The following is a 55840-nucleotide window of genomic DNA, read 5'->3' on the forward strand; positions in this document are numbered from 1 at the left end:
CCCCGCCTGCGCATCTTCGCGAAAGGTCAGCGCCGTGAGCGGACCCGTGCGGAGGATCTGTTCTGGCAGGAGGTGCGTGCCGGGCGCTTTCACGGACTCAAGTTCAGACGGCAAGTTCCGATCCCGCCCTATATCGCCGACTTCCTCTGTGCATCCGCACGATTGATCGTCGAGCTGGACGGTGAACCGCACGAGACCGACGCGCGTCGTCGCCGTGACGCGAAGCGCGATGCATGGCTGAAAAGCCAGGGCTTCGAGGTGCTGCGCTTCCCGAACGATCTTGTGCTGAGCAATCTCGGTCTGGTCCTCGACAGGGTGGGCGAGGCCGCCGAGGCGCGCGCCCTCTCCCTCCCCCCTCTGCGGGGGAGGGTGGGCCCCGAAGGGGGTCGGGAGAGGGGAGCAACGGTGCAGGATCCGGCTGAGGCCTTCATGAAGGCTGCGACCCATCCTGAAGCCGCGTCCCCTCTCCCGACCCCTGCTGACGCAGGGGCCACCCTCCCCCGCAGAGGGGGGAGGGAGAGGCGCGGAGCCGGTTGCGCTTCTTCCGATGAGCGCACGGCGGCTCTCCGCCAAGACTACGGGAGGCCTCTCCCGTGAACATCTCCGAGCCGTTCATCCGTCGGCCGGTCGCGACCACGCTGCTCACGATCGGCGTGCTGCTCGCCGGCCTGTTCGCGTTCCTGAAGCTGCCGGTGGCGCCGCTGCCGCAGATCGACTTTCCGGTCATCCTGGTCCAGGCGCAGATGCCGGGCGGGAGCCCTGAGACCATGGCGACCACCGTGGCGGCGCCCCTCGAGCGGCGGCTCGGCGCCATCGCGGACGTCAACGAGATGACGTCCACGAACGCGCTCGGCTCCACCCGGATCGTGCTGCTGTTCGGCCTGAACCGCGACATCGACGGGGCGGCCCGCGACGTGCAGGCGGCGATCAACGCGGCGCGCGCCGACCTGCCGGCCTCGCTCCGGCAGAATCCGACCTACCGCAAGTTCAACCCCGCCGACACGCCGATCATCATCCTGGGCCTGACCTCGGAGACGCTGACCCGCGGCCAGGTCTACGATTCGGCCGCCACGGTGGTGCAGCAGAAGCTCTCGCAGCTGCCGGGCGTCGGCAATGTCGATATCGGCGGCTCGTCCCTGCCGGCGGTGCGGGTGGAGCTCGATCCCACCGCCCTGTTCAATTACGGCATCGGCCTGGAAGGCATCCGGGCCGCGCTCGCCTCGGCCAACGCCAACTCGCCCAAGGGCGAGATCGATGCCGGCGGACGGCGCTACCAGCTCTACGCCAACGACCAGGGCCGCAAGGCCGCAGATTACCGCGACATCATCGTGGCCTACCGCAACGGCGCCGCGGTGAAGCTCACGGATGTGGGCCAGGTGCTCGACGGCGTCGAGGACAAGCGCAACCTCGGCATCGTCAACGGCAAGGACGGGGTGCTGCTGTTCGTCTACAAGCAGCCCGGCGCCAACGTGGTCGAGACCATCGACGCCGTGAAGAAGGCGCTGCCGCAGCTCACCGCGGCGCTGCCGGGCGGCATCGACATCAAGCTCACCGGCGACCGCAGCGCCACGATCCGGGCGTCGCTGGCGGCGACCGAGGAGACGCTGCTCGTGGCGGTCGGCCTCGTGATCCTGGTGGTGTTCGGCTTCCTGCGCTCCGGCCGGGCGACCCTGATCCCCGCGGTGGCGGTGCCGATCTCGATCATCGGCACCTTCTCGGCGATGTACCTGCTCGGCTACTCGCTCAACATCCTGTCGCTCACCGCCCTGATCATCGGCACCGGCTTCGTGGTCGACGACGCCATCGTGGTGCTGGAGAACGTCCAGCGCCACATCGAGGAGGGCAAGCCCCGGCTGCAGGCGGCCCTGATCGGCGCCCGGGAGGTCGGCTTCACGGTGATCTCGATGAGCCTGTCGCTCATCGCGGTGTTCCTGCCGATCCTGCTGATGGGCGGCCTGATCGGCCGGATCTTCCAGGAATTCTCCGTCACCCTGTCGCTGTCGATCCTGATCTCTCTGGTGCTGTCGCTCACGACGACACCGATGATGTGTGCCCGGCTGCTGCGGCCCGAGGGGCACGGGCGTCCGGCAGGACGCCGCCCGAATATCCTGATCCGCGGCCTGGAGGGCGGCTTCTCCTGGCTGCTCGACGCCTATGCCCGGACGCTCGCGGTGGCGCTGGCGCATCCGCGCCTCGTGCTGCTGAGCCTGCTCGCCACGGTGGGGCTCAACGTCTACCTCTACGTCATCGTGCCGAAGGGCTTCTTCCCCGAGCAGGATACCGGCCAGATGATGGGCGGCGTCCAGGCCGACCAGCGCATCTCGTTCCAGTCCATGGAGACCAAGCTCCGGCAGGCCACCACCATCGTGGGCGCGGATCCGGCGGTGGAAAGCGTCGTCGGCTTCACCGGCGGGCGCGGCACCAACTCGGCCAACGTGTTCATCGGCCTGAAGCCCATCGGCGAGCGGGCGCCGATCTCCGCCGTGATGGCGCGGCTCCGGCCGAAGCTCGCCCAGGTGGCGGGCGCGCGGCTCTACGTCTTCCCGCGTCAGGACCTGCAGATGGGCGGCCGCCAGAGCTTCGCCCAGTACCAGTACACCCTCCAGGGCGACACCGCCGAGGAGCTGTTCGCCGCCGCCCCGAAGCTGCTGGCCGCCCTGCAGAAGGACCCGACCTTCGCGGACGTCACCTCCGACCAGCAGGAGGGCGGGCTGGAGACCCGGGTCGTGATCGACCGCGCCACCGCGTTCCGGTACGGCATCACCCCGAACAAGATCGACAACACGCTGTACGACGCCTTCGGCCAGCGCCAGGTCTCGACGATCTACAACCCGCTGAACCAGTACCACGTCGTGATGGAGATCGCCCCGCGCTACCTGGAATCCCCCGAGACCCTGAAGCAGATCTTCGTCTCGACCTCCGGGGGCAACGCGCCGGGCTCGGCCGCCACCAACGCGGTGGCCGGCACCGTGGCGGCGGCGGGCGGCGTCAACACCAATGCAGCCACCGGCACCAGCAGTCCGGGGAGCGGCGCCACTGCGACGGGGGCCACGACCGGCACGGGCGCGGTCGGCGGCGGGTCCACCGGCGTCGCCGCCGCGGCGACCGCGGCCGCCAGCACGGCCGACGCATCGTCGAACGCCGCCGCGATCGCCTCCGATTCCGCCCGCAACGCCTCCTCGAACGCCATCGCGGCGAGCAAGGGCGGGGCCTCGTCGAGCGCGCCGGTCTCGGCCGCCAAGGAGACCATGGTCCCGCTGTCGGCCTTCGCGCGGATCGAGCCCGGCAACGCCCCCGTGCAGGTGAGCCACCAGGGCCTGTTCGTGGCGACCACGATCTCGTTCAACCTGGCGCCGGGCAAGAGCCTGTCGGATGCCACGGTGGCGATCGACCGGGCGATGTCGTCGCTGCGGCTGCCGGCCACGATCCACGGCGAATATGCCGGCGCGGCCAAGAACTACGTCGCCTCGGCCTCGCGCCAGCCGCTCCTGATCCTGGCCGCGATCCTGGCGGTCTACGCGGTGCTCGGCATCCTGTACGAGAGCTTCGTCCACCCGCTGACGATCCTCTCGACCCTGCCGTCGGCGGGCGTCGGGGCCGTGCTGGCCCTGCTGGTGACCGGCACCGAATTCACCATCATCGCGCTGATCGCGGTGTTCCTGCTGATCGGCATCGTGAAGAAGAACGCGATCATGATGATCGACGTGGCCCTCGACGCCGAGCGGACCCGGGGCGCGAATCCCGTGGACGCGATCCGCGAGGCCTGTCTCGTGCGCTTCCGGCCGATCATGATGACCACGCTCGCCGCGATGCTCGGGGCCGTGCCGCTGATCCTGGCCACCGGCGAGGGGGCCGAGCTGCGCCGGCCCCTGGGCATCGCCATCGTGGGCGGATTGATCGTGAGCCAGATCCTGACCCTGTACACCACCCCCGTCGTCTACCTGACCCTCGACCGCCTCCGGCACCGGGTGCTCGCCCGCCGCAGGCGCGCCGGGCGCGGCGGCGCAGCGGCATTGCCGGCCGGAGAGTGATGCGTCCGTTTTCACGTGAAACACCGGCGGCACCCGCGCGCGCGCCTCGCTCTATCGGCGCCGAGCACGCATCATCGATCGATGGACGCGACGCAGCCGGCGCATTCCCTCCCGCCTCTGCGGGGGGAGGGAGACGCGCCCGCGGCCTCGGGCTGCGCCATATTCTCTGTCTCCCCCTCATCCCCGCCCTGGCGGGCTGCGTGGTCGGCCCCGACTACGCCCGGCCCTCCGTCGAGACGCCGCTCGCCTACAAGGAAGGCGGCAAGCGGGAGGACAGCCCGGCCGTCGTGGCGGCGCGCAAGAAGGGTTGGCGCGAGGCCCGGCCCAACGACGCGGCCGAGCGGGGCGACTGGTGGCGGGTGTTCAAGGACCCGATCCTCGACCGCCTGATCCGCCTGGTCGACGTCGACAACCAATCCTTGCGGCAGGCGGTGGCAAATTACCGGCAGGCCCGGGCCCTGGTCGCCTCGGCCCAGGCCGCCCTGTACCCGACCGTCATCGGCGCCCCGAGCATCACCCGGACCGGCAGCGGCAACACCGTGCGCACCAGCGCGTCGCTGCTCGGCCAGGCCAGCTGGGAGCTCGACCTGTTCGGCGGCACCCGCCGGAACATCGAGAGCGAGGCGGCGCTCGCCCAGTCCGACGCCGCCACGATCGCGTTGACCCGCCTGACCATCCAGGCCGAGATCGCCGCCGACTACCTGACCGTGCGCTACGCCGACGCCCTCCAGAAGGTGCTCGACGAGAACGTCGCGAACTTCAAGAAGACGCTGGCCATCACCGAGAACCAGTACGCCGCCGGCGTCGCGGCCCGCTCCGACGTGATCACCGCGCAGACCCAGGTCCAGACCATCGAGGCCCAGGCCATCGCGGTCCGGCTGACCCGGGTGCAGTACGTCAACGCCATCGCCACCCTGATCGGGCGGCCGCCCTCGGAGGTCTCGATCCCGGTGGCCGGCATCGGCCGCAACCCGCCCGCCGTGCCGGTCGGGATCCCGTCCGACCTGCTCGAGCGCCGCCCCGACGTGGCCCAGGCCGAACGTCTGGTGCAGGGGCAGAGCGAGCGGATCGGCGTCGCGGTGGCGGCCTTCTTCCCGACCGTGACGATCTCGGCCCAGGGCGGGGTTTCCGGGCTGACCCGCAACGGCCTGTTCTCGGCCGCCAACCAGGTCTGGTCGACGACCGCGGCCGGGACCGAGGTCCTGTTCGACGGTGGCGCCCGGACGGCGGCCGTGCGCTCGGCCGAGGCCGGCTACGACGCGGCGGTGGCCAATTACCGGCAGGTGGTGCTCGCCGCCCTGGCGGAGGTCGAGAACCAGATGGCGGCCCTGCGCATCCTCGGCCTGCAGCAGGGGGCCCAGGATGCGGCCGTCGAATCCTCGCGCAAGGCCGTGGAGATCACCCTCAACGAGTACCGGGCCGGCACGCAGAACTTCACCACCGTGGTGACCGCGCAGGGCCTGCTCGTGAACAACGAGATCAACGCCCTCCAGGTCCGGCTCAGCCGCTTCACCGCGGCGGTCACGCTGATCCGGGCGCTCGGCGGCGGCTGGGACGTGCGCTCCCTGCCCAGCGACGCCGAATTGAAGGGCCCGACCCTGCCGATCGACCGGGGCGGCCAGGCCGTCCGGGTGGACGAGTAGCTTATCGGGGCTCCGCCCCCGAACCCCGCCAAAGGGCCGAGCCCTTTGGGATCCCGGATCAGGTATGCCCCGGGCAGGGCTGCACCTCGATCGTGACGTGGCTCAGGTCGCGCAGCCCGGCGAGCCGGGCCTTGTAATGGGCCGGCGGCTGCGGGTTGTCGCTGACCAGGGCGATCACGGCGGCGCGGTGGCCCGGCCCGACCTGCCAGAGATGCAGGTCGCTCACCCGGTCGCCGTCCGTCTCCAGGCGGGCACGGATCTCCGCCGTGGCGGCCGGCGACGGCCGCGCGTCAAGGAGCACGAGGCCGGCCGTGCGCAGGAGGCTCCAGGACCAGGCCAGGATCACCACCGTGCCGACCAGACCCATGGCCGGATCGAGCCAGGCGAGGCCGAGATAGCGCCCGCCGAGCAGGGCGGCGATCGCCAGCACCGAGGTCAGCGCGTCGGCCAGCACGTGGATGTAGGCGGCGCGGAAATTGGTATCGTGACCACCATGACCGTGCCCCCCGTGCCCACCATGGCTGTGGCCGCCATGGTCATGGCCGTGATGCCCATGGTCGTCATGGTCGTCGTGCAGGAGCCAGACGCTGGCGAGGTTCACGGCCAGCCCGAGGATGGCGATCGGGATCGCCTGCCCGAAGCCGATCGGCGCCGGATGGAGCAGCCGGTCGACGCTCTCGGCGCCGATCAGGAGCGCGACCAGGCCCAGGATGATCGCGCTGGCGAACGCCGCCAGATCCCCGAACTTGCCGGTGCCGAAGGTGAAGCGCGGATCCTCCGCGTGCCGCCGGGCGAAGCGATAGGCCAGGGCCGCGATGCCGAGCGCTGCCGCATGGGTCGACATGTGCCAGCCATCGGCCACCAGCGCCATCGAGCCGAACCAGGTGCCGCCGGCGATCTCGACCACCATCGTGACCGCCGTCAGCGCCACCACCGCCCAGGTCCGCCGCGCGTGCCGGTCGTGTCGATCCCCCAGGAAGACGTGGCCGTGGCTCCAGGGTTCGAGGGAATGGGTATGCATGCGCATCTCCGTTGCAATCGTCTCGGTGCAGCATAGCGGCGGACAGCCGGAACGGGCATTGCTACAGGCCAGTTGTCACGCCGATTTGCTGCACCGCAGCCCGATGGGAGCCAGGAATGGCCGAGCAGATGACACCCCTCAAAGATGATGCGGCCAGCGGCACCAAGCCGGCGCCGCCCTGCACGCTGGTGATCTTCGGAGCCGGGGGCGACCTGACCAAGCGCCTGCTGATGCCCTCGCTCTACAACCTCGCCGGGGCCGGGCTCCTGCCGGAGGGCTTCTCCATCCTGGGCGTCGACCATTCCGACGGCACCGACGAATCCCTGCGCGACAGCCTCACCAAGACCATGGAGGCGTTCAGCAAGGACCCGACCTCGGAGTTCCACGCCGACCATATCGATCCCAAGAGCTGGGGCTTCATCCGCGACCGGCTCCATTACCTGAAGGGCGATTTCGAGAAGCCCGAGACCTTCGCCGCGGTCAAAGACAAGGTGCGCGGCAGCGCGGTGTTCTACTGCGCGGTGGCGGCCCGCTTCTTCGGCACGATCGTCGACGGCCTCGGCCAGGCCGGGCTGCTCCGTCAAGAGAACGGCGATTTCCGCCGGGTGGTGATCGAGAAGCCGTTCGGCTCCGACCTCGCCTCCGCCCGGGAGCTCAACGCCCGGATCCTGAAACAGGGCGACGAGAGCCAGTTCTACCGGATCGACCACTTCCTCGGGAAGGAGACGGTCCAGTCGATCATGGCGTTCCGCTTCGCCAACGGCCTGCTGGAACCGGTCTGGCGGCGGGAATACATCGACAGCGTCCAGATCACCGCGGCCGAGACCGTGGGCGTCGAGGAGCGCGGCGGCTTCTACGAGCCGACCGGGGCGCTGCGGGACATGGTGCCCAACCACATGTTCCAGCTGCTCTGCATGGTCGCCATGGAGCCGCCGAACTCCTTCGACGCCGAGGCGGTGCGCTCGGAGAAGGCCAAGCTCGCCCAGGCCGTGAAGCCGATCCCCCCGGAGGACGCGGTGCGCGGCCAGTACACCGCCGGCACGTCCGAGGGGCACGACGTGCCGGGCTACCGCGACGAGCCGCATGTCGCCAAGGACTCGGTCACCGAGACCTACATCGCCCTCAAGCTCAACATCGAGAACTGGCGCTGGGCCGACGTGCCGTTCTACGTCCGCACCGGCAAGCGCATGACCGGGCGGCGCACCGAGATCGCGGTGCTGTTCAAGCCGGCCCCGTTCAAGATGTTCGAGGACACGCCCAACGCCGATCTCGGCCCGACCGTGATGCGGATCATGATCGACCCAGACCACGGGGTCAGCACCGAGTTCAACGTGAAGGTCCCGGGCCCGGAGATGCGGATCGGCCGGGTCGGCGCCGCGTTCCGCTACAAGGACTTCTTTCCGGACCAGCCGAATGTCGGCTACGAGACCCTGCTGTACGATTGCATGATCGGCGACGCGACCCTGTTCCAGCGGGCCGACAACATCGAGGCCGGCTGGGCGGCGGTCGATCCGCTGCTCAAAGGCTGGCCGCAGGCGGATGTAAAGCCCTATCCCGCCGGCAGCACCGGGCCGAAGGAGGCCGACGCGCTCCTGGCCCGCGACGGCCGCCATTGGCTCGGCCTCGACGGCAAGACGGATTGAAGGTCAGCGCCCTGGGGCTCGACATCGATCCTCCGGAATCCTGGATTCAAAAGGTCCGAGACCTTTTGCGGGTCCAGGGCAGCGCCTTGGTCCATCGGGGCTCCGCCCCGATACCCCGCCAAAGGGCTGAGCCCTTTGGGAACCCCGATCTCAGCGCCGCTTGAACGGCAGCATCGCGGCCACGGCGAGCGCGTCGACCCGGTTGTTCAGCGGGTCGCTGGCATGGCCCTTGACCCAGTGCCAGGCCACGTCGTGGCGCTCGCGGGCGGCGTCGATCCGGCGCCAGAGGTCCTCGTTCTTCACCGGCTTCTTGTCGGCGGTGCGCCAGCCCCGGGCCTTCCAATTGTGGATCCAGCTGGTGATTCCCTGGCGCAGGTACTGGGAGTCCGTGAACAGGTCGACCCGGCAGGGGCGCTTGAGCGCCTCCAGGGACTCGATCGCGGCCAGGATCTCCATGCGGTTGTTGGTGGTGAAGGCCTCGCCGCCCGAGAGCTCCTTCTGGGTGTCGCCGAAGATCAGGATCGCGCCCCAGCCGCCCGGGCCGGGATTCCCCGAGCAGGCGCCATCCGTGTAGATCTTCACCCGCGTCGGCTCGGACGCGGTCTCGGTCACGTCGTCGCTCATCCGTCCCTCAGGACTGCCGCCCGTAATCCTGCGCGTCCCGCGCCTGGCGGTGGAAGGTCAGCCGGTGATCGAATTCCCGCGGGTCCTTGGGCTTCACCAGGGCACCGGGCGGCACATTCAGCCAATCGACCAGGCGGGTCAGCATGAAGCGCAGCGCCGCACCCCGGCACAGGATCGGCAGCGCCGCGACCTCCGCGGGCTCCAGGGTCCGCACCGCCTCGTAGCCGGCAATCAACGCGGCCGCCATGTCCCGGTGGAAGGTGCCGTCGGCCTCGAAGCACCAGGCGTTGAGGCAGACCGCGAGGTCGTACGCGAAAGCGTCCGTGCAGGCGAAGTAGAAGTCGATCAGCCCCGAGAGGGCGTCGCCGATGAAGAACACGTTGTCGGTGAACAGGTCCGCGTGGATCACCCCGCCCGGCAGGTTTTCGGGCCAGGACGCTTCGAGGAGCGCGAGGTCGGCGCGGGTGCGCTCCGCCAGCCCCGGCGCGACCGAATCGGCCTGGGCCTCGGCCTGCGCGAAGAGCGGGCGCCAGGATTCCACCGAGAGGCTGTTCGCGCGCACCATACCAAAATCGGCGCCGGCGGCGTGCAGCTCGGCCAGCGCCCGGCCGAGTTCCCGGCAATGCTCGACGCCCGGTGTCTTGACCGAGACGCCTTCCAGGAAGCTGACGATGGCGGCGGGCCGCCCGCAGAGCTGGCCCAGAGCCGTGCCGGCCCGGTCCCGCACCGGCTGCGGGCAGGCGAGCCCCCGGGCGGAGAGATGCTCCATCAGCCCGATGAAGAACGGCAGATCCCCCTCTTGCACCCGCTTCTCGTAGAGGGTCAGGATGTAGCGGCCCTGGGTGGTCTGCAGGAAGAAGTTGGAATTCTCGACGCCCTCGGCGATGCCCTTGAAGGAGAGCAGGCTGCCGATGTCGTAGGCGGACAGGAACTCGGAGAGCGCCGCGTCGGATACCTCGGTGTAGACGGCCACGTGTTCGCGCTCGGGTTCGGGATTCGTTTGGGAGTCGGGATCGCCGATGAGCGTCGGCGAAACCGACGTCGATCCCGGGCTTCCCACCCATGCCCCTCATCCTGAGGTGCTGCGCGATCATCGATCGCGCAGCCTCGAAGGAGGCTTCCAGGGATCGGGGCGGAATCTGGAGTCCTCCTTCGAGGCCCGGCGATCTCCGATCGCCGGGCATCTCAGGATGAGGGTGTGGGTTGGAAGAACCTACTCGGCCGCTTCGCTGCGCAGCTCGCGCGGCAGCGGGAAGACCATGTCCTCGACCACCGTCGAGACCGTGTCGACGATCACGTCGTAGCGGGCGGCAAAGGCCTCGATGATCTCCTCGACCAGCACCTCGGGGGCCGAGGCGCCGGCCGTGAGGCCGAGCTTGCGGATGCCCTCGAAGGCCGGCCAGTCGATCTCCTCGGCGCGCAGCACGAGGCGGGTGATCGGGCAGCCGACGCGCTCGGCGACCTCGCGCAGGCGCTGCGAGTTCGAGGAGTTCGAGGAGCCGACCACGATCAGGGCGTCCACCAGTGGCGCCACCTGCTTTACCGCCTCCTGGCGGTTGGTGGTGGCGTAGCAGATGTCGTCCTTGTGCGGCCCGGTGATGTTCGGGAACTTCTTCTTCAGCGCCTCGACGATGTGGCGGGTGTCGTCGACCGACAGGGTCGTCTGGGTGACCCAGGCGAGGTTGTCGGGATTCTCGGGCGTCAGGGCCTGGATCTGGTCCAGATCCTCCACCAGGGTGATCGAACCCTTGGGCAGCTGGCCCATGGTGCCGACCACCTCGGGATGGCCGGAATGGCCGACCAGCAGCACGTGGCGGCCGCGCTTGTGGTGGATCTCGGCCTCGCGGTGCACCTTGGTCACCAGCGGGCAGGTGGCGTCGATCGTGGTCAGCCCGCGGGAATCGGCGTTGGCCGGCACGGTCTTGGCGACGCCGTGGGCGGAGAAGATCACCGGGGCGCCGCTATCGGGCACCTCGTCGAGCTCGCGCACGAACACGGCGCCCTTCCGCTTCAGGCTCTCGACCACGTACTTGTTGTGGACGATCTCGTGCCGGACGTAGACGGGCGGCCCGTAGAGGGCGAGAGCCCGCTCGACCACGTCGATGGCCCGCACCACGCCGGCGCAGAAGCCGCGGGGGGCACAGAGCAGGATCTCCAACGGCGGCTTGCCGGTGGTGCCTTCACCAGAGGGGCTCTGGGCGGGCGCGAGGGACGCGATGTCTGCGGTCATGGGGGCGATGTGGCGAGGGCGGGGCTGTCCTGTCAACGGTCCTGGACTGCGAACCGGGCAGGAAGACGACCGCGGAGCGCCTCTGTAGCACGTTTGCCGCGCCAATTGGACCCGGGGCGCCCGGATACGCCCCCTAGAGCCGCCGGATCCCCGTCACCGCCCCAAAACTGTTCTCGCGGATCCGGGCGACTGCGCCGGCCAGGGGCTCGACCGCCACGGCCATGTGGTGGCCGTTGGCGTGGATCAGCGTCTCAGGGTCGAGCATCAGCCCGACATGGCCGCGCCAGAACACGAAGTCGCCCCGGCGCAATCCTTCCAACGCCAGCGGCAGCGCCCGGCCGAGGTCGCGCTCCTGCATGTCCGCGTCGCGCGGGCAGGGGAGGCCGGCGGCGTCGAGGCAGAGCTGCACGAGGCCGGAGCAATCGAGCCCCAGGGTGGTGCGGCCGCCCCAGAGATAGGGAATGCCGACAAGCCGCTCGGCCGTGGCGGCGTAATCGGGCTGGTGCTGCGCCAGCGGGGCGCAGTGGCGCGCGAAGACGTAGCCGCCGGGGGACTCCAGGTAGGCCCCCGCCTCACCGGTGACCACGAGGCGCGCGCCGAGGCTGAGATGCGCGCGCACCGGCCGCTTCAGGTCGGGCTCGGGATACAGGAAGGTGCGCAACGCCGTGACCCGATGGGTCGGCTCGGGATCGGCGTCGCCCAGGGATTCGGCCGGCAGGTAGCCGACATAGCCGTCCCGGACGAGCTGCACGAAGGCGAACCCGTCCTGCTCGGCGTAGAGGGTGATGGCATCGCCGAGCAGCGCCTCGGTGTCGAGCCCAGCTTCCGGGGCGGGTTCGCGCCGCAGGGGGGCCGAGGGTGCCGTGACACGGCGGGGGCTGCCGGCCACGAAGCGCGCGGCATTGACCCGGCCGCGCAGGCGTTCATCGGCGATGTCGGCGCGCGCGGGGGTCAGCCGCGGATCAAGGGTCTCGGTCATGAGGCGACGCTATCACAGCCGCCTTCACGATGGGGTGCCGGTTCGCGGCCGGCATACGAAACCGTTGTGCTCGCGCGGTTGCGCTTCTATGTCGCAGCCACCTGCCGACAGGAAACGATTCGGAGCCGATGTGTTCGCGTCCTTGGCGGCGCTGCTGCTGGCCCCTGTGCTGCGGTAGAAACAGCCCGCCAGGCATGCACCCGCGACGGCGGTCGAACGTTTTTGATGCACTGCACAACCGGACCGGAAGGCGCTATGTCTGGCCTATGAAGACTGCGAGTCGCCCCGTGAAGAAGACGCAGAAGAGCTTCGCCGACCTGCCGCCGATCCGGGTGCGTCGCGAGCCGCCGACGATCACCGAGGCGGTCGCGGCCGCCCAGGACTTGGCCGACGATGTGGAGCAGCAGGCCGAGATCGCGGCCGGCCTGATAGGCCTGCCCGTCGACGAGGTCCGCCCCCACGTGCTCGCCGCTAAGAAGGCGAAGCCCGAACGCGTGCCCGAGCGGATCCTGACCCAGGCGAGCCCGAGCCGGGCGCCACGCACCGTCGTGGTCGAGCGCCGCACCCGCCCGACCGTGGTGATCGAGCGCCGCACCCGACCCCTCGCACCCTCGCGCTGACGGGATCCGGCGCTACCAGGGCAGCGTCTCGCCCCGATAATCGAGGTAGTGGGCGCCCGGCCACCCGAGTTGTGCGGTGATCACGTCGGCGAGGCCCGTAACGCCGGTCGCCACGTCGATATCGGCCTCCGCGCCGCCTATATCGGTGCGGACCCAGCCCGGGTGCAGGATCAGCACCGAGACATTGTCGGCCCGGTGCCGGATCTCAAAGCTGCGCGCCAGGGTGTTCAACGCCGCCTTGCTGGCCCGGTAGTTTTCTCAGCCGCCCGACGCGTTCAGGCTGACGCTGCCGAGGATCGAGCTCATCAGGGCGAGGCTGCCGCCGGGCGCGAGGCGATTGAGAAAAGCCTCCGCGAAGCGCATCGGGCTGATCGCGTTGGTGAGATAGGCCTGCGCGGCGACCTCCCGCGGCACCGCGTGCAGCGGATCATGCGCCTGCGTGGCGACGCCGGCCACCACAAAGATCAGGTCGAAGCGCTGGTCGGCCAAGCGATCGTGCAGGGCCGCGACGCCGGCATCGTCGTCGATGTCGGCGGTCCCGACGCGCAGGGATTTCGCGTCCAGGCCGGCGAGGTCGGGGGACGGGCTGCGCTGGGTCGCGGTGACCTGCCGGCCCCGTTCCAGAAACGTTTCGACGAGGCCGAGCCCCAGGCCCCGGGAGGCCCCGACGATCAGCGCGTTCCTTTGAGACTGGGTCATGGTTGGGCTCCCGATTCCGGTCGGATAATGGGGATCGGGTCCGGAGGTTTCGCGACTGGGGCCAGTTTGCGAGGAGGTGGCGCTTAAGGTTCGCCCGTGAGCAGCATGATCGGATCACGGTTTGTTCTACCATGCACGCGCAGGCAGCAGACACGGCCGTTCCATCCCTTCACGACCCTTTTTGGGCTGGAGGGAGTGTTTGCTTTCCGGCGGTCCGAACGGCCTGGCTTAACGGAATCAATTGAGGGCGGCTTGTTCGACTCGTTGCATGGGTTGGCACGGAGCAGACGGAATCACGTTGCAGAGCATTTCGCCCGCGCCTGAAAGACCGCCGCGTCAACCCGACAGAATCTGAACCGTTCTGGCAGTCCGATATCGGCGTAGACGCGTTATCGTGAAACCGATCAATGACCTGTCCCGCACGGCCCCAAACCCGACGCAGCCTCATTCGATCATTCTATGGGCGTTGTTTTAACTTATGCGCGAGCGCGAGGGTCCGCTCGGCGACAGCATCTGTGTTCAAGTACTCAAATTCCGCAAATCGTCCGACCGACATTATATCAACGCTTTCAAGGTAGGATAGTATTTTATCGACGTTTTTTCGATGATCCAGATCATAAATTACATAAGCATAGTTCTCATGTCTAATTGCCACATCGATGATATCAGATCGATCAATAAATCCAGCTTTCACCATCCCCGCGATGACCTGCTCAACGATAGTGTTTTTTGACACAGTGGAAAGATAGCTACCCGGCCTAAACGTCACCTCGGCCATGAGCGTACTGCCACCGTCCGGCATACAATATTGTTCACCCAGATGATTGAGTTTTGACAATCGGTGGAATATTACATCTTCGTCCGGGATATATAAACCGAAATGGTCCCCGATCTTATCCTTTCGGACTTGGACAACGACAATATATATTGAATTATAGAGCAACCGGTCCAACGTTCGGATTATATCACCTGGTGGCTGAAGCATTTTCAGCAATTCTTGCATCGGTATAGTGCTCACGATTTTTTTGGCAAAAATTTCTTCTTTGTGGGTCTTTATTTTCCAACCCGCCGCCGACTTTTCCAATGCACAAACCTGAGCGTCGGTGCACACCGTTTGCCCCTTCGCCTCGGCACGTACCTTGTAACTGTCAACCAATGTCTGAAAACCGCCACTTACGGGGTAATGGTAGTACAGCTGATGTGTGTAGCCTTCCGATGCTATGCCGTTTGCAGATGCAATCACATCTTCGCGGGGAGGCTTCGGAATACGATCGACCATCTGTTTATCCATACAGGATGGATCGAATTTCCAGATTTTCTCGTTGTATGGTTTAAGATATAGTCGCGTGATGCCTTCGCCGAAAGTACTCAGAAAAAACTGTAGCATATTTGTACTGAAGTAGCGATCATACGGATTGTGCAAAAATTCCCGCAAACAATAATCTCGGTCTATTGTATCGAGAGACGAAAGATCATTCTCGAAAGGATACTTAATGTATCGTCCCTTGAGGACAATTTTATTAGATCGTCTGATTTTATTCGTCTTGATCATTGACGTGTGAAGATCAAGAATCTCCTGATTCTTCGAAAATATGACATGTGGGCCGATATCATAATCAATGCCATTAAGCGCATAGCTGCGACTGAGTCCACCAACCCGGTCCTGAGCTTCCAAGACGATGCTGCTTCCATCTATGAATGAAGCAAACGACAGCCCTGCGATTCCTCCCCCCAAAATAGCATACTCGTACATAATATCGTGTCCTTTTGATCTTTAGATTTTATCGTATAAGAATATACGATCTTATAGAATTTGACGTCCGAATCTCGATATCCCACCATATTCAAGGTAGTCCGCCGTGACACCATATGCTTGACAGACCATCTGCAAATCCCGGCATGCAGCCTCAGTGTCATAGCTCTGTCCCACAGGACGTGTGTGATGCACGGGAACGGCGTCGATCACACCGATGCGATTTCTAGGATCTCCAAGGATGACGGGCCAAGCATAATCCAATCCCCAACCGCTTGGTCCAAAATGGAAGGTTCCGCAACAACGACGCAGTGCTGATTGTGAAAAGAACGGAGTCATAATCTCTACGAAATTCGTGAATCTTACAATTTTGTCCGGCTGTTGGCGGAGAATAGAATGAGAGATATAACTGTCATGTGATAGTGATGGCTGCCCGAGAATCAAATTAAAATCGACACAGAGCTGAAATATCTTATTTAAATCCCTCCAGCTCGTGACGATATCGTCGTCCGGGAACGCGACGTAGTCGTAATCAAAGATTGGACTTCCGGGATAGCAAAGTCGATGCAGGCATTGCAGTTTATTGCCCTTCCTTAATAGGACGCTGTATTCTGATGGTGGACGCTGGGAAAACGAGGTCTCATCACCATACCATGCCAAGCAAAGATCCCATGATCTGCGATTGGGATCAATATCTTGAGGCCATTGCGTATGAAGCGATTTCGAATTGGCGGATAAAACAACCAAATGTTTTTTACGATTTGCGATCGGTTCAAGAACTTGAATTTCTTGTGAGAAAGGCGCACGTGCGTACCGATCCGTTTCTCTGAGGTAATGTGTTTTGATCTGCCCTGATTCATCGATCCCAGCCAGCACCATTTTCTGTGGTGTCGACGTGCGATCAATGACAAATCTGACTACAGTAGCATTGGATTCATCCTTGAAATGAACCATTTCATTTTCAATACACCAGCGTACAACCCTAGGATTTCGGATGCCGCCAATTTCCCCGTCTTCGTTCAAAATAAGTTGAGGAGAAATGACGCTACCGTCGACGCTGCTGAAAACCCATGCGTACTTGCATAATGATGCCTCGGCTTGCTTGGACGGATTTCGCGTGTGGGCGTCTGTTGGGTGAGGAAGTCTATTTTCCGTCAATTGCCTATTATTAGAATCTTTTTTGGCTGAATCTCGCAATTTTCGTTTTAGATCCATTGATTCATTTCCCGTATCCGCTGTATTTTCTTGGTCGTATGAATCTAAATGCATAATATTCATCCTGGAATCGGGCATCTGTGTCCCACATTACACGGGCTCTTTTGTGATTACCATCCCTATGACTCACCGCTCTCGGCATTGCGGATAATACTATGCATCGGGTTACGGCGGTTCTGCTGCCGCGGAATGGGCTGCCGACGCTGGATCTTCGCCAAGACACGTGCGAGCGTCCACATGTCATGGGTCCGGCGCGCACGATAGTTGCGCGAGGCCCAGGCCGGAGTTGGGAGGGACTTGCCTACAACGGAGAACGCCGCACGCCTCAAACAGCCTCTACACGCTGGCGAGTTGCTGAACGGTGCTGCGGCTCGTCATCCCCGTCGGTGTCGGCGATTGGGGGATGCGGAAGGACAGTCGTTACGGCACGATCCTGCTCGACCTCGGCCGTCACCGCGTGAGCACTCTGCTCCCGGATCAGGCCGCCCCACCCCACCGGCTTATCTGTCGACAAGCACGGAAGCCCCCTGGACTTTTTGCTCGCCGCCAGCCGGCATGTTGATGCCAGCATGCGATCCTTCTGCAAGCTGGCAGCAAAAAAGGAGCTCTGCTCTGGCCGAAAGTGGCCTCCGGTCCAGCTCAGCAGAAGGCGCGTGCTCCCGGAAACAATCAATCCGCCGTCTGCACCGACCACGTGGCGTGGCGGATGCCCGGGGCGCGGGCGAGGTCGTTGGTCACGGCGTCGAGTTCCTCGGCCTTCACGGCGCTCGCCGTCAGCGTCGCGACCACGTCGACCGCACCCTCGCCGCGCTCCTCCACCTCGACGCTGCTCACCGGATAATTCGCCGCCTCCAGGCGCTCGACCAGCAGGTCCTGGGCGGGGCCGGCCTCGCCGGGCGCGGTGGTCACCTGGACCTCGTAGGTCGCCTCGGTCGCGGATTCGCGGATCGGCGCGCGGTTGATGGCGTTCACCAGCGGCCGCAGCGCCGTGTTGCAGGTCAGCACCGTGACAGTGACGAACACCGCCTCCAGGGGCAGGTCGGCACCGCAGAACGCCCCCACGGCGGCGGAGCACCACAGGGTCGCGGCCGTGTTGAGGCCGCGCACGTTCATCCCCTCCTTCATGATCACGCCGGCGCCCAGGAAGCCGATGCCGGAGATCACGTAGGCCACGGTGCGGGTGCCGCCGTCCGGGCCGGTCAGCCGCATGCCGAGATCGACGAAGGCCGAGGCGCCGATCGCCACCAGCACCGCCGTGCGCAGGCCCGCGGTGCGCTGCCGGTACTGCCGCTCGGCCCCGATCGCGGTGCCGAGCACGAAAGCCACCATCAGGCCGATGGCGGATTTCAGTTCTTCCGGGATGGCGGCGTAGCTGGTCATGGCGGTCTCTTGCGAGGGGAGACGTGACGAAACCGTGACATCATGGCTCGGCCGCCCCACCAAAGGCGGAACCCATCGGGATTGACGGCCCCACCGGGCAGCAGGCACACCGGCTCCAACCTGAGGATCCCATGAGAATACGGGACCCGGCCGAGGAGACGTGCAGGATGCAGGACACGGCCCCCGCGGCAGGAGTTTGTCTCCCCGCACGAGCGTTTCCCGCATGAGCGGCGCCCTCGTCGAAAGCCGGCCCGCCGCTCTCACCCCGGATGCCGCCACCCCGGATGCGGCCCTGCACGGGCGGGTCATGGCGCTCCGCGACGGTCTGGAGCGCGGCCTGATCGGCAGCGCCGGCCTGGTCGAGCGCCTGCTGATCGGACTTCTCACCGGCGGCCATCTCCTGATCGAGGGCGCGCCGGGCCTGGCCAAGACCCGCGCGGTCAAGCGGCTGGCCGACGGGCTCGACGGCTCGTTCGCCCGCATCCAGTGCACCCCGGACCTGATGCCGGCCGACCTCACCGGCACCACGGTCTGGCGCCAGGACAGCGGCAACTTCGAATTCCTGCAAGGCCCCCTGTTCCACGCCCTGGTGCTGGTGGACGAGGTCAACCGCGCGCCGCCGAAGGTGCAATCGGCCCTGCTCGAGGCGATGGCCGAGGGGCAGATCACGGTCTCGGGGTCGACCCATCCGCTCGCCGACCCGTTCATGGTCGTGGCGACCCAGAACCCGATCGAGCATGCCGGCACCTTCCCGCTGCCGGAGGCGCAGCTCGACCGCTTCCTGCTGCATGTCGTGGTCGAGATGCCCGACGAGGCCACCGAGCGGGCGATCCTCGACCTCGTGGAGGGCGAGATCACCCACCATGTCGAGGCGATGCCGGTGCGCCTGTCGCTCGCCGACGTGCGCGCCGCCCGGGAGGCCGCGCTCGCCACCTACGTGTCGCCGGCGCTCAAGGATTACCTGGTCCGCCTGGTGGCGGCGACCCGCACCGATGCGGCGGCGCCGGACCTGCGGGCGATGATCGAGCATCCCGCCTCGCCGCGCGGCACCCTGGCGCTGATGATGGCCGGCAAGGCCCGGGCCTGGCTCCGGGGCCGGGACCACGTCACCCCGGAGGACGTCACGGAGCTCGCCCGGGACGCGCTCTCCCACCGGATCGGCCTGACCTGGCGGGCCGCCGCCGAGGGCAAGACCGCCCGCGGCCTGGTCGGCGAGCTGGTGCAGCGGGTGCGGGCGCTCTGAGCGTGTTCGGGTTCGGAAAAGCGCACCGCCCATCGTCCCCCGCAGAGGGGGGAGGGAAGGGCGCGGGATCCGCCCAGTCCCAAAAAAACGGCATCCACCTCTCCGGCGAGGCCCTGATGGGCCTGCGCCATCTCGCCCGGCGGGGCGCGGCGCCAGCGACCCGGACGCTCGCGGGCCTGCCCGGCGGCATCGTCACGAAGCGGCGCGGACGCGGCTCCGAGCCGGAGGACGTGCGGCTCTGGTCCGAGGGCGACGACCGCCGGTTCATCGACCGCAACGCCACCGCGCGCACCGGGCAGCTGCATGTGCGCACCCATCACGACGAGCGCGACCGTGCCGTGGTGCTGCTCGCCGATTTCCGGCCCTCCATGCTGTTCGGCACCCGCCGGGCCCTGCGCTCGGTGGCCGCCGCCGAGGCCCTGGCGCTGCTCGGCTGGCGGGTGGCGGCCGATGGCGGCCGGGTCGGCCTCGCCGTGGCGACCGCCGGGGCGCCGACGGTGCTGCGCCCGTCCGGCGGCGAGCGCGCCATGATCGCGGTGACCGGGGCCCTGGCCCAGGCCCATGCCGGCGCCCTCGAGGCCGCCGGCGCGGCCGGATCCGACGCGCCCCTGGAGCCGATCCTCGGGCTCGCCCGCAGCCTGCTGCCCGCGGGCGGCCACCTGGTCATCGCCAGCGCCCTCGACGCCCCCGGGCCTGGCTTCGACGCCACGCTGACCCTGCTGGCCGAGCGGGTCGCGATCCGGCTCATCCTGGTGAGCGACGCCTTCGAGCGCGTCCGCCCACCGGGCTTCTACCCCTTCGCCCTGGCGGATGGCCGGCGCGGGACCGCACTTCCCGCAGCGTTGCCGGGCGAGACCGCCGAGGCCCGGCTCGCCGATTACGCCCGCCGGGGCATCGCCGGATTGCGCCTCGACGTCGAGGCCGGTCCCGAAGCCTACGCGCCGCTGATGGAGCGCCTCGATGCGGTGCTGTGAGGCCGGAACACCTCCTCGCCATCTGGGCTCGGCGCGATGAACCCCGCCGAGATCGCCCCGTCCCTCGACCAGCTCCGCGGCCTGCACCTGCCCGGGGGCGCCGCCGGGGCGGTTCAGGGCGAGGTCGTCGCGGCGGCGGCTCTGGGCTTCTGCGCCGCCCTGCTGGTCGGGCTGGTGCGCTACCTGCGCGGCCGGGCGCGGGCGAGCCTGCGCCGGGCTGCCTTGGCCGAACTCGCCGGCAGCCGCGGTCTCGACCCGGAGTCGCGGCTCGTGGCCCAGGCCCGCCTGCTCCGCCGCCTCGCCCGGACGCTGGCGGGGGATGCCGCCGCCCGGGAGACGGGCGCGGCCTGGGCCACCCGCCTCGACACCCTCCTGGCCACCGACTTCTTCACGAAAGGGCCCGGCCGGGTCCTGGCCGACGGGCTCTACCGGCGCCAGACCCCCGACCTCGACGGGCTCGATGCCGAGCTCGGCCGCCTGATCGGACGGTTGCGGACATGAGCGGCCTCCTTCCCGCCTGGCTCACGGCGCAGCTCTCGGCCTTCGACCTCGCGGCGCCCTGGATCCTGCTCGCCCTGCCGCTGCCACTGCTCGCCGCGCGCCTGCTCCCGGCCGAGCCGGAGGGCGGCAGCGGCGCCCTGCTGGTGCCCGGGACCCTGGTCGGAAAGGCACATGCGGGGGCCGACCTTGCCGCGCGGGGCCGCCGCCGCGCCGCGCTGATCTGGACCCTCTGGGCGGCCCTGGTCGTCGCCCTGTCCGGACCCCGCCTGGTGATGCCGGCCGCCGCGCTCCCCGCCTCGGGCCGGGAGATCATGATCGCCATGGACCTGTCCGGCTCGATGGAGCGGCGCGACTTCGCCCTGGACGGCGAGACCGTGAACCGCCTCACCGCGGTCAAGCGCGTCGGCACCGACTTCATCCGGCGTCGGGCCGGGGACCGGATCGGCCTGGTGATCTTCGCCGACCAAGCCTACGTGGCCGCCGCCCCGAGCTTCGACACCGCCGCGGTGGCCCGCGCCCTCGACGAGGCGACCATCGGCATCAGCGGCCGCTCCACCGGTATCGGCGACGGGCTCGGGCTGGCCCTGCGCCGACTCGACCCGAAGGACGCGCCGGCGGGCGCGCAGGGCGAGCCGGCGCCATCCGCCAAGGCCGTGATCCTGCTCTCGGACGGCGCCAACAATGCCGGCCAGACCGCCCCCAAGGACGTGGCCGCCCTGGCCAAGGAGCTCGGCATCAAGGTCTACACGATCGCGCTCGGCCCCCGGGACATGGCCGATGCCGACGGCGAGCAGGACGTGGTCGACACCGAGACGCTGCGCGACATGGCCCAGGCCAGCGGCGGCGAGGCGTTCCGGGTCCGCACCACCGACGACCTCGTCCGGGTCGCCGACGCCATCGACCGGCTGGAGGGCGGCCGCGCCCTGGCCCCACCGCTGCCGCTGCGCCGGGACCTCTGGCCCTGGCCCGCCGCCTTGGCGCTCGCCGCCGCCGCGGCCCTGCTGGCGACCCGGAGGGGGGTGTGATGCGTCCCAACACCGTCTCCCCAATCCACGCCCTCATCCTGAGGTGCCGCGTCAGCGGCCTCGAAGGAGCGCTCCAGCCGGCCGCGCGATCCCTGGAGCCCTCCTTCGAGGCCTCCGCTGCGCTCCGGCACCTCAGGATGAGGATGCGGGCGGGAGGACAGCCCGCATGAGCGCCCTCGACGCCTTCGCGTTCCTGCGCCCCTGGTGGTTCCTGGCCATCCCGGTCGTGGCCCTGCTGGCCCTGCGCGCCGCCTGGCGGGCGGCACCTTTGGGTGATTGGGGCCGCGCGGTCGATCCGGCCCTCATGGCCCATCTCGCCCGCGCCGGGGCCGTGCTCGGCGGAAGGCGGCAGGCCAACCGGGCCGCCGCCCTGGCCGCCGGGGCGATCGCCCTGGCGCTGACCGGACCCGCTTTGGAGCGCCAGGATACGGCGACCTTCCGCAATCTCGACGAGACCGTGATCGTCCTGGACCTGTCCCGCTCGGTCACCGAGGGCGGCAACCTCCAGGGCGTCCGTCAGGCCGCCGCCGCGATCGCCGAGGCCGCCGGCACCCGGGCCGTGTCCCTCGTCGTCTATGCCGGCGACGCCTATCTCGCCGCCTCGCCGACCACCGACCGGGACAGCTTCGGCACGACCCTGTTCGCCCTCGACGCCGACACCGTGCCGGATCGCGGCAGCCATCCCGAGCGCGGGCTGGCGCTCGCTCGCCGCACCCTCGCGGAAGCCGATGTGGTCGCGGCCGACGTGGTGCTGATCACCGACGGCGACGGCATCGGCGAGGCGGCCAGCCGGGAGGCCCGGGCCCTGGCCGATCGCGGCTGGCGCCTCCAGGCCCTGTTCGTCCCCGCCGATAAGCCGCTGCCGCCGGGCGCGCCCAAGCCCGACCGGGCCGCCCTGGACGCGCTGGTGCGGGTCGGCGGCGGCCGCGTCGCCGACATCGCCGAGCCCGGCCCGGTCCTCGACGCGGTCGGGGCCGGCACCGCCCAGCATCTCGCCGCCGGCGGCTACGGCGTGCTGGCCTACGCGGATCTCGGCCGCTGGCTGCTGCTGCTCGCGGCCCTGCCGGCCCTGGCCCTGTTCCGCAGGAGCGCGTGATGGAGCGGTTCTTTCCGAAAACCGGCCTTGCCGTCCCGATCCGCGCCGGCCTGCCCGCCGGCTGGCGGCGGCTCGCCCGGATCGCCGGGCTGGCGCTGGCCGGGCTCGGCCTCGTGGCCCTGCTCGCCGTCTCGCAGCCCCGCACCGGGCTCGGGCGCCTGCTGATGGCGCTGGGCCTGCCCGGGCTCGCCGCCGACCTGATCGTCGATCCCGCCTGGCGCGCCGCCGCTTTGTACGAGGCCGGCCGCTACGACGCGGCGATCGCGCTGTTCCGCTCCGGTGGGCGACGGGCGAGCTACAATCTCGGCAACGCGCTGGCCCGCGCGGGCGATTACAACGGTGCGCTCGCCGCCTACGACGAGGCCCTGCGCTTCGACCCGCGCGACGCCGACGCGCAGGCCAACCGCTCGCTGGTCGCCCGGATGCAGGCCGAGGTGATCGACCGCGGCCCCGGCGGCGGCATCGCCAACGGCACCGCGCAATACGGCGCCCGCTACAACAACACCGCCAACCAGGACCAGAACAACGACATCAACGCCGCCTCCAGCGGCGAGGGCCTGGCCGGCAACAAGGAATCCAACGCCAGCGCGTCGCTGCCCGGCAACAGCAAGGTCGCCCGCCGCGGCAAGGCCGAGCAGCAATCGATCGACGCCGGCAAGGGCCAGGCCCGGGGCTCGGCCGGTGACGCCGCCGGGCGCGGCCGCACCGGCGGGGGCGCCGCCATGGTGGCGGAGGCTCCCGAGCGCGAGGTCCGCCGGGTAACGAAGAGCTTCGAGGCCCACGAGATCCGCCCGGATCGGCTCTGGCTCCAGACCCTGCCGGACGATCCCGGCCGCTTCCTCAAGCTGCGCCTGCGCGCCGAGCAGACCCGCCGGGTCGAGGCCGGCACCGCCATCCCGGCCGGGAGCAACCCGTGGTGATTTTTTTTGGGACTTGGGCCTTTGGCTCTGCGGGCGCGGCGGGTGTTCTCCCTCCCCCCTCTGCGGGGGAGGGTACCCTGCGCAGCAGGGGGGGAGAGGGGCAGCGCGACGGTTCAGGGTTTCACGCCCGTTGTGACCTCTCTGGAAACCGCGCTCCCCTCTCCCGACCCTCGCTGACGCGAGGGCCACCCTCCCCCGCAGAGGGGGGAGGGCGGGCACGCGCCTGGTTTCTGACCATCCTTCTCCTCCTCGCCCCGCTCCCGGCCCGGGCTGAGATCGAGCCCGGCGACCTCACCCTCACGGTGACCGCGGAGTTCAACGGCAACAGCCCGCCCTTCGCCCGCGAGATGGTGCTGCTGAAGATCCGGGGGGTCTACAAGCAGCCGATCCTGCTGGAGGAGGTGGTCCAGCCGACGCTCGCCAACTTCTCCTGGACCCAGCTCGGCCGGGACCATTGGAGCCGGACCAAGCTCCCGGATGGCCAGAGCGCCATCGCGTTCGACCGCACCGTGGCGGTGTTCCCGCACCATGCGGGCGACTTCATCATCGAGCCCTTCACCCACAAGCTGACGGTCAACGATTTTGGCGAGCGGCGGGTGGTCGAGGTGCGCTCGAGGCCGATCCCGTTCCCGGTGGCGCGCTGGACCGAGGCGACGGGCGGCCCGGACGTCAAGGAACCCTGGTGGCTGCCCGCCCGGGACGTCGCGGTCACCGATTCCTGGAGCCCGGATCCCGAGACCGTGAAGCTCGGCGAGACCACCCGGCGGATCGTCACCCTGGAGGTGCAGGGCATGGTCGCCGAGGGCCTGCCGCCCCGGCCGGTGATGCGCACCCGCGGCATCCTCACCTTCGCCGGCCCGGTCACGCGCGAGACCCTGCTGACGCCCTCCGGCCCCGTGGCCCGGGCGACCTATCAGTGGGACGTGAAGCCCGGCGTGCCCGAGGTGATCCCCCTCGACGCCATCGCGATCCCGTGGTTCGACACCAACACCCGCACCATGCGCGAGGCCGAGATCCCGGCCCGCCAGATCGGCGGCGGCCTCCCCGACCGGGAGGGCGACCGGGCGCCGCCGGCGGTCCCGTCGCCGCTGGTGGCCGCCGCCGCGGCGCTCGCCGCCTTCGGCCTCGGCCTGGCCCTGATCGGTTACGGCGCGGGCCGCCCGCGCCTGCGCCTCACCGCCGCCAGCCGCCGGGCCCTGAACCGGACCGCCCGCGCGGGCGATCCGGCCGGGTTCCGCGCGGCCTTGGAGACGGCCCGCCGCGAGGCGCCGGAGCTTGCCCGGATCTGGCAGGCACGGCCCGATCTCGCCGCGCCGCTCGCCGCCCTCGACCGGGCCGTGTTCGGAACCGCGGGCGCCCCCGCCCCGGACCTGCCGGCGCTCGCCCGCGCCCTGGCGCGGCCGGAATTTCAGGCGACCGCCTCCGGGCCGCAGCGGCTCGCCCCCCTCGACGGGCCGGCGGCCTGAAACCTTTGCACAGGACTTGGGCAGGTACTATTCCTGTGCAATGGCCCAAGTTATGACCAGGCATCAATATTTTGCACCGTCTTGCGTCACCTGATTTCGCTTCGTAACCTTCGTTGCCTCAACAACGAAGCCTTCAACGATGATCGGGGAGGAGCGCCATGGCACGCGCCAACGACGTCAAGGACCGGTTCCGCGCCCGGCTGCAGGATGCCGACGCCCGCAGCAACGACTTCCGCCGCAAGCTGCTGGAGGAGGGCACCCGCGCCCTCGAGCCGGTGGTCGACGTCCTGAACCTGATGGCCGAGGTCCTCAACGAGGAGGACAACGTCCACGGCAGCATCACCGGCCTCGAGGCCAAGATCGACCAGGACAACTTCATCAGCCTGTGCGCCAAGCTGCGCGGGACCGACACCGAGCAGAAGATCAAGATCAAGTACGGGCCCGAGCTCGGCGGCAGCAACTACATCTCGGTCTCGGGCCTGAACCAGCGCTACAACGAGCGCCTGGTCCCGGGCGCGGCCGGGGCCGCCCTCGGCCGCAGCGTCGGCAGCGACATCCACCTGGACGAGAACCGCGGCACCGAGCTCGCCGAGGTGGTCCGCGAGGTCGTGGAGGATTTCTACGCCGCCCAGATCGAGCAGCGCAGCCACTTCGCCGCCGTCCAGTAGCGGCGACGCCGATCCTACGCTAAGCCTGCCCGGGATGGGGATGGAGCTCCCCGATAACCGCCCGGCGATCGCCAAGCCGGGCTGATGGCTCCTACCGCACGGGCGTGCTCCGGACGTCCGCGGTGGGGCCGTGCGCCGAAGCCGCGACAGGGCCGCCCGACCGAACAGGAAGGGCAGGCATGGTCAACACCCTCATCGTCATCCTCGGCGCCGGGCTCGGCGGCGGGGTCCGCCACGGCATGAACGTCGCGGTCGCCCGGCTGCTGCCGGGCTTCGGGTTTCCCCTGGCGACCCTGGTGATCAACGTGCTCGGCTCGTTCCTGATGGGCGTGCTGGCCGAGGGCTTCGCCCTGCGCGGCGCGGCCGGGCATCCGGCACGGCTGTTCCTGACCACCGGGATCCTGGGCGGCTTCACCACCTTCTCGACCTTCTCGCTCGACGCGATCAGCCTGTACGAGCGCGGCGAGCCGGCCCTGGCCGCGCTCTACGTGGCGGTCTCGGTGGCGGGCGGGCTGCTCGGCCTCATCGCCGGCATGGCCCTGATCCGCGCCCTCTGAAAAAGGGATGGTTTCACAAGGTCCGAGACCTTGTGCGGGTCCAGGGCAGAGCCCTGGTCTCTCGGGGGCTCCGCCCCCGAACCCCTGCCAAAGGGCTTGCCCTTTGGGATCCCGGATTCATTCAATCCGCGATGAACTTCAGGCGGTGGTCGCGGTAGAGGTCGACGATCGCCGCGGCGGTCTCCTCGATCGAGCGGCGGGTCACGTCGATGGTCGGCCAGCGGTTCTTGGTGAACAGCCGGCGGGACATGGTGATCTCGTCGGCCACCGCCGAGCGGTCGACATACATCGAGGATTCGTCGGCGTTGAGGCTCGACAGCCGGTTCTGGCGGATCTGCACGATCCGCTCGGGCGAGGCGAACAGCCCGACCACCAGGGGCTTGCGCGCCCGCTCGATCGCCGGCGGCAGCGGCATGCCCGGCACCAGCGGCAGGTTGGTGGTCTTGAGCCCGCGATTGGCCAGGTAAATCGAGGTCGGCGTCTTCGAGGTCCGGCTGACCCCGAGCAGGATCACGTCGGCCTCCTCCAGGTCCTCCGGGAGGTTGCCGTCGTCGTGGGCCAGCGTGAAGTTCATCGCGTCGATGCGCTTGAAATACTCCGCGTTGAGCATGTGCTGGGCGCCCGGCCGGGCCGTGGTCTCGGCGCCGAGATAGGCGCGCAGCAGGTCGTGGACCGGGCGCAGCACCGACAGGCAGGGCGAGCCGGTCTCCCGGGCGACCTCTTCCAGCCGCTCGCCGAGATCGCCGCCGACCAGGGTGTAGAGCACGAGGCCCGGCGCCGCCCGGATTTCCGAGATCACCCGGTCGAGCTGCGCCGCCGAGCGCACCAGCGGATAGACATGCTCGATCGCCGAGACGCCCTCGTACTGCGCGGCCGCCGCCCGGCCGACATTGATCAGCGTCTCCCCGGTGGAGTCGGAGACGAGGTGGAGGTGGAAGTAGCTGCGGCCCATCCGGTCTCCTTCGCCTCGGCGGTCGGGTTATCCACCGCGGGCCGCCAGGGGAGTCGATGAGTGTGGATAGGATGCGGCTTCGGGCAGGTCCAGGGCGCAGGGGCTGCGCTTTATCGACTCCGCCGTTCACAGGTACGCCGTCGAGGCGCACGGAATCCGGGCGACTGGGAGAATCCGGGACGCAACAGGGGCGCGTACCGGACTCGGCGTTCGCAAGCCGCTGTTGGACTTGGCCGTTCTCGCAACATGGAGCGAATCCTTTAAAGCCTCGTTAACGGCGCGGCGGCGGGGACGGCCTGTGGACCCGCTTGCACCACCGCGTTGAGGCCCCCCAATAGAAAAAACAGAGTCCTAGAATCTCTCTTTTCTTTTCGAGAGGGGCCTGTGTGGGGATCCGGTGCGCCTCGACTCGACAGGAGGCGCGCCGACGGGCATGCGGGATGACGAAGACGGGATGGGAGCGACGATGACGGGGACGGAGCGCAAGTCCGAAGGCAAGTCCGACCGGAAGGTGCTGCGCGTCCTCGAGGGCGAAGCGATCGGACCGCCCCCCGCCTGGATGATGCGCCAGGCCGGCCGCTACCTGCCGGAATACCGGGCGAGCCGGGCCGAGGCCGGCTCCTTCCTCGACCTCTGCTACAGCCCGGACTTCGCCGTCGAGGTGACGCTCCAGCCGATCCGGCGCTTCGGCTTCGACGCCGCGATCCTGTTCTCGGACATCCTGGTCGTCCCCCACGCGCTCGGCCAGGACGTGCGCTTCGTGGAAGGCGAGGGGCCGCGCCTCGATCCCTTGGACGGCCGCGACGCCTTCGGGCGGCTGCGCGAGGCCGGCGATCCGGCGATCTTTTCGCACCTGGCTCCGGTCTTCGAGACCGTGAAGCGGCTGCGCTCCGAATTGCCCGGCGAGACCACCCTGCTCGGCTTCTGCGGCGCACCCTGGACGGTGGCGAGCTACATGATCGGCGGCCGCGGCACCCCGGACCTCGCCCCCGCGCGGGCGCTGGCCGAGGGCGACACGGCCCTGGTCGACAGCCTGATCGACCGCCTCGTCACGGTGCAAACCGCGTATCTCGTCCGGCAGCTCGAGGCCGGCGCCGACGCTGTGCAGATCTTCGAATCCCATGCCGGCACCCTGCCGCGCGCCGTGCCCGCCTCCGGGGACATCGTCGAGCCGGTAGGCGACGTGACCGAGAGCGCCCTGCCGGGCGAGGCGGCGATGGACGCCCTGACCCGCTGGTCGCTCCGCCCGATCGCCCGGATGATCGCCGGCGTCCGCGCACGGGTGCCGCACGCCAAGATCATCGTCTTCGCCCGCGGCTCGGGCCTCGACGGCCATGCCCGGGTGGTGCCCGAGACCGGGGCCGACGCAGTCGGCGTCGATTGGGCGGTGGACCTGAAGGCCCTGCGCCGGCAGCTGCCCGCCACTACGGTGACCCAGGGCAACCTGCATCCCGACACGCTGATCGAAGGCGGCGACGCCCTGGATGCCGGGGTCGACGCCGTGCTGGAGGCGACCGCGGGCCTGCCGCACGTGTTCAACCTCGGCCACGGCATCACCCCGCAGACGCCAGTCGCCCATGTCGAGCGCATGCTCGCGCGGCTGCGCAGGTAGGCCGTGCTCTACGATTGGCTCAAGGCCGGGCACGTCATCAGCCTGATCGCCTGGATGGCGGGCATGCTCTACCTGCCCCGGCTGTTCGTCTATCACGCGAGCCTGCCGCCGGGCTCGGACGGGCAGGCCGCGACCTTCAAGGTGATGGAGCGCCGCCTGCTCAAGGCGATCATGAACCCCGCCATGATCGCCACCTGGGCGTTCGGGCTGACGCTAGCCTGGATGAGCGGCTTCTACGCCAGCCCCTGGCTCCAGGCGAAGTTCGTGTTGGTGCTGGCGATGTCGGGCATCCACGGCTGGCTCGCCCGGATGGTCAAGGATTTCGCCGCCGACCGGAACACCCGCGGGCACAGGTTCTACCGGGTGCTCAACGAGGTGCCCACCCTCCTGATGATCGGCATCGTCATCCTGGCGATCGTCAAGCCGGGCCTCTGATCCCGGGATCCTGTGATCCGGCTCCCCGCACTGCCGGCATCCCCGGAGCCTTTCGCCGGCCGGGCCGTTGGGGGGCCATGACCAAGGTTCTCGCCCTCGCCCTGCCGCTGGCCCTCCTGCCTCTTCTCGGCGCCGCCCCCGCCCGGGCCGCGAGCTTCGCCTGCGACAAGGCCGAGACCCAAGACGAGAAGGCGATCTGCGCCCATCTCCCGCTCAACGACATGGATGTCGAGATGGCGACCCGCTTCGCCATCCTGAAGGACGTCCTGCCGATGGGCGGCCAGACCAAGCTGCGCGATGATCAGGAAGCCTGGCTCAAGGAGCGCCACGTCTGCGGCGCCGACATCGCCTGCCTGCGCGGCCTCTACGAGACCCGGCTCAAGGTGCTGCGCGGGGTGCTGGCGGAATTCGCCAAGCAGGGGCCGCAGTGACGGATGGTCAGGTGACCGGTCTCATCCCCGGCTGATCGCCTCACCGTCATTGCGAGCGCAGCGAAGCAAACCAGGGATACGCCGCGAACTGAGAGCGCGCGCTGCCCTGGGTTGCTTCGCTGCGTTCGCACTGACGGCTCCCCTGGAAGCGCATCACAACCCGAGAAACACCGCGGCCGGGAAGGCGAAGCGCTCGCTCAGCGCCTTGGCCTGACGGACATTGATCTGACGTTTCCCGCTCAGGATCTCTGAGAGGACGGATTGGGTGCCCACCTCTGGCAGGTCACCCTGGCCGAGACCACGCTCGGTCATGATGGCGCGGAGCGCCGCCGCACCCGTGACCTGCGGCATGGGTCGATGGGCCTCGTCATAGGCTTCGATCAAGTCGCCCATCCGGGACGCCAGGAGCGCCAGAGGATGATCCTCATCCTCGCCGACGAGGGCCAGGATCTGATCCATCGCCTGAACCAACCGATCGTAATCCTTCTGGTCGGTCGGCATGGTAAGCAATGGCGCGACGTAGGGCCAATGCTCGACGGCTTCCTTGACGAGGGGACGCATCGACTTACGCCTTCCATCTGCCGGTGTCGTATTCGGCGTGATCCATGATCGCTTGAATATAAACTTTCTTGAATTTGTATTGTGCCACGGCAATAAGTCGTATCTTATTGCCGCCGATGTCGAACACATGAAAACGGCCGACTTTGTCAGTTGCCGGAAACAGCGCCTTCATGCCGGCGAAGTCACTCGGCTCGGACATCTTCATCAGCCGGTACCAGGCATCGAGGGCGCTCGCCGCTTGCGGCCACCGTTTCTTCGCCGCCCAGATTCGGGCCTGGGTGATGATGTGCATGAAGGCAGCATCGCGCGAGGCTCTGCCGCGATTGTAGGGACACGCAGCGCATATCGCAATATGCGATATCAACCGTCCATCACGCCACGAGCGGCAGCGCCGCCGCATCGGCCCGGCAGGCGGCGACGCAGGCCCAGGCCAGGGACTCGGTCGCATCCACCATCACGCCCGCGAGTTCATCGTCGAGGTCGGACAGCGCCACCGGGATCTCGGTGCAGGCCATCACCACCCGGCGACATCCGGCCGCCATCAAGGCCCGGGCCTGGGCTTCGAGGATCAGGGCCGCCTCGGCCACCCGGCCGGCCTTCACCAGGTCGATCGCCGCGACCACCGCATCCTGTCCGTCCGGATCCGGGCTCAGGCCGGTGAAGCCGTGCCGGGCGAGCCGCTCCGGGTAGAGACCGACCCGGAGGGTCCCGGCGCTCGCCAGCAGGCCGATCGGGCCGCCGGCAAGGCCGCTTCCGGCGAGGTCGTCGGCCACCGCGTCGACGATATGCAGGATCGGCAGCGCCGTGCCGGCCTGGAGCGCCGCGTGCCAGTGATGGGCGGTGTTGCAGGGAATCGCGATCCGGGTGGCGCCCGCCGTCTCCAGGCGGGCCAGGGCCGCGCGCATCGCCGGCAGCGGGTCCGGACCCCGGCCCAGGATGGCGGAGGCCCGGTCGGGGATGTCGGCCGCCGAGCAGACCAGGGTCGGGATGTGGTCCTGGTCGCGCCGGGCCGGCGTCGCCCGCACCAGCTTGGCCAGAAAGTCCGCCGTGGCCAGCGGACCCATCCCCCCGAGAACACCGAGCATCTTCGCCTCCGAACGTCGCGGAGACCGTCATGGGGAGCGAAGGCAGGCGGGTCCAATGCCGTGTCGGCACGGGCCATGCCGGTCCGGCATCGTCGGAGGCCTGCCCCGGCACCCCGCCAAAGGGCTGGCCTTTTGGGAACCCGGTTTCAGCCGCCCGCGTCGGCCAGGGCGTGGGCGGCCTGCCAGACCGCGTCGAGGGCCGGGTGGCGGCGGGCGGCGTTCCGGTAGAGACGGATTTCCAGCGCGGCCCCGGGCCCGGCGGCCACGAGGCTGCCCTCGGCGAGCTCCCGGGTGACCAGGCTCTCGGGCAGCCAGGCGAGGCCATGGCCCGCCAGCGCCATGAACTTCAGGGCCTCCGCCATGGCGTTCTCGTTGATATGGGCCGCCGGCATCGGCTCGGCACTCTGCGCCACCACCCGGCCCAGGAAGGAATCCGCCGGGTAGCCGAGGCCGGGCAGGTCGGCTTGCGCCGGACCCGGCCGGTGCACCGGCACAAGCCTGTCCCGGCCGATGACACGGTGCGGGAACGCCGCGGGGTCGAGGGGGATCGGCACGCCGGGATGATGGTAGGTCAGCAGCAGGTCGTGGCTGCCCTCGGCCAGCGCCTGCACGCAAGCGTGGAAGTCCCCCGGCAGCAGCCGGCTGCCCAGGGGACCGGTCCGGGCCTCGATCTCCCGGTACCAGCCCGGGAAGACGGTCAGCGCCAGGGTGTGGAGTGCTGCCACCGATACCGCCCGGGCGGCCGGCCGGGTCCGGGCCCGCAGCGCGGCGCGGCCCTCGTACAGGAGCCGGACGGTTTCCTGCGCGGTCTCGCGGAACAGCTGGCCCTCAGGGGTCAGGGCGGTCGGGTAGGTGCTGCGGTCGATCAGCGGGACCCCGAGCCAGCCCTCGAGCGCCCGGATCCGCCGCCCGAAGGCCGGCTGGGTGACGTGGCGCTCCACCGCCGCGCGGGAGAAACTGCCGGTGCGCGCGAGGCTCAGGAAGTCCTCGAGCCATTTCAGCTCCATCGCCGGGTGTCTTAGAGCCGGGCCAGCAGCCGCTCCGCCAGCGGGTTCTCGGCCGCGAAGGCGTAGTCGACCCGCCGGACCGTCACCGCCCGGGCGCCGGCCTCGACCAGGGCGCCGGCGAGGGCGAACACGGCCCCCTCGGGGCAGCGCATCACGATCTCGCCGTCGCTCCCGCGCGGGGCACCGTAGGGCAACTCGGCCTCGTGCAGGCCCGCGATGGTGGCGAGGTCGATCGTGCCGCTCTCCGGCAGGGCGGCCCGGACCTCCCGGGTGGTGCGGGCGCGCTCCTCGGCGGCGATCCGGCCGAGCACCGTGCGCAGAGCCGTCCGCTGGTCCTCGCCCCAGGGGGCCTTCAGCGAGGCGACCAGGTTGGCCTCGGAGCGCAGGATGATGCCGTCGTCCAGCACCTTCAGGGCGTTGGCGCTGAGCGTCGCGCCGGTGGTGGTGATGTCGACCACGATCTCGGCCGAGCCCGCCGCCGGCGCGCCCTCGGTGGCGCCCAGGCTCTCGACGATGCGGTAATCGGCGACGCCCTTCTCGGCAAAGAACCGGCGGGTCAGGTTCACGTACTTGGTCGCCACCCGCAGGCGGCGGCCGTGGCGGGTGCGCATCAGCGCCGCGACCTCGTCGAGGTCGGACATCGCCCGCACGTCGATCCAGGCCTGGGGCACCGCCACCACCACGGTGGCGTTGCCGAAGCCGAGCGGGGTCAGGAGTTCGACCTGGCCGCGCACGTCCGGCAGGGTCTCGCGGATCAGGTCCTCGCCCGTGATGCCGAGATGGGCCGCACCGGAGGCGAGCTGCGCGGCGATCTCCGAGGCCGAGAGGTAGCGCACCTCGACCCCCGGCACGCCCACGAGCTTGCCGCGATAGTCGCGGGCGCCCGCGCCCTGGGCGAGCCGCAGGCCGGCCCGGCCGAAGAACGCGCTGGCATTCTCCTGGAGGCGCCCCTTGGACGGGACGGCGAGGATCAGCGGCATGGCGTCCGAATCCGAGGAGGTCATCGGCCGGCTCCCGCCACGCGCTCGACCCAGAAGGTGCAGCCCACCGCGGGCAGGGGCGCCGCGCTGCCGAGATGCCCGAGCAGGCCGTCATAGCGGCCGCCGCCGACCAGGATCGGGCCGTCCCCCTCGTTCACCTCGAAGATGAAGCCGGTGTAGTAGTCGAGGTTGCGGGCGAAGCCGCCCTGGAACCGGAAGCGCTCGATCGGCAGGCCCCGGGCCGCGATGAAGCCGGTGCGCTCCTCGAACAGGTCGAGGGCGGCAGACAAGGCATCGTGGTGCAGGCCCGCCTCGGCTACCAGCCCGCGCAGGTCGCGGGCCGCCGCGTCCGGATGGCCGGCGATCGCCCGGTAGCGGTCGAGCACGGCGCGGTTCTCGGCGTTGAGCCCGGCGCCGCCATTGGCCTGCGCGGCCGCCTTGCCGAGGAAGCGCTGGGCGATCTCGCCGGCGCTGCGGCCGCCCACCGCCGAGATGCCCGCGATGGCCAGCACATCCTCCACGAAGGCGCGCACGCCCTGCGGGTCCTGGCCCTGGATCGCGGCCAGCAGGCCGGCATGGGGATCCTCGGGGCGCGCGCCCTCGCCGCCATTGGTGACCTCGTCGAGGGAGCGGCCGGCGGCGAGGGCCCGCAGGGTCCGGCGCTTGGCCGCCGGCGGCACCGCAAGGCCGTCGAGCAAAGCCACGGTGAGGCCCATATCGCCGAGCCGCACCGCCGGGTCGGTCCGGCCGAACAAGGCGAGGCCCTCGAGGGCGAGCCCCAGCACCTCGGCATCGGCGGCCGGCGTGTCGGTGCGGCCGATCGATTCGATGCCGGCCTGGAAGAACTCGTCGGGCTCGTCGGCGGCCAGCCGGAAGACCGGGCCGCAATAGCTGTAATCGGCCGTCTGGCCGTCGGCCTGGGCCCGGTGCAGGCGGCAGACCGGAATCGTGAATTCCGGCCGCAGGCACAATTCGGCCCCGGCCGCGTCCTGGGTGACGAAGATCCGCCGGCGGATATCCTCGCCGGACAGTTCCAGGAACGGCTCCACCGGCTGCAGCACCGGGGGCGTCACCGGCCGGTAGCCGGCCGCACTCAGATGCGCGAGCAGCCGCGTCCGCGCCGCGTCGCCCGCCCCCGTCTCACCGGCCTCCGGTCGTGTCATCGCATGTCCCTCGCGGGCGCTCTCTAGCAATCGCAGTCGCGCTTGGCGACACGTAGAGATCCTGGGTTCCCAAAGGGCTCAGCCCTTTGGCAGGGGTTCGGGGGCGGAGCCCCTGAGGAACGCGGGCTCTGCCCGCACCCGCAAAAGGTCACGGACCTTTTGAAACCGGGACTCAGCCCGCAGTGGCCGGGAAATGCCGGGCCAGGACGGCGCGGACCTGGGCGACCAGGTCGGCCTCCGGGCAGGAGAACTGGGCCGGGCGGGCTGCCTTCCACTCGGCGTTGCTGCCGATGGACTCGGCGGCGCGGGCGCCCTCGATCAGATCCTTGATCTGGATCTCGCCGGCCAGGCGCTCGTTCGAGCCCTGGATGATCGCCACCGGGGCGCGGCGGCGGTCGGCGTATTTCATCTGCGCCTTCATGCCGGCGGCGCCGAGATAAAGCTCGGCCCGGATCCCGTCCGCCCGCAGCAGGGCGACCAGCCGTTGGTAATCGGCCATGTTCTCGCGGTCGAGGACCAGCACCACCACCGGGCCGGGGGTCTCGGTGCCGGCCAGAAGCGGGCTCTTGACCAGCTGGAGCGCCGAGAACAGGCGCGAGACGCCGATGGAGAAGCCCGTGGCCGGCACCGGCTCGGCCCGGAACCGCCCGACCAGGCCGTCGTAGCGTCCGCCGCCGGCCACCGAGCCGAAGCGCACGGTCTGGCCGTCCTCGTTGGTGACCGGGAAGGTCAACTCGGCCTCGTAGACCGGGCCGGTATAGTATTCGAGCCCGCGCACCACGCTCGGATCGGCGCGGATCACATCGTGGCCGTAGCCCGCCGCCGCGCAGAGCCGCATGATCGCGTGCAGCTCGGCGATGCCCTCGCGGCCGGTCTCGGATTCGCCCACCGCCTCGTGCCAGCCGGCGAAGAACTGTTCCCAGAATGCCATCTTGTCGGCGCCGTCCCCGGCATCGGCCTGGAACGACACGTAGGCCAGGATCCGCGACACCGCGGTGGCGTCGAGGCCGGCGCCCTTGGTGAAGTCGCCGCTCTCGTCCTTGCGGCCGGCGCCGAGCAGGTCGCGCACGCCGTCGACGCCGAGGCGGTCGAGCTTGTCGATCGCCCGCAGGACGGTCAGCCGCTGGCCGGCCTTGTCGGGGCCGGCGAGGCCGATCGCCTCCATGACCCCGTCGAGCACCTTGCGGTTGTTGACCTTGACCACGTACTGGCCGCCGAGCCCGAGCCGGTCCAGGGTGTCGGCCATCAGCATGCAGGTCTCAGCATCGGCCGCGACGCTGCCGGCGCCGACGATGTCGGCATCGAACTGCATGAACTGTCGGAACCGGCCGGGCCCCGGCTTCTCGTTGCGGAACACGTAGCCGGCCCGGTAGCTGCGATAGGGCTTGGGCAGGGAATCGTAATTCTCGGCCACGAACCGGGCGAGCGGCGCGGTCAGGTCGTAGCGCAAGGAGAGCCAGGCCTCGTCGTCGTCCTGGAACGAGAACACGCCGGCATTCGGCCGGTCGAGGTCGGGCAGGAACTTGCCCAGCGCCTCGGTATACTCGACGAACGGGGTCTCCAGGGCCTCGAAGCCGTAGAGCTCGAAGCTCTTGCGGATCGTCTCCAGCATCCGCCCCTGGGCGGCGATCTCGTCGGCGCGGCGGTCGACGAAGCCGCGGGGCAGGCGGGGTTTCAGGGTTTCGGCCCGGCTTTCGGCCTTCGCGGTTTCGGGCTTGGACATGTGAACGCGTTCGCTTCCCGCGGACCCGGAGCCCGGATCCGGTGTGAGTCGTCCCCGGCGCGGCGGGGATCCTGGGGCCGGGCTCTAGAGCATGACGGGCGAAAGGGGAATTCGGTTTCCAGTAGGCTCACTCGGCCGCCTAGCCCGCGCCGTCATCGCGCGTCGCGAAGCGACCCAGGGAAACGCCACGTTCGGGGGCCTCGCGCTACGCTGGGTTGCTTCGCTGCGCGCGCGATGACGGTAGCGGGTGGGAACGCTCGTCAAACCCTCAATACGGCGCGGTCAGCTTGAGCCAGAGCAGGACCGCGAGGCTCACCACGGCGATGGGCATCTGCAGCGGGCGCAGTCGGGCATGGGCCAGCGGCACCTCGCCGGCGCGGGCGGCGATCGGATCGAGGATCCCGATGGCCGCGTAGCCGAGGATCAGCATGGCCAGCGCCGGCACCGCCTTGCCCATCACCGCCGAGAACAGGCTGAACAGGCCGAGCGCGTACAGGATCAGCATCGTGACGATCTGGGCGAGCCGCGGGCCACCCTCGGTGCGGAAGCTGACGCCCCGGTGGACGCCCGCCAGGAACAGCAGGATCGAGGCGGCGTAGAGCAGGGTGAACAGGGCCACGAGATAATCGAGCGGCTGCCCGTTCAGCCACCAGGCGGCGGCGGCGCCGACGGCGATCGGCACCATCGGGCCGAAGCCGAACACGATGTCGAGCCACGGGATCCGGCGCGGCTCGTGCGCGGTGATGGTGCGTCCGGTGGCGTCGTCGCGCATGTCTGTGGGGCCGGGCTCTCGGGTGACGGGTTTGCTGCGCTGCGGCGCCGGGACGGGGAACGGCCCCGCGGGACCCCGGTTCCGCGCGGAGCCCTTTAGCGCCGCGCGAGCCGATCCGCGAGGTCCGGCCTGCGCAGGGGGCGTTCAAGGGATCGTGACGGGTGAATGCACGTCTTCGAGAGGTGCCAACGATTCTAAAATTCTAAATAAGATTGCGTCTCCCTTCCCCCCTCTGCCGGGGAGGGGATGCGTGGGGGGTCGGTTACGGCCCCATCCCGCGACGAAGCCGGCCCGTCGTCACCGATCCCGCGGGTCCCCGGGCGCCTCCGATCCATCAGCCCCTTGAGTGCGGTGGCGAAACGCGTTATTTCTTGTGGGCCCTCTTCACAAGGTCAGCGCCGCAGCGCGCCCGTGAGCCGCGAGGGTCCTGCCGAAAACGGTCCAGCCAAGACGATCTTCGGGCCCCTCGCTGTTCCAGCGCGGCCCGCTCTCCGGCGCCCGTCCCCCGGGTTGCTTGGCGCAGAACCGGCCCTCCCACCTTCTCCGTCGGTTGCAAGACACCCCATGACGCCACATCCCGACGCCTTCGCCGATCCCCTGGCCGATCCCGAGACCGCGGATCAGGCCGACGCGCCCGCCACCCCGGGCACCGTCGCCGTCCTCGAGGGCGTGCGCGAGGTCAAGCTGTTCGACCTCAAGGCCAAGACGCCCACCGACCTGATCGCCTTCGCCGAGGAGGTCGAGGTCGAGAACGCCTCGACCATGCGCAAGCAGGAGCTGATGTTCGCCATCCTGAAGCAGCTCGCTGCCAAGGAGGTCGAGATCATCGGCGCCGGCACCGTCGAGGTGCTGCAGGACGGTTTCGGCTTCCTGCGCTCGAACGACTCGAACTACCTGCCGGGCCCGGACGACATCTACATCTCGCCGACCCAGATCCGGCGCTTCGGCCTGCGCACCGGCGACACCGTCGAGGGCCCGATCCGCGGCCCCAAGGACGGCGAGCGCTACTTCGCGCTTTTGAAGGTCAACACGATCAACTTCGAGAACCCGGAGAAGATCAAGCACAAGGTCCATTTCGACAACCTGACGCCGCTCTTCCCCACCAAGCGGTTCAAGCTCGAGCTCGAGAATCCGACCAAGAAGGATTTCTCGCCCCGGATCATCGACATCGTGGCGCCGATCGGCAAAGGCCAGCGCGCCCTGATCGTGGCGCCGCCGCGCACCGGCAAGACCGTGCTGATGCAGAACATTGCGCAGTCGATCACCCTCAACCACCCGGAATGCTACCTCATCGTGCTGCTCATCGACGAGCGGCCCGAGGAGGTCACCGACATGATCCGCTCGGTGAAGGGCGAGGTCATCGCCTCGACCTTCGACGAGCCGGCCACCCGCCACGTGCAGGTCGCCGAGATGGTGATCGAGAAGGCCAAGCGCCTGGTGGAGCACGGCCGCGACGTCGTCATCCTGCTCGATTCGATCACCCGGCTCGGCCGCGCCTACAACACCGTGGTGCCGTCCTCCGGCAAGGTGCTGACCGGCGGTGTCGACGCCAACGCCCTGCAGCGGCCCAAGCGCTTCTTCGGCGCCGCCCGCAACATCGAGGAGGGCGGCTCGCTCTCGATCATCGCCACCGCGCTCATCGACACCGGCTCGCGCATGGACGAGGTGATCTTCGAGGAGTTCAAGGGCACCGGCAACTCGGAGATCATCCTGGACCGCAAGGTCTCGGACAAGCGCATCTTCCCGGCGATCGACATCACCCGCTCCGGCACCCGCAAGGAGGAGCTGCTGGTCCCGCCGGACGCCCTCAAGAAGACCTACGTGCTGCGCCGCATCCTCAACCCGATGGGCGTCACCGACGCGATCGAGTTCCTGCTCGACAAGCTGCGCCAGACCAAGAGCAACAGCGACTTCTTCGACTCGATGAACACCTGATCGGGTCGATCTCAGGGGCTCCGCCCCCGAACCCCGCCAAAGGGCTCGGCCCTTTGGAAACCAGAGACCGCGTTGACCTTCTCCTAACCCGTGCCTGCCATGGTCGGCCTTGGGAGCCAGGTTGCGTATCGGCTCCGCGACAGCCCCGCCGACCGGTTCATCCCGGCGGCGGGGCTCGTCGCAGCCTTGCTTCGGCGACGCGATCCGTGACACTGGCGCGATGCCCCGCTCGCCCTGGCTCCGTCCGGATCCGCTCCTCCTCGCCTCGACCAGCCCGACCCGGCGCCTGCTCCTGGAGAGCGCGGCCCTGCCGGTCGAGACGGCATCCCCCGATGTCGACGAGCGCGCCGTCGAGGCGTCGAGCCTGGGATTGTCGCCGCCCGACCTCGCCCTGCGCCTCGCCCGGGCCAAGGCCGACGCGGTGGCCGCCCGCCATCCGGGCCGGGTCGTGATCGGCGCCGACCAGGTCCTCGAGCTCGACGGCACGATCTTCCACAAGCCCCGGGATTCCGACGCAGCGCGCGCCCAGCTCGCCCGCCTCGCCGGCCGCACCCACGCCCTGCATTCCGCGGTGGCGCTGGCCGGCGCCATCGACGACGCCTTCGTGGAGACCGCCCGGCTGACGATCCGCCCCCTCGATGCCCGGGCGATCGCCGCCTATGTGGACTGCGCCGGCGCCGAAAAGGTGCGCGCCAGCGTCGGAGGCTACCAGCTCGAGGGACCGGGCATCCACCTGTTCGACTCGGTCACCGGCGACCATTCGACCGTGCTCGGCCTGCCGCTGCTGCCGCTGCTCGCCCGCCTGCGCGCCGCCGGCTATCTGGATTTCTAGGGAGCACCGCGTGGCCGGGCACGATCATTCGCATGGAGGCCCTCCCTTCGAAGGTGCTTCGCATTCCGGCCACGGCACGTCTTCGACGGCTGGCCGATCCGGGGGCCACGCCCATGGCGGTCACGCGCATGGCGGCCATGGCGGCCACGTCCATGCGCCGAAGAATTTCGGGCCGGCCTTCGCGATCGGCATCGTGCTCAACACCGGTTTCGTGGTGGTCGAGGCGGCCTACGGCTACCTCAGCAACTCGATGTCCCTGGTGGCCGATGCCGGCCACAACCTCTCCGATGTGCTGGGCCTGGCCGCCGCCTGGATCGCCGCCATCCTGGTGCGCCGCCGGGCCAGCGCCCGCTTCACCTACGGCTATCGCGGCTCCTCCATCCTGGCGGCCCTGTTCAACGCCGTGTTCCTGCTGGTCGCCATGGGCGCGGTGATCTGGGAGGCGCTCGTCCGGCTGGTCCATCCCGAGCCCGTGGTCGGCACCATCGTGATGGTGGTCGCCGCGGTCGGCATCCTGGTCAACGGCGTCACCGCCTGGCTGTTCGCCAGCGGCGCCAAGGGCGACATCAACATCCGCGGCGCCTTCCTGCACATGGTGGCCGATGCCGCGGTCTCGGCCGGGGTCGTGGTCGCCGGCCTGGTGATCCAGCTCACCGGCCAGGCCTGGCTCGACCCGGCGGTCAGCCTCGCCATCGCGGGCCTCGTGGTCTGGGCGACCTGGGGGCTCCTGCGCGACAGCGTGGCGATGTCCCTCGACGCGGTGCCGCCCGAGATCTCCCCGGAGGCGGTGACCGGCTTCCTGCGCGACCGGCCCGGGGTCATCGACCTCCACGACCTGCATATCTGGCCGATGAGCGCCACCAGCGTCGCCCTCACGGTCCATCTGGTGATCGCCGAGGACCACCCGGAGCATCGCGCGGCTGCCAACGGCTTCCTCAACGAGACCGCCGAGGGCCTGCGCACCCGCTTCGGCATCGGCCACGCGACCCTGCAGATCGAGGCGGCCGGCGGCCCGGCCTGCCGGCTCGCCCGGGAATGCGCGGCATGAGCGCGTCCCCGATCCCCCGCGCCTTCGTAGTCGGACACCCGATCGCGCATTCGCGCTCGCCGCTGATCCACGGCTACTGGCTTAGCCAGCACGGTATCCCCGGCTCCTACGAGCGCCTGGACGTCGCCCCGGAGGCGTTCCCGGATTTCCTCCGGGCGCTGCCGGAATCGGGCTTCCGGGGCGGCAACGTCACGATCCCCCACAAGGAGGCGGCTTACGCGCTCGTCGACACGCTGACGCCGCGGGCGCAAAAGATCGGCGCGGTGAACACCCTGGTGGTCGGGCCCGACGGCCGGGTCCGCGGCGACAACACCGACGCGCCGGGCTTCTGCGCCCATCTCGACCACAGTCTCGGCGCCGGCTGGCCCGAGCGGGCCGGCGGCACGGCGGTGGTGCTGGGCGCCGGCGGTGCGGCGCGGGCGATCGTGATCGGCCTCGCCGAGAGCGGCCTCAGCCGGATCCTGATCGCCAACCGCACCCGGGCCCGGGCCGAGACCCTGGCGGCCCTGGCTCCGGGGATCGGCGCGGCGCTCGCCTGGGACGACCTGCCCGACGCGCTCGCCGGGGCGGGGCTCCTGGTCAACACCACCTCGCTCGGCATGAAGGGCCAGCCGCCCCTCGATCTCGACCTCACCCCGTTGCCGGAAACCGCCGCGGTGGCCGACATCGTCTACGCCCCGCTGGAGACCGACCTGCTCGCGGCGGCACGCCGGCGGGGGCTCGCCGCGGTCGACGGACTCGGGATGCTGCTGCACCAGGCGGTGCCGGGCTTCGAGGCCTGGTTCGGCCTGCGCCCGGCCGTCACCCCGGGCCTGCGGGACCGGATCGTGGCGGATCTTACCGGATGAGCAAGGGGCATCCCGTCAGCCGCCCCGTCATACTCGGCCTGACCGGCTCGATCGGCATGGGCAAGTCGGCCACCGCCCGGATGTTCTCGGCGCTCGGCGTCCCGGTCCACGATGCCGACGCCGCCGTCCACGCCCTCTACGGTCCAGGCGGCGAGGCCGCCGCGGCCATCGGCAAAGCCTTTCCCGGGGTGCTCGACCCGCAGGGCGGCGTCGACCGCGCCCGCCTGCGCGCGGCGGTGCTCGGCGATCCCGGCCGGATGGAAGCGCTCGAGGCCCTCGTCCACCCGCTGGTCCGGGCGGCCAGCACGGCCTTCCTGGCCCGGCACGCGGACGCGCCCCTGGTCGTCCTCGACATCCCGCTCCTCTACGAGACCGGTGGCGAGAATCGCTGCGACGCGGTCGCGGTGGTCAGCGCGCCCCCCGAGGTGCAGCGCGCCCGGGTGCTGGCCCGCCCCGGCATGACCGAGGCGGCTTTCGAGGCGATCCGCGCCAAGCAGATGCCGGATGCCGAGAAGCGGGCCCGGGCCGATTTCGTGATCGACACCAGCCGGGGCTTTCCCGCCGCCGAGGCCGAGGTGGCGCGGATCGTGGCCGCGCTGACGGAGCGCGGTGCGCCGGAGCACCCCGCCGCTGGGTGACGCGGCCGCGCGAGGGCCTATCTCCTGCTCACCGATCCGGCTGCGGGATGGACGACGATGCGGTGTCTCGAAGGGATCGGCCGGGCCTCGGCGAATCCCGCGATCATGGCCAAGGCCCTGATCGCGCTCCTGATCCTGCCGCTGCTCGCGGCCGGGCCGGCCCAGGCGCAAGTTGCCGGCGCCTGCCCGCCCCCGAAGAAGCTCGCGGCCGGCGCCTGCGTCACCGCCTGCCCGGGCGGGTACGAGGATCGCGGGCGCGACTGCGTCTACCGCAACCAGTCCCGCTGACGGTCAGGTCACACCCACCCGATCCGCCCGAAGAACCCGGCGATCTCGGCCGCGGCCCGGTCGGGGTCCTCCCGGTGGGGGAAGTGGCCGACGCCCGGGAACGGCGCCAGGTCGAGATCCGAGAACGTCTCGCCGAGGCGGTCGGTCCAGGCATAGGGGAAGATCGGGTCGTGCTCGGCCCAGCGCACGCAGGTCGGCACGGCGATCGGCGGCAGGGGCGGGGCCTCGCCCTTGAGCATCGCGATCCGGCCGGCATGGGCCGCCCGGTAATGCGCGAAGCCGCCCGCGAGGTTTCCCGGCTTCCAGAAATTGTCCGCGAAGGCGTCCATCACGGGATCGAATGCGTCCTTGCGGTGCGACCAGTGACGCAGGAAATGGCCGATATAGGCGGCGCAGCTCTCCCGGCTGGCGCCCACCAGGGTCACCGCCAGGTCCATCTGGTTGAAGGACTGGTACCAGATCTCGCTGAGCCGGTCCGGCTCCCCGAGGCGGGGGCCGATCCCGGGATAGACGAAGTCGAACAGGAACAGGCCGGCGCAACGCTCCGGATGGGCGCGCGCCAGCGCCTGGATCACCGCGCCGCCGACATCGTGGCCGACGATGCCGGCGCGGTCGATGCCCAGCGCCTCCAGCAGCGCCGCCATGTCGGCCGCCTGCTCCGGTGGTCCGAAGGCGCCCTCGGGCTTGTCGCTGTCGCCGAAGCCGCGCAGGTCCGGGGCGATCAGGGTGTGGCGGGCGGACAGCCGTTCCATCACCGGCTCCCAGGTCAGCCAGAATTCCGGCCAGCCGTGGAGCAGCAGCAGCGGCGATCCCGTGCCGCGGCGCGCGACATGCAGGTTCGCGCCGTTCACGCGCACGGTCAGGTGCTCGGTGCCGTCCATCGTCCCTCCATCCCGGCGCGCCGGGCCAGCATCTTCGCCTGCAGGCGGCTCCGGCGGGCGGCGATCACCGTGCCGTTGATCTCGCCGCCGAACAGGAACATGGCGGCGAGCCAGTACAGGAACACCAGGAACACCATCGCGGTGGCCAAGCCCCCGTAGGTGGACGCGTAGGCGTTCGAGAACCGGTCGAGATAATAGCCGAAGCCGAGGCCGGCGAGGAACCACAGGATCAGCGTCACCCCGATCCCCGGCAGCACCGACAGGATCGAGCGCCGGCCGGCGGCCACGAACTTGTGGGCGATGATCAGCACCACCGCCAGCAGCAGGGCCGTGACGACGATCCGCCCGATCGCCACCGTGAGGCCCAGGGGCTCCACCCCCGGGGCGACCAGCACGATGTTGCGCCAGATCAGCGGACCCAGCACCACGAGCAGTGCGAAGGCCAGCATCGCGAAGGCGCCGCAGATCACGTAGCCGATCGATTCGAGCCGGGTCAGCCACCACGGGCGGCTCTCCCGCAGGCCGTAGGCCCGGTTCAGGCCGACCCGCAGGCTCTCGACCCCCGAGGAGGAGAAGTAGAGGGCGAACAGGGCGCCGAGCGTCAGCACGCCGCTGCGCTGCTCGGTGAGCACCCGGTGGACCTCGCCGACGATCGGCTTGGCGATCTCCCGGGGCCAGGCGTCGAAGATCAGGTTGCCCGCCTCGTCGGCCAGGGACTGCGTGCCGAACAGGCCGGCGAGCGCCGCGAGCAGGATCAGGAACGGGAACAGGGAGGTCAGGGTCGAGAGCGCGATGTGGCTGGCGATCGCCCAGCCGTCATGGGCGACGAAGCGCTGCGCCGCGAGGCCCGCGACCTGTAATCCGCTGCGGAGAGATTTCACGGGTGTCCAACGATCCTCGTAGCGCGCCCGCCGATGAAGGGCGCGCGGCCCGGCCCGTCAACGCCGCCGGACCCGTCCGGTCCCGTTCGCGGCCCGGTGACGCGCCGCGGCCACGCCGGACCGCCCCGATGGCCGAATCGCCGTTGCCATTTCTCCGCCGGCATGCTCCGTCCGCGCGGTCATGCCCACCCCCCCAGGCGATTCGAACCGCGCGGCCAGCGCCCTCCCGGTGCTGTTCGTCCCGATCTGGGCGACCGGCTTCATCTCCGCCCGGGCCGTGATTCCGCATGCCGATCCGCTGGGCTTCACGGCGGTCCGGTTCACCGGCGTCGCCCTGCTGCTGGCGCTGATCGCCGTGGCCTCCCGGGTGCGCTGGCCCGGGACCCGGGCGGGCTGGCGCGATCCCATCGTCGCGGGCTTCCTGATGCAGGGCATCTACCTGGCGGGGGTGTTCTGGGCGGTGAGCCGGGGGCTCCCGGCCGGGATCGCCGCCCTGGTCGGCAGCCTCCAGCCGCTGCTGACGGCGCTCCTGGCGGGGCCGCTGCTCGGCGAGCGCGTCAGCGGCCGGCGGGCCTTCGGGATCCTGCTGGGCTTTGCCGGGGCCGGGCTGGTGCTCGCCCCGAAGCTCGGCGCCGCCGACCCGTCCGGGATCCCGCCGGTGGCCCTGGCGGTCAGCCTGGTGGCGGTCCTGGCCCTGACGCTGGGCACCCTCTGGCAGAAGCGGACCGGCGGGGGCGGCGACCTCCTGGCCAACGCGACGCTGCAATTCGTGGGCGGGATGGCCTGCGCGATCCCGCTGGCGCTGGCCTTCGGCCACGCGACGATCGACCCGGTCGCGCCCCTGTGGCTCGGGCTCGCCTGGGCGATCCTGGTCAACTCGGTGGCCGGAATCCTACTGCTCCTGGCGCTGATCCGGCGGGGCGCGGTGGCGGGCGTCGCCGCCCTGTTCTTCCTGGTTCCGCCGGTGGCGGCCCTGCTGGGCTACCTGCTGTTCGGCGAGGTGCTCACCCTGGTGCAGGGCGCCGGGATGGCGGTGGCGGCGCTCGGCGTCGCGGTGGCGAGCCGGGCCTGACAGGAGGCCTTGGCGCCGCAGTCCCGGAACCCCCGGTAAGACCCGGTCTTTCGCTTGTTGCCGCCCAGCCGCCGAAGAGCCGGGCCGGATCACCGAGATCCCCGGGAGGCCCCATGAACCAGATCCTCGTCGTCGCGCTCATCTGCGCCGCCAACGTCCAGGCCCCGGACTGCTCGCGGGAGACCGCCCTCGACGTGATCACCGGGCCGGCCCACACGCTGCAGGAATGCCTGATCCAGGGACCGGTACTGGCAGCCAATACCGGTTTCACCGGCGAGAACGGCGCCTACGTGAAGACGCGCTGCGAGCAGAAGCGCTGAGCCGGGCTGAAACGGCTTCCCGTACCGTAGCACGCGGGCACGGCTGTCAGTGATTGTGTATACGAAATAACGTGCGCCGAACCGGTCTCCATTTCGGCCGCGAGCACTCTGACGCATTCAACTTCAGTTCAAGACGCCGCAAATGAAATCTGCTTCGGCCTCGACGTCGGACGGGTTAGAAGACACGATCCAATAAAACGCCACGCGAGCCAAAAACCATGTCCGCATCCCCCGCCATCCAGACCGAGCCGCAGGACGTCGTCAGCCTCGCCAAGGCGGCCGGCGAGAGCGCGAAGGCCCTCGTGGCGGAAGCCACGCGCCGGGTCCGGACGCGCATCCTCGGTACGGACGGGCGGATCGATGCCGGCAAGCTCGAGACCCAGCAGCACGCCGCCCACGGGCTGGCCTGGCTGGCGACCTACGCGGAGGCGGTGGCCGAGCTCGGCGGTTATGCCGAGCGCCTCCAGGCCGAGGGCCGGTTCGGCGAGACCGAGACGCTGCTCGTGCGGATCGGCGCCGGCGAGTATCTCGACCAGCTGTTCTCCGGCATCCCGATGAGCCAGGGCGAGATGGTCCGGCCGACCGGCTCGCTCGGCCTCTCGGCCAAGGAGGTCGCGCAGTACCGCTCGGACGCGGTCGAGACCCTGATCGCCGAGGGCAACACCCCGGAGAACCGCGCCGCCCTGGTGGCGCTGATGCGCGAGGGCGGCGGCTCGGCCACCGTGGGCGCCTCGGGCCTCGACGAGGACATGGAGGCGATCCGCTCCGAGATGCGCCGCTTCGGCAAGGCCGAGGTGGTCGAGCAGGCGCATGAGTGGCACCTGAAGAATGAATACATCCCCATGGAGGTCGTCACCAAGATGGCTGAGCTGGGCGTGTTCGGCCTCACCATCCCGGAGGAATACGGCGGGATGGGCCTGCCCAAGACCGCCATGTGCGTGGTCTCCGAGGAGCTGTCCCGGGCCTATATCGGCGTCGGCTCGCTCGGCACCCGCTCGGAGATCGCCGCCGAGCTGATCCTGTGCGGCGGCACCGAGGAGCAGAAGCACCGCTTCCTGCCGAAGATCGCCAGCGGCGACATTTTGCCGACTGCCGTGTTTACCGAGCCGAACACTGGGTCCGACCTCGCGAGCCTGCGCACCAAGGCCGTCAAGGACGGCGAGACGTGGAAAATCACCGGCAACAAGACCTGGATCACCCATCCGGTCCGGGCCGACATCATGACCGTGCTGGTGCGGACCAAGCCCGAGGAGAAGGGCCATCGCGGCCTCTCGATGCTGATCGCCGAGAAGCCCCGGGGCACGGACGCAGAGCCGTTCCCGGTCCAGGGCCTGTCCGGCGGTGAGATCGAGGTGCTCGGCTACCGGGGCATGAAGGAATACGAGCTGGCCTTCGAGGGGTTCGAGGTGCCCGGCGGCAACCTGCTCGGCGAGGTCGAGGGCAAGGGCTTCGCCCAGCTGATGCAGACCTTCGAATCGGCCCGCATCCAGACCGCGGCCCGGGCGATCGGCGTCGCACAGTCGGCCCTCGACGTGGCCCTGCGCTACGCCGAGGAGCGGGTGCAGTTCGGCAAGGCGCTCGTCAGCTTCCCGCGGGTCGCCGACAAGCTCGCCATGATGGCGGTGGAGATCAACATCGCCCGCCAGCTCACCTATTTCTCGGCCCGCGAGAAGGATGCCGGCAAGCGCTGCGACCTGGAGGCCGGGATGGCCAAGCTGCTCGGCGCCCGCGTCGCCTGGGCGGCCGCCGACAACGCGCTCCAGATCCACGGCGGCAACGGCTTCGCCCTGGAATACCCGGTCAGCCGGATTCTGTGCGACGCCCGCATCCTGTCGATCTTCGAGGGCGCCGCCGAGATCCAGGCCCAGGTCATCGCCCGGCGCCTGCTCGAAGCGGCGTAAAAAGTCCGGATTCACACGGTCCGGGACTTTGTGCGGGTGCCGGGCAGAGCCCGGCTCCATCGGGGCTCTGCCCCGATAGCCCCGCCCAAGGGCTGAGCCCTTCGGGATCCCCGCTACTTGGTGATCTTCACCGAGATCGGGTCGCTCGAGGGGAACGTCTCCTCGAGGGCATCGTCGAGGCGCTCGTCCATCTTCTCGGGCTTGTTGGCGGGATTGGCCTTGTCGTCCGGCTTGGCGCTGCCCTGCTGGAAGCCGGGCTTGGTCTCGTTCTCGAGCTTGTGGTCGTCGGCCATGTCTGTCCCTTATCGGTGACGTGTGCACGCGCGGTGCCTGTGCGCGTCAACGCGACGGGGCCCGGGTGTTTCCGGTTTTTTCGGGCGCAGGGCGTATCAATCAGGCCGTCGCCACCGCCGGGCCGGCTGATAACCGCGTCGCGCGACCTCGCGCAGACGCTTCACGCATCACGATCTCGTAGACGCCCGTCAGCCGGTCGAGATGCACCTCCGGGGTCAGCGGCGCGGTCCAGTAGCGGGCATGCGCGGCCCGGCCCATCCGGGCCGCGAGGGCGTCGTCCGACAGGCGGCGCAGATGGGCGGCGAGCGCATCCGGATCGCCCGAGCGGAACCAGAACCCGGTCTCGCCGTCGACCACCGCCTCCCGGCCGGCGCAGGCATCGCTGACGATCACCGGCGTGCCGCAGGCCAGAGCCTCGTACACGGTGAGCGGCTGGCCCTCGTACCAGACGCTCGGGAAGACCAGCGCCCGCGCCTGCCGCATCAGCGCCTGCACGCCGGCGGGGTCGCGCCAGCCGAGCATCACCGCCTCGGGATAGCGGGTGGCGAGGTCGGCCCGCTCCGAACCGTCGCCGACGAACACGGCCCGCACCCCGGCCCGGCGGGCGGCTTCGGCGAAGATCGGCGCGCCCTTCTCGGTGGAGATCCGGCCGACGAACAGGCAGTCGCCCGGCGGTCCCTCATGGACCGGCGCCTGCGCCACCGCGATCGGGTTGTCGACCCGGTGGAACATCGTGCCGGCGGGCATCAGCGGCCGGACCACGCTCTCCTGCAGGTCGCTGATCGTGACGACGTGGGCGAACAGCTCCGGCAGCCGCGCGACATGCGCGAGCCCGGCATGGCGGATCATCCGGGCGACCTTGCGCGGGTAGCTGCGCGCATCGCACTGCGCCAGGATGCAGGAGGCCGACATCGGCGTGCGGTGGCAGATCGTCTGCTCGGGATAGGCGTAGAACCCGCCGGTCGGGCAGACCAGGAAGAACTCGTGCATCGTGTAGAGGCACGGCAGGCCGGAAGCCCGCAGGGCCGGGCCGATGGCGGGCGACAGCGCCTTGGCGAAGGCGTGGACATGGACCAGCGTGTCCCGCGGATCGCAGGCGGCGAGCTCGGCTGCCAGGGCGCGGGCCGCCGGTGCGTTCCAGATCGCCTGGGCCGCGAAGGCGAGCTTGCTGCGCGCCGTCGTGACGTCGTCCTGACCCAGGCACACCACTCGGATGCCGGCGGGTTCCAGCCGCGGGTCGACCGGGCCCACGGCCGCGAACAGGGTGACGCGGTGACCCCGGGCGGCGAGCCCGAGGGCGGATTCGATCGCGACCTTGGCCTGGCCGCCGTTGATCGCGGCATGGTCGGCGACGAGGACGATGTGCACGTCAGGAAGTCCGCCGCTCTATTTTCGGGGTGGAGATCTGTAACGGCCGGCGGTTGATCCTCCGTAAACCGGCCTGGACTTATGATCGCGGCGGGTCCTGCCGAGACAAGTCATGCATGTCGTGATCCTGGCCGAGTTCGCGACCGCCAGCGGCGGGGCGGAAAAGGTCGCCCTGGAATCCGCCCGCGGGCTCGCCGAGGCCGGCCTGGCGGTCACCTACATCCAGGCGATCCCGGGCCCGGTCGATCCCCTGCTGGACCACGGGAACATCCGGCGGATCGAACTCGGCCTGCCCGACATCTGGACCCTGGGCGGCCTCAAGGCGGCGGCCACCGGGATCTGGCACGCCGCGGCGGCCCGCGCCCTCGAGGCGGCGCTCCGGGAGCTTCCGGCACCGCCGGATTGCCTCCATCTGCACCAATGGACCCGCACCCTGTCGCCGGCGATCTTCCCGGTCCTGACCCGCCTCGCGGTGCCGGTGGTCGTCACCCTGCACGACTACGCCCTAGCCTGCCCGAACGGGGTCTATTACCGGTTCGACCGGGCCGAGCCCTGCGGGCTCACGCCGCTCTCGCCAGCCTGCCTCGCCGCGCCCTGCGATCCGCGGAGCCGGGTTCACAAGCTCGTGCGCGTCGCCCGCGCGGGGGCGCTCCGGCAGGCCCTGCACCGGCGGCCGCTCCATGTCGTCCATGTCTGCGACGCCAGCCGGCGGCGGCTCGGCGACCTGCTCGGCGGCTACGCGCTCACCCATCACCGCGTCGACAACCCCGTCCGGATCGCCGACGGGCCGCCGGCCGATCCCGCCCGGGGCGACGCCATCGCGTATGTCGGGCGCCTGACCCGGGAGAAGGGCGCCGACCTCGTGGCGGACGCGGCCCGGTCCGCCGGGCTCACGGCCCTGTTCGTTGGCGCCGGTCCCCTGGAAGCGGAACTGCGCGCTCGGCCCGGTGTCGAGGTGATCGGCTGGCAGGCGCCGGACGCCGTCTGGGCGCTGCTGCGCAGCCGCGCCCGCGCGCTCGCCGCCCCATCGCGCTGGTACGAGACCGGGCCGCTCACGGTCTACGAGGCCCTGGCGGCCGGCCTTCCCGTGGTCGCCTCCGACCGGTCCGGCGCCGCCGAGAAGGTCCGGGACGGGCGCACCGGCTTCGTGGTCCCCCCCGAGATCGGGGCGTTGGCGGCGGCGTTCTCGGCCCTGCGGGACGATGTCTGCGCGGCGACCCTCGGGGCGAATGCCCGGGCGCAGGTCCGGGCCGCGCCGATGACGCTTGCCACCCATGCCGCCGCGCTCCGGTCGCTCTATGCCGGGCTCGTGCAGCGTGGGACTGGTGCGATGCACCATGCCGGCGCCGCGGCCCGGCCGGACCGGCCGAGCGCTGAATCGGCCTGATACCGAATCGGCAAGTCCCAAACCCGGGCGCGTCGGCTATAGACAGCCGGAAAGATTGATATAGAGAGGCGTCTGTGCGGCCGAATCGCACCATGACCATGCCTGGAACGGCCAAGGTTTATTGGAAGCGGGCGCGTTGCCGCTATGGCGGCGCGAAGACTGTTCAGATACCGGAATCATGCATTTTATCCGGATTCTCGCGCCCGCGCCGCACTCCCGAACATGCACTTGACTTCTTGTTGCACTGCAACATATAGAGACGCGTCACCGCGGACGCAGATCGGCGTCCCATCCCGAGACAGCGTGTGCTGGAGACTTCGATGCAGACCCCGAACTTCGAGATCCCGACCGAGATGCGTGACTTCGCCGAGAAGAGCGTCGACCAGGCGCGCAACGCCGTCGGCACCATGATGGCGAACGCCATCAAGGCGACCGAGCAGGTCCAGGCCTCGGGCCAGACCTTCCAGTCGACCATGACGGCGGCGGTCTCGAAGGGTTTCGAGCACGCGCAGAACAACGCGAACGCGACCTTCGACTTCGCCCAGAAGCTGGCCCGCACCAAGGACCTGCGCGAGGCGTTCGAGCTGCAGTCCGAGTTCGTCCGCAGCCAGTTCGCCGCCCTCCAGGCCCAGGCCAAGGATTTCGGCGCCCTCGCGCAGCAGAACGTCGCCCGCTGAAGACGCACCGATCCGCCCAGAGCGGATCGTTCGAGGCGGTGCCCGGCCCGACGCGGCGGGGCACCGCCGGATAGAAGCCTTCCGAACACGGTCTTCCCTCCGGCCGCCGCTCCGTCAGGGGGCCCGATGCGGACGAGGAGGAGATCGCGCCATGAGCAAGCCGCGTCGACCGAAGGGGCCCCGCCCCGATTGGGCTCCGAAGCCGGCTCTCAATGCCGACGGGCCCGCGCTCCGCGCCGTTCCGCCGCCCACCGACACGGCCATCCCGGACGTGGCGGTTGCCAAGGCCACGGAGACCGTCGCCGCCTCCGAGCCGGATGGTGCCGCGCCGGAGGCTCCCGCAGAGGTCTCGGTCCCGGTGGCCGCCCTCGTCCCACCCGTCACGATCCCGCCGGTGACGGCTCCGTCCGCTGCGCCCGTCGCGCGGGACGAAGCCGCCGAACACCTCACCGCGACCAGCTTAGCCGCGACCAGCCGGGCCGGGTTCACGCCGAATCACCGCGACGGCACCGGCATCGGCTCGACGATCGCCCGCTACATGCGCGGGGAGAGCGAGGCCGCCCTGGCGCATCTGCGGGCCCTGTCGCAAGCGGGCTCGCCGACCGAATTGATGCGTCTGCAGATGGGCGAGGTCCAGCGGGCCGCCGATGCCTCGCTGACCTGCTGGAGCGACGTCATCCGCAAGGCGAGCCGTCTCGTCGCGTTCCGCTGACGCACGATCGCCACGTTCAGGCTGTCGCATGCGCGCGACATGCCGGCCGCCTCGTTCCGGGCAACCGTCGATTAACCATACCGCTCCTATGCCCTATCAAGGGGCACGGGAGTTGAATCCGGACCGATGCCGAGTCGCGCGCGCCAGATCCGTTCCGCCATCCACCGCCTCTGCCTGGCTCTGACGCTGGCAGGCTCGCCCGTCCTCGCGCAGAACGGCGACAAGCCCGCCGCGCCGACGCCCGCGATCGCCATCGGGGCGGATCTCGCCAGCCAGGCCGGCACGACGCGGCTCACCCTGACCCTGTCCCGGGCCGTAGAGGCCCGCGGCTTCGTGATGGAACGGCCCGACCGGGCGGTGATCGACCTGCCGGAGGTCAATTTCCAGCTCGATTCCGGGGCGGGGCGTCGCCGCGACGGCCTCGTCCAATCCTTCCGCTACGGCCTGTTCGCCCCCGGCCGCTCGCGGGTCGTGATCGACCTCGCCGCGCCGGCCACGATCGGGCGGATCGAGACCGTGACCCGGGCCCGGGACGGTGCGGTGCTGCTGACGATCCCGCTCCAGCGCGTCGAGCGCGACGCGTTCCGCAAGGCGGCCGCGGCCAGCGACCCGGCCCCCGCCCAGGCGCGCAGCGCCGCCCCCGAACCCGCCGACCAGCGCCCGCTGATCATGGTCGATGCCGGGCATGGCGGGACCGATCCCGGGGCGATCGCGGTGGGCGGGGTGTTCGAGAAGGACATCGTGTTCGGCTACGCGCAGGCTCTGGTCGAGAAGCTGGAAGCGAGCGGCCGCTACCGGGTCCGGATGACCCGCGACCGGGACGTGTTCGTGCCGCTGGCCGACCGCGTCCGCCTCGCCCGCGAGGCCAAGGCCGACCTGTTCGTGTCGATCCACGCGGATTCGATCTCGGCCGCGCCCCAGGTGCGCGGGGCCACCATCTACACCAACGCCGAGAAGGCGACCGACGTGGAATCCGCCCGGCTCGCCGAGCGCGAGAACAAGGCCGACGCCGCCGCCGGCGCCGATTCCGCCGAGGCCCCCCCGGACATCGCCGACATCCTGCAGGAACTGACCCTGCGGGAGACCCGGGGCTTCTCGTCGGGCTTCGCCCGCACCCTGATGGGCCAGCTCGCCCCGGTCATGGAGATGAGCGCCAAGCCGCACCGGGAGGCGCGCTTCATGGTGCTGCGCTCCCCCGACGTGCCGAGCGTGCTGGTGGAACTCGGCTATCTCTCGAGCAAGCGCGACCTGGAGATGCTGCAATCGCCGGAGTGGCGCGCGGGGGTCACCGGTTCGATGGCGAAGGCGATCGACCTGTTCTTCGGCAACCGCGCGACCCTGAAGCCGTCCACGAACCCGCGCCGGTCGGCGGCCGTCGCCCCAGTTTTACCATAGATAGAGTGTCGATACGGGGTGTCCGACGCCCCGTCGCACCGCCGCTGAACCGGCAATCCGAGGGGGCCTCACGGGAGCGTCCGGGAGCCGACCGCGTCGAATACGGACGCCCGTGCCGGATGAGCCGAACCCGGCATGCGGCCGGGCCAGCGACGAGCGGAACACCGGATGCGTCTGATCCTTCGTTTCTTCGGGATCCTGTTTAGCGCCGGCGCGGTGCTGTTCGTGGTCGGTGCTGCGGCCGGCGGCTACTTCTACTGGAAGTACAGCCAGGACCTGCCCGACCACGCCGCGCTCGCCAATTACGAGCCGCCGGTGATGACCCGCATCCACGCGGCCGACGGCTCCCTGCTGGCCGAATATGCCCGCGAGCGCCGGCTGTACCTGCCGATCCAGGCGATGCCGAAGATCGTGGTCGCGGCCTTCCTGTCGGCCGAGGACAAGAACTTCTACAAGCACGGCGGCATCGACCCCGAGGGGATCGTGCGCGCCTTCCTGACCAACGCCAAGTCGGGCAAGCGGCAGGGCGCCTCGACCATCACCCAGCAGGTCGCCAAGAACTTCCTGCTCTCCTCCGAGCAGACCTATGACCGCAAGATCCGCGAGGCGCTGCTGGCGCTGCGGATCGAGGCCGCCTACTCCAAGGACAAGATCCTGGAGCTCTATCTCAACGAGATCTTCCTCGGCACCATCGTCCCGGGCCGCAACCTGCACGGCGTCGCGGCGGCCGCGCTCGATTATTTCGGCAAGTCGGTCCACGAGCTGACCATCAACGAGGCCGCGTATCTCGCCGCGCTGCCGAAGGGTCCCAACAACTACCACCCCTACCGCAAGACCCAGGCGGCCCTCGACCGCCGCAACGAGATCATCCGCCTGATGGCGGAGAACAGCTACATCACCAAGGAAGAGGCGGATTCCGCCAAGAAGATGCCGCTCGGGGTCAACCCGCGGGTCGCCTTCCCGAACGCCGCCAACGCCAACTACTTCACCGAGGAGGTCCGGCGCGAGATCTCCGAGCGCTACGGCGAGAAGAAGCTCTACGAGGGCGGTCTCTCGGTGCGCGCCACCCTCGATCCGAAGATGCAGGCCTGGGCCCGCAAGGCGCTGGTCGACGGCCTCGTGCGCTACGACCAGGCCCATGGCTGGCGCGGCGCGGTCACCAAGGTCGACCTGACCGGGCGCGACTGGGGCATGGCGGCCGCCGAGGTTCCGGCGCTCGGCGACGTGGCGCCGTGGCGGCTCGCCGTGGTGCTGGGCAATGGCGGCGGCGGGGTCCAGGTCGGCCTCCAGCCCAAGCGCGAGGCGTCGGGCCAGGTCGGCAAGGACCGCGAGACCGGCGTGATCCCCCCGGACGGCATGCGCTGGGCCGGCCGGCCGAACCTCCAGCCCGGCGACATGGTCTATGTCGAGGCGATGGATGGCGGCCGCGGCCAGTACCGCCTGCGCCAGAAGCCCGAGGTCTCCGGTGCCATCGTGGCGATGGACCCGAATACGGGCCGCGTCCACGCGATGGTCGGCGGCTTCTCGTACGACGAATCCGAGTTCAACCGCGCCACCCAGGCGATGCGCCAGCCTGGCTCGTCGTTCAAGCCGATCGTCTACTCGGCGGCGCTGGACAACGGCTACACCCCGTCCTCGATCGTGCAGGACACGCCGATCACCATCGAGGCCGGCCCCGGCCAGGAAGCCTGGACGCCCTCGAACTACGACGGCAAGTCCGGCGGCCCGCACACCCTGCGGTACGGGATCGAGCATTCGAAGAACCTGATGACGGTCCGGCTCGCCAAGGATGTCGGCATGCCGCTCATCGCCGAATACGCCCGCCGCTTCGGCGTCTACGACGACATGCTGCCGGTGCTGCCGATGTCGCTGGGGGCCGGCGAGACCACGGTCATGCGCATGGTCACCGCCTACTCGATGCTCGCCAATGGCGGGCGCCGCATCCGGCCGACGCTGATCGACCGGATCCAGGACCGCATCGGCGAGACGATCTACCGGCACGACAACCGCAAGTGCATCGGCTGCGACGCCGAGAAATGGTCCGGCCAGGACGAGCCGAAGCTGGTGGACGATTCCGAGCAGGTGCTCGACCCGCTGACCGCCTACCAGATGGTCTCGATCATGGAGGGCGTGGTCCAGCGCGGCACCGCGACCCTGCTGAAGCAGATCGGCAAGCCGCTCGCCGGCAAGACCGGCACCACCAACGACGCCAAGGATGCGTGGTTCGTGGGCTTCTCGCCGGATCTCGCGGTCGGGATCTATATCGGCTTCGACAAGCCGCGCTCGCTGGGCGACCGCGCCACCGGCGGCGGCCTCGCGGCGCCGATCGCCCTCGAGTTCCTGAAGGTCGCCCT

52 protein-coding genes, 1 pseudogene and 1 riboswitch (2 of these 54 cut by a window edge) are annotated in these 55840 nt (G+C 69.7%); of the genes and pseudogenes, 31 read left to right on the forward strand and 22 right to left on the reverse strand.

Features of this window, described 5'->3' with window-relative positions; all coding sequences use genetic code 11:
* The 3 genes from BMZ47_RS17095 to BMZ47_RS17105 form a co-directional block, all read left to right on the forward strand.
* Positions 1-597, forward strand: partial view of an endonuclease domain-containing protein gene (locus BMZ47_RS17095; RefSeq protein WP_244536848.1) — the 3' portion only. 141 nt of this gene lie to the left of the window's left edge; the window shows 597 of its 738 coding nt (coding positions 142-738); its start codon lies beyond the left edge, outside the window; its stop codon occupies positions 595-597.
* The gene (locus BMZ47_RS17100; protein WP_091863534.1) at positions 594-4031 is read left to right on the forward strand and encodes an efflux RND transporter permease subunit; all 3438 of its coding nucleotides are present in this window, start codon (positions 594-596) and stop codon (positions 4029-4031) included. Before BMZ47_RS17095 ends, BMZ47_RS17100 begins: the two co-directional genes overlap by 4 nt.
* A gap of 152 nt (positions 4032-4183) precedes the next feature.
* Entirely contained in the window at positions 4184-5674 is a 1491-nt protein-coding gene (locus BMZ47_RS17105) for an efflux transporter outer membrane subunit (protein WP_139221014.1), read from the forward strand.
* 58 nt (positions 5675-5732) lie between these two features.
* Here BMZ47_RS17105 and dmeF read toward each other — a convergent pair whose 3' ends face one another.
* Entirely contained in the window at positions 5733-6695 is a 963-nt protein-coding gene (gene dmeF, locus BMZ47_RS17110; protein WP_091863609.1) for a CDF family Co(II)/Ni(II) efflux transporter DmeF, read from the reverse strand.
* Between the two features lie 116 nt (positions 6696-6811).
* Here dmeF and zwf point away from each other — a divergent pair, with 116 nt between their 5' ends.
* Positions 6812-8338 carry a glucose-6-phosphate dehydrogenase gene (gene zwf, locus BMZ47_RS17115; RefSeq protein WP_091863536.1) on the forward strand — a complete coding sequence of 509 codons (1527 nt, stop codon included), beginning with the start codon at positions 6812-6814 and terminating at the stop codon, positions 8336-8338.
* A 150-nt stretch (positions 8339-8488) separates the two neighbouring features.
* Here the strand turns inward: zwf and rnhA are convergent, their stop codons facing one another.
* From rnhA to BMZ47_RS17135, 4 genes are all read right to left on the reverse strand, one after another.
* On the reverse strand, positions 8489-8962 hold the full coding sequence (gene rnhA, locus BMZ47_RS17120; protein WP_007565331.1) for a ribonuclease HI: 474 nt from the start codon (positions 8960-8962) through the stop codon (positions 8489-8491).
* Positions 8963-8969: 7 nt separating this feature from the next.
* Positions 8970-9935 (reverse strand): homoserine kinase, encoded by a 966-nt coding sequence (thrB, locus tag BMZ47_RS17125; protein WP_091863537.1) that lies wholly within the window; start codon positions 9933-9935, stop codon positions 8970-8972.
* Positions 9936-10175: 240 nt separating this feature from the next.
* Positions 10176-11192 carry a 4-hydroxy-3-methylbut-2-enyl diphosphate reductase gene (ispH, locus tag BMZ47_RS17130; protein ID WP_007565327.1) on the reverse strand — a complete coding sequence of 339 codons (1017 nt, stop codon included), beginning with the start codon at positions 11190-11192 and terminating at the stop codon, positions 10176-10178.
* A gap of 133 nt (positions 11193-11325) precedes the next feature.
* The gene (locus BMZ47_RS17135; protein WP_091863538.1) at positions 11326-12171 is read right to left on the reverse strand and encodes a C40 family peptidase; all 846 of its coding nucleotides are present in this window, start codon (positions 12169-12171) and stop codon (positions 11326-11328) included.
* Positions 12172-12458: 287 nt separating this feature from the next.
* Here BMZ47_RS17135 and BMZ47_RS17140 point away from each other — a divergent pair, with 287 nt between their 5' ends.
* The gene (locus BMZ47_RS17140) at positions 12459-12791 is read left to right on the forward strand and encodes a hypothetical protein (protein WP_244536849.1); all 333 of its coding nucleotides are present in this window, start codon (positions 12459-12461) and stop codon (positions 12789-12791) included.
* Between the two features lie 12 nt (positions 12792-12803).
* On the opposite strand, the pseudogene BMZ47_RS17145 reads toward BMZ47_RS17140, so the two are convergent.
* From BMZ47_RS17145 to BMZ47_RS17155, 4 genes and pseudogenes are all read right to left on the reverse strand, one after another.
* Positions 12804-13490, reverse strand: a pseudogene (locus BMZ47_RS17145) (SDR family NAD(P)-dependent oxidoreductase).
* Positions 13491-13947: 457 nt separating this feature from the next.
* Positions 13948-15243, reverse strand: a complete 1296-nt coding sequence (locus BMZ47_RS17150) for a protoporphyrinogen/coproporphyrinogen oxidase (RefSeq protein WP_091863540.1) — start codon at positions 15241-15243, stop codon at positions 13948-13950.
* 51 nt (positions 15244-15294) lie between these two features.
* Positions 15295-16512: a DUF707 domain-containing protein gene (locus BMZ47_RS28085; protein WP_167369058.1), complete on the reverse strand. Its 1218-nt coding sequence runs from the start codon at positions 16510-16512 to the stop codon at positions 15295-15297.
* Between the two features lie 615 nt (positions 16513-17127).
* The gene (locus tag BMZ47_RS17155; protein ID WP_091863541.1) at positions 17128-17838 is read right to left on the reverse strand and encodes an MgtC/SapB family protein; all 711 of its coding nucleotides are present in this window, start codon (positions 17836-17838) and stop codon (positions 17128-17130) included.
* A gap of 223 nt (positions 17839-18061) precedes the next feature.
* Here BMZ47_RS17155 and BMZ47_RS17160 point away from each other — a divergent pair, with 223 nt between their 5' ends.
* From BMZ47_RS17160 to crcB, 9 genes are all read left to right on the forward strand, one after another.
* Complete coding sequence (locus BMZ47_RS17160; protein ID WP_425285071.1) at positions 18062-19081, forward strand: AAA family ATPase; 1020 nt, start codon at positions 18062-18064, stop codon at positions 19079-19081.
* Positions 19082-19197: 116 nt separating this feature from the next.
* Entirely contained in the window at positions 19198-20055 is an 858-nt protein-coding gene (locus BMZ47_RS17165; RefSeq protein ID WP_208601064.1) for a DUF58 domain-containing protein, read from the forward strand.
* 36 nt (positions 20056-20091) lie between these two features.
* Positions 20092-20556: a DUF4381 family protein gene (locus tag BMZ47_RS17170; RefSeq protein ID WP_091863542.1), complete on the forward strand. Its 465-nt coding sequence runs from the start codon at positions 20092-20094 to the stop codon at positions 20554-20556.
* The gene (locus BMZ47_RS17175; RefSeq protein WP_091863543.1) at positions 20553-21581 is read left to right on the forward strand and encodes a VWA domain-containing protein; all 1029 of its coding nucleotides are present in this window, start codon (positions 20553-20555) and stop codon (positions 21579-21581) included. The genes BMZ47_RS17170 and BMZ47_RS17175 overlap by 4 nt, the downstream gene beginning before the upstream one ends.
* A gap of 166 nt (positions 21582-21747) precedes the next feature.
* On the forward strand, positions 21748-22677 hold the full coding sequence (locus tag BMZ47_RS17180) for a VWA domain-containing protein (protein ID WP_091863544.1): 930 nt from the start codon (positions 21748-21750) through the stop codon (positions 22675-22677).
* Positions 22677-23597, forward strand: coding sequence for a tetratricopeptide repeat protein (locus tag BMZ47_RS17185; protein WP_091863545.1), 921 nt, complete (start codon positions 22677-22679; stop codon positions 23595-23597). Before BMZ47_RS17180 ends, BMZ47_RS17185 begins: the two co-directional genes overlap by 1 nt.
* Before the next feature lie 230 nt (positions 23598-23827).
* Entirely contained in the window at positions 23828-25063 is a 1236-nt protein-coding gene (locus BMZ47_RS17190) for a BatD family protein (RefSeq protein WP_091863612.1), read from the forward strand.
* A gap of 158 nt (positions 25064-25221) precedes the next feature.
* Entirely contained in the window at positions 25222-25731 is a 510-nt protein-coding gene (locus BMZ47_RS17195) for a hypothetical protein (protein WP_007565300.1), read from the forward strand.
* A 27-nt stretch (positions 25732-25758) separates the two neighbouring features.
* A riboswitch (Fluoride riboswitch) is annotated at positions 25759-25832 on the forward strand.
* A 78-nt stretch (positions 25833-25910) separates the two neighbouring features.
* Positions 25911-26288, forward strand: coding sequence for a fluoride efflux transporter CrcB (gene crcB, locus BMZ47_RS17200; RefSeq protein WP_091863546.1), 378 nt, complete (start codon positions 25911-25913; stop codon positions 26286-26288).
* 121 nt (positions 26289-26409) lie between these two features.
* Here crcB and BMZ47_RS17205 read toward each other — a convergent pair whose 3' ends face one another.
* Positions 26410-27240 (reverse strand): pyruvate, water dikinase regulatory protein, encoded by an 831-nt coding sequence (locus tag BMZ47_RS17205; RefSeq protein WP_007565296.1) that lies wholly within the window; start codon positions 27238-27240, stop codon positions 26410-26412.
* Positions 27241-27694: 454 nt separating this feature from the next.
* On the opposite strand from BMZ47_RS17205, the gene BMZ47_RS17210 reads away from it, so the two are divergent.
* From BMZ47_RS17210 to BMZ47_RS17220, 3 genes are all read left to right on the forward strand, one after another.
* Entirely contained in the window at positions 27695-28852 is a 1158-nt protein-coding gene (locus BMZ47_RS17210; protein ID WP_091863547.1) for a uroporphyrinogen decarboxylase, read from the forward strand.
* A gap of 3 nt (positions 28853-28855) precedes the next feature.
* Positions 28856-29287, forward strand: a complete 432-nt coding sequence (gene hemJ / locus BMZ47_RS17215; protein ID WP_091863548.1) for a protoporphyrinogen oxidase HemJ — start codon at positions 28856-28858, stop codon at positions 29285-29287.
* A gap of 77 nt (positions 29288-29364) precedes the next feature.
* On the forward strand, positions 29365-29718 hold the full coding sequence (locus tag BMZ47_RS17220) for a lysozyme inhibitor LprI family protein (RefSeq protein WP_091863549.1): 354 nt from the start codon (positions 29365-29367) through the stop codon (positions 29716-29718).
* 153 nt (positions 29719-29871) lie between these two features.
* Here BMZ47_RS17220 and BMZ47_RS17225 read toward each other — a convergent pair whose 3' ends face one another.
* From BMZ47_RS17225 to BMZ47_RS17260, 8 genes are all read right to left on the reverse strand, one after another.
* On the reverse strand, positions 29872-30279 hold the full coding sequence (locus BMZ47_RS17225; protein WP_091863550.1) for a helix-turn-helix domain-containing protein: 408 nt from the start codon (positions 30277-30279) through the stop codon (positions 29872-29874).
* Positions 30280-30283: 4 nt separating this feature from the next.
* On the reverse strand, positions 30284-30571 hold the full coding sequence (locus tag BMZ47_RS17230) for a type II toxin-antitoxin system HigB family toxin (protein ID WP_091863551.1): 288 nt from the start codon (positions 30569-30571) through the stop codon (positions 30284-30286).
* A 79-nt stretch (positions 30572-30650) separates the two neighbouring features.
* The gene (gene cuyB / locus BMZ47_RS17235; RefSeq protein WP_091863552.1) at positions 30651-31364 is read right to left on the reverse strand and encodes a cysteate racemase; all 714 of its coding nucleotides are present in this window, start codon (positions 31362-31364) and stop codon (positions 30651-30653) included.
* Between the two features lie 146 nt (positions 31365-31510).
* Positions 31511-32371: a LysR family transcriptional regulator gene (locus BMZ47_RS17240; protein ID WP_091863553.1), complete on the reverse strand. Its 861-nt coding sequence runs from the start codon at positions 32369-32371 to the stop codon at positions 31511-31513.
* Between the two features lie 11 nt (positions 32372-32382).
* On the reverse strand, positions 32383-33375 hold the full coding sequence (gene hisG, locus BMZ47_RS17245; protein ID WP_007565279.1) for an ATP phosphoribosyltransferase: 993 nt from the start codon (positions 33373-33375) through the stop codon (positions 32383-32385).
* Positions 33372-34514: an ATP phosphoribosyltransferase regulatory subunit gene (locus BMZ47_RS17250; RefSeq protein WP_091863554.1), complete on the reverse strand. Its 1143-nt coding sequence runs from the start codon at positions 34512-34514 to the stop codon at positions 33372-33374. The genes hisG and BMZ47_RS17250 overlap by 4 nt, the downstream gene beginning before the upstream one ends.
* Before the next feature lie 172 nt (positions 34515-34686).
* Positions 34687-36237 (reverse strand): histidine--tRNA ligase, encoded by a 1551-nt coding sequence (hisS, locus tag BMZ47_RS17255; RefSeq protein ID WP_007565275.1) that lies wholly within the window; start codon positions 36235-36237, stop codon positions 34687-34689.
* Between the two features lie 268 nt (positions 36238-36505).
* On the reverse strand, positions 36506-37009 hold the full coding sequence (locus BMZ47_RS17260; protein WP_007565273.1) for a DUF3429 domain-containing protein: 504 nt from the start codon (positions 37007-37009) through the stop codon (positions 36506-36508).
* A gap of 564 nt (positions 37010-37573) precedes the next feature.
* Between BMZ47_RS17260 and rho the strand changes: the two genes are divergently transcribed.
* The 6 genes from rho (at position 37574) to BMZ47_RS17290 (ending at position 42598) form a co-directional block, all read left to right on the forward strand.
* Entirely contained in the window at positions 37574-38944 is a 1371-nt protein-coding gene (gene rho / locus BMZ47_RS17265) for a transcription termination factor Rho (protein ID WP_007565271.1), read from the forward strand.
* A gap of 220 nt (positions 38945-39164) precedes the next feature.
* The gene (locus BMZ47_RS17270; RefSeq protein WP_007565269.1) at positions 39165-39776 is read left to right on the forward strand and encodes a Maf family nucleotide pyrophosphatase; all 612 of its coding nucleotides are present in this window, start codon (positions 39165-39167) and stop codon (positions 39774-39776) included.
* 10 nt (positions 39777-39786) lie between these two features.
* Positions 39787-40824: a cation diffusion facilitator family transporter gene (locus BMZ47_RS17275; RefSeq protein ID WP_091863555.1), complete on the forward strand. Its 1038-nt coding sequence runs from the start codon at positions 39787-39789 to the stop codon at positions 40822-40824.
* Positions 40821-41672 carry a shikimate dehydrogenase gene (locus BMZ47_RS17280; protein WP_091863556.1) on the forward strand — a complete coding sequence of 284 codons (852 nt, stop codon included), beginning with the start codon at positions 40821-40823 and terminating at the stop codon, positions 41670-41672. Before BMZ47_RS17275 ends, BMZ47_RS17280 begins: the two co-directional genes overlap by 4 nt.
* On the forward strand, positions 41669-42310 hold the full coding sequence (gene coaE / locus BMZ47_RS17285; RefSeq protein ID WP_091863557.1) for a dephospho-CoA kinase: 642 nt from the start codon (positions 41669-41671) through the stop codon (positions 42308-42310). Before BMZ47_RS17280 ends, coaE begins: the two co-directional genes overlap by 4 nt.
* A 57-nt stretch (positions 42311-42367) precedes the next feature.
* A complete protein-coding gene (locus BMZ47_RS17290; protein WP_007565263.1) occupies positions 42368-42598 on the forward strand; it encodes a hypothetical protein in 231 nt (76 codons plus the stop codon).
* 8 nt (positions 42599-42606) lie between these two features.
* Here the strand turns inward: BMZ47_RS17290 and BMZ47_RS17295 are convergent, their stop codons facing one another.
* Positions 42607-43479, reverse strand: a complete 873-nt coding sequence (locus tag BMZ47_RS17295; protein ID WP_091863558.1) for an alpha/beta fold hydrolase — start codon at positions 43477-43479, stop codon at positions 42607-42609.
* Positions 43458-44360, reverse strand: coding sequence for a YihY/virulence factor BrkB family protein (locus BMZ47_RS17300; protein ID WP_007565259.1), 903 nt, complete (start codon positions 44358-44360; stop codon positions 43458-43460). Before BMZ47_RS17300 ends, BMZ47_RS17295 begins: the two co-directional genes overlap by 22 nt.
* A gap of 181 nt (positions 44361-44541) precedes the next feature.
* Between BMZ47_RS17300 and BMZ47_RS17305 the strand changes: the two genes are divergently transcribed.
* The 3 genes from BMZ47_RS17305 (at position 44542) to BMZ47_RS17315 (ending at position 47653) form a co-directional block, all read left to right on the forward strand.
* Positions 44542-45432 (forward strand): DMT family transporter, encoded by an 891-nt coding sequence (locus BMZ47_RS17305; protein WP_091863559.1) that lies wholly within the window; start codon positions 44542-44544, stop codon positions 45430-45432.
* Positions 45433-45545: 113 nt separating this feature from the next.
* Positions 45546-45752, forward strand: coding sequence for a hypothetical protein (locus BMZ47_RS17310; protein WP_007565256.1), 207 nt, complete (start codon positions 45546-45548; stop codon positions 45750-45752).
* 218 nt (positions 45753-45970) lie between these two features.
* The gene (locus BMZ47_RS17315; protein ID WP_091863560.1) at positions 45971-47653 is read left to right on the forward strand and encodes an acyl-CoA dehydrogenase family protein; all 1683 of its coding nucleotides are present in this window, start codon (positions 45971-45973) and stop codon (positions 47651-47653) included.
* 113 nt (positions 47654-47766) lie between these two features.
* Here the strand turns inward: BMZ47_RS17315 and BMZ47_RS17320 are convergent, their stop codons facing one another.
* Together BMZ47_RS17320 and BMZ47_RS17325 are read right to left on the reverse strand one after the other, a co-directional pair.
* A complete protein-coding gene (locus BMZ47_RS17320) occupies positions 47767-47946 on the reverse strand; it encodes a hypothetical protein (protein ID WP_007565252.1) in 180 nt (59 codons plus the stop codon).
* Positions 47947-48046: 100 nt separating this feature from the next.
* Positions 48047-49315: a glycosyltransferase family 4 protein gene (locus BMZ47_RS17325; protein WP_091863561.1), complete on the reverse strand. Its 1269-nt coding sequence runs from the start codon at positions 49313-49315 to the stop codon at positions 48047-48049.
* A gap of 112 nt (positions 49316-49427) precedes the next feature.
* On the opposite strand from BMZ47_RS17325, the gene BMZ47_RS17330 reads away from it, so the two are divergent.
* The 5 genes from BMZ47_RS17330 to BMZ47_RS17350 form a co-directional block, all read left to right on the forward strand.
* Complete coding sequence (locus BMZ47_RS17330) at positions 49428-50702, forward strand: glycosyltransferase family 4 protein (protein ID WP_091863562.1); 1275 nt, start codon at positions 49428-49430, stop codon at positions 50700-50702.
* A gap of 320 nt (positions 50703-51022) precedes the next feature.
* Positions 51023-51379 (forward strand): phasin, encoded by a 357-nt coding sequence (locus tag BMZ47_RS17335; protein WP_007565246.1) that lies wholly within the window; start codon positions 51023-51025, stop codon positions 51377-51379.
* Positions 51380-51530: 151 nt separating this feature from the next.
* Positions 51531-52091 (forward strand): hypothetical protein, encoded by a 561-nt coding sequence (locus BMZ47_RS17340; RefSeq protein ID WP_091863563.1) that lies wholly within the window; start codon positions 51531-51533, stop codon positions 52089-52091.
* A gap of 126 nt (positions 52092-52217) precedes the next feature.
* Positions 52218-53486: an N-acetylmuramoyl-L-alanine amidase gene (locus BMZ47_RS17345; RefSeq protein WP_007565243.1), complete on the forward strand. Its 1269-nt coding sequence runs from the start codon at positions 52218-52220 to the stop codon at positions 53484-53486.
* Positions 53487-53654: 168 nt separating this feature from the next.
* On the forward strand, positions 53655-55840 hold the 5' portion of the coding sequence (locus BMZ47_RS17350) for a penicillin-binding protein 1A (RefSeq protein WP_007565241.1). It continues 232 nt past the right edge of the window; the window shows 2186 of its 2418 coding nt (coding positions 1-2186); the start codon lies at positions 53655-53657; the stop codon falls past the right edge of the window.

The organism is Methylobacterium brachiatum (assembly GCF_900113845.1).
Lineage (GTDB): Bacteria > Pseudomonadota > Alphaproteobacteria > Rhizobiales > Beijerinckiaceae > Methylobacterium > Methylobacterium brachiatum.

Bases quoted from the DNA above. Each gene is read 5' to 3' on its own strand.
- dmeF (WP_091863609.1), bottom strand. From the start codon at position 6,695: ATGCATACCCATTCCCTCGAACCCTGGAGCCACGGCCACGTCTTCCTG.
- zwf (WP_091863536.1), top strand. From the start codon at position 6,812: ATGGCCGAGCAGATGACACCCCTCAAAGATGATGCGGCCAGCGGCACC.
- rnhA (WP_007565331.1), bottom strand. From the start codon at position 8,962: ATGAGCGACGACGTGACCGAGACCGCGTCCGAGCCGACGCGGGTGAAG.
- ispH (WP_007565327.1), bottom strand. From the start codon at position 11,192: ATGACCGCAGACATCGCGTCCCTCGCGCCCGCCCAGAGCCCCTCTGGT.
- BMZ47_RS17135 (WP_091863538.1), bottom strand. From the start codon at position 12,171: ATGACCGAGACCCTTGATCCGCGGCTGACCCCCGCGCGCGCCGACATC.
- BMZ47_RS17150 (WP_091863540.1), bottom strand. From the start codon at position 15,243: ATGTACGAGTATGCTATTTTGGGGGGAGGAATCGCAGGGCTGTCGTTT.
- BMZ47_RS28085 (WP_167369058.1), bottom strand. From the start codon at position 16,512: ATGCATTTAGATTCATACGACCAAGAAAATACAGCGGATACGGGAAAT.
- BMZ47_RS17155 (WP_091863541.1), bottom strand. From the start codon at position 17,838: ATGACCAGCTACGCCGCCATCCCGGAAGAACTGAAATCCGCCATCGGC.
- BMZ47_RS17160 (WP_425285071.1), top strand. From the start codon at position 18,062: ATGAGCGGCGCCCTCGTCGAAAGCCGGCCCGCCGCTCTCACCCCGGAT.
- BMZ47_RS17165 (WP_208601064.1), top strand. From the start codon at position 19,198: ATGGGCCTGCGCCATCTCGCCCGGCGGGGCGCGGCGCCAGCGACCCGG.
- BMZ47_RS17170 (WP_091863542.1), top strand. From the start codon at position 20,092: ATGAACCCCGCCGAGATCGCCCCGTCCCTCGACCAGCTCCGCGGCCTG.
- BMZ47_RS17175 (WP_091863543.1), top strand. From the start codon at position 20,553: ATGAGCGGCCTCCTTCCCGCCTGGCTCACGGCGCAGCTCTCGGCCTTC.
- BMZ47_RS17180 (WP_091863544.1), top strand. From the start codon at position 21,748: ATGAGCGCCCTCGACGCCTTCGCGTTCCTGCGCCCCTGGTGGTTCCTG.
- BMZ47_RS17185 (WP_091863545.1), top strand. From the start codon at position 22,677: ATGGAGCGGTTCTTTCCGAAAACCGGCCTTGCCGTCCCGATCCGCGCC.
- BMZ47_RS17195 (WP_007565300.1), top strand. From the start codon at position 25,222: ATGGCACGCGCCAACGACGTCAAGGACCGGTTCCGCGCCCGGCTGCAG.
- crcB (WP_091863546.1), top strand. From the start codon at position 25,911: ATGGTCAACACCCTCATCGTCATCCTCGGCGCCGGGCTCGGCGGCGGG.
- BMZ47_RS17205 (WP_007565296.1), bottom strand. From the start codon at position 27,240: ATGGGCCGCAGCTACTTCCACCTCCACCTCGTCTCCGACTCCACCGGG.
- BMZ47_RS17210 (WP_091863547.1), top strand. From the start codon at position 27,695: ATGGGAGCGACGATGACGGGGACGGAGCGCAAGTCCGAAGGCAAGTCC.
- BMZ47_RS17220 (WP_091863549.1), top strand. From the start codon at position 29,365: ATGACCAAGGTTCTCGCCCTCGCCCTGCCGCTGGCCCTCCTGCCTCTT.
- BMZ47_RS17225 (WP_091863550.1), bottom strand. From the start codon at position 30,279: ATGCGTCCCCTCGTCAAGGAAGCCGTCGAGCATTGGCCCTACGTCGCG.
- BMZ47_RS17230 (WP_091863551.1), bottom strand. From the start codon at position 30,571: ATGCACATCATCACCCAGGCCCGAATCTGGGCGGCGAAGAAACGGTGG.
- cuyB (WP_091863552.1), bottom strand. From the start codon at position 31,364: ATGCTCGGTGTTCTCGGGGGGATGGGTCCGCTGGCCACGGCGGACTTT.
- BMZ47_RS17240 (WP_091863553.1), bottom strand. From the start codon at position 32,371: ATGGAGCTGAAATGGCTCGAGGACTTCCTGAGCCTCGCGCGCACCGGC.
- hisG (WP_007565279.1), bottom strand. From the start codon at position 33,375: ATGACCTCCTCGGATTCGGACGCCATGCCGCTGATCCTCGCCGTCCCG.
- BMZ47_RS17250 (WP_091863554.1), bottom strand. From the start codon at position 34,514: ATGACACGACCGGAGGCCGGTGAGACGGGGGCGGGCGACGCGGCGCGG.
- hisS (WP_007565275.1), bottom strand. From the start codon at position 36,237: ATGTCCAAGCCCGAAACCGCGAAGGCCGAAAGCCGGGCCGAAACCCTG.
- BMZ47_RS17260 (WP_007565273.1), bottom strand. From the start codon at position 37,009: ATGCGCGACGACGCCACCGGACGCACCATCACCGCGCACGAGCCGCGC.
- rho (WP_007565271.1), top strand. From the start codon at position 37,574: ATGACGCCACATCCCGACGCCTTCGCCGATCCCCTGGCCGATCCCGAG.
- BMZ47_RS17270 (WP_007565269.1), top strand. From the start codon at position 39,165: ATGCCCCGCTCGCCCTGGCTCCGTCCGGATCCGCTCCTCCTCGCCTCG.
- BMZ47_RS17280 (WP_091863556.1), top strand. From the start codon at position 40,821: ATGAGCGCGTCCCCGATCCCCCGCGCCTTCGTAGTCGGACACCCGATC.
- coaE (WP_091863557.1), top strand. From the start codon at position 41,669: ATGAGCAAGGGGCATCCCGTCAGCCGCCCCGTCATACTCGGCCTGACC.
- BMZ47_RS17290 (WP_007565263.1), top strand. From the start codon at position 42,368: ATGCGGTGTCTCGAAGGGATCGGCCGGGCCTCGGCGAATCCCGCGATC.
- BMZ47_RS17295 (WP_091863558.1), bottom strand. From the start codon at position 43,479: ATGGACGGCACCGAGCACCTGACCGTGCGCGTGAACGGCGCGAACCTG.
- BMZ47_RS17305 (WP_091863559.1), top strand. From the start codon at position 44,542: ATGCCCACCCCCCCAGGCGATTCGAACCGCGCGGCCAGCGCCCTCCCG.
- BMZ47_RS17310 (WP_007565256.1), top strand. From the start codon at position 45,546: ATGAACCAGATCCTCGTCGTCGCGCTCATCTGCGCCGCCAACGTCCAG.
- BMZ47_RS17315 (WP_091863560.1), top strand. From the start codon at position 45,971: ATGTCCGCATCCCCCGCCATCCAGACCGAGCCGCAGGACGTCGTCAGC.
- BMZ47_RS17320 (WP_007565252.1), bottom strand. From the start codon at position 47,946: ATGGCCGACGACCACAAGCTCGAGAACGAGACCAAGCCCGGCTTCCAG.
- BMZ47_RS17330 (WP_091863562.1), top strand. From the start codon at position 49,428: ATGCATGTCGTGATCCTGGCCGAGTTCGCGACCGCCAGCGGCGGGGCG.
- BMZ47_RS17335 (WP_007565246.1), top strand. From the start codon at position 51,023: ATGCAGACCCCGAACTTCGAGATCCCGACCGAGATGCGTGACTTCGCC.
- BMZ47_RS17340 (WP_091863563.1), top strand. From the start codon at position 51,531: ATGAGCAAGCCGCGTCGACCGAAGGGGCCCCGCCCCGATTGGGCTCCG.
- BMZ47_RS17345 (WP_007565243.1), top strand. From the start codon at position 52,218: ATGCCGAGTCGCGCGCGCCAGATCCGTTCCGCCATCCACCGCCTCTGC.